We start from the raw sequence: 57,671 nt of genomic DNA on the forward strand, positions 1-57,671 counted from the left end.
TGATGCTCTAGGTGCCAACAAAGGGAAGAAAAACTGGAACTCCGTCGGGGATCACGCTCCTGCTTACTTAATCAATCTCTGGTTAGCAACAGGTAAGCCAGAATATGCGGATATGCTGGAATACACCTTCGACACCATCGAAGAACGCTTTCCCGACTACGACCATAGCCCCTTTGTGCAGGAACGTTTCTATCAAGATTGGAGCTATGACACCACCTGGGGCTGGCAACAAAACCGTGCAGTGGCTGGTCACAACCTGAAAATTTCTTGGAACCTAATGCGGATGCAAAGTCTGAAGGCCAAGGATCAATATGTCAATTTAGCTCGCAAAATTGCCGATATGATGCCCGCCGTCGGCAGCGATCAACAACGGGGCGGCTGGTACGATGTGGTGGAACGGTTATTAGGGCCTGGCGAAAAATTCCATCGTTTTGTGTGGCATGATCGCAAAGCTTGGTGGCAACAAGAACAGGCCATTCTCGCCTACTACATTTTGACGGGCTGTTTACAGGAGCCAGAATACCGACGGTTAGCGCAGGAGGCGGCTGCCTTTTACAATGCTTGGTTCCTGGATTTAGAAGATGGCGGAATTTATTTTAATGTGCTAGCCAATGGCATTCCCTACTTAGCGGGTGGTAACGAACGGGGTAAAGGCAGTCACTCCATGAGCGGTTATCACTCCTTTGAACTCTGTTACCTCGCCGCCGTTTATACCAATTTGTTGATTAGCAAACAGCCTATGGACTTTTACTTTAAGCCCATGCCTGGCGGTTTCCCTGACAATCTTCTGCGGGTTTCGCCAGATATTTTACCCCCTGGTAGTATTCGCATTGGTAGCTGTGAAATTGATGGAGAACCCTATAGCCATTTTGATGCTCAGGGGTTAACTGTGACCTTACCGAAAACCAGCGATCGGGTCAAAGTCAAAGTGCAAATTGTCCCCAACTAAGGGGTTAATGGGGGGAGGGAATGCGTAACTCTATCTTAATTTATTCCCCTTTTCCCTTGTTGAGAAAAACTCATTTTTGAGAGACCAGTCATTCTTAAAATTTTCGAGAAAGCTTCCATGGAAGAAAAAACACTGCTCATCGAAATCAATACCCAGAACAATGTTCAAATTGTTGCACTGACGGGACAAATTGATGCGAGTACGGCTCCCTCAATTACAGATACCATTCTTCCCCTAATTGGAAGTAACAGCAAAATTCTTTTAGACATGACCCAGGTACCCTATATGTCTAGTGCTGGGCTAAGGACTTTGTTATCTCTTTATCGTCAGATAACAGCAACGGCGGGTGGTTTGGTCTTAGTGGGTCTATCTGAAGAAATTCAAGACACCATGACCGTTACGGGCTTCCTAAAATTCTTTAAAACCAGTCAATCGGTTGCTGAAGGATTAGCAATCTTGACCTAATTGAACGAATTTTAATCTCAGTTTTTTACGGTATTTTCTTCTTACTTTTTTCTGTGGATCATCACCATGTCCTTAGATCGTATTGATATTCATCCGACCCATCGCTACGGTGATTTTAAATTACGCAGTGGCAAGCCCTTTCCCTTTGGGGCAACCCTAGTTCCAGGCGGGGTGAATTTTTCGATTTTTTCCAGTCATGCGGTTTCCTGTTCCCTAGTGTTATTTGAGAAGCACGCCCGTGAACCCTTTACTGAAATTCCGTTTCCCGATGAGTTTCGCATTGGCAATGTGTATTCTATGGTGGTTTTTGATCTGGATTATGAAAATTTGGAATACGGCTATCGTATGGATGGTCCCAATAATTTTTCCCAGGGTCACTGGTTTGATCCCAGTAAAATTTTGCTCGATCCCTATGCGAAAAATATTGGGGGACGGGATGTGTGGAAGGTGGCGCCCGATTGGTCAAATCCCTACCAACATCGAGGACGAATTGCCTTTGATGATTTTGATTGGGAGGACGATCGTCCCTTAGAAATTCCCCCGGAAGACCAAATTATCTATGAAATGCACGTTCGCAGTTTTACCTGTGATCCGTCATCGGGCGTTAAGGAGAATCATCGGGGAACGTTTGCGGGGATTCAAGATAAGATTGCTTACCTCAAGGAATTGGGAGTCAATGCGATCGAGTTGATGCCTATTTATGAATTTGATGAATTTGAAAATAGTCGTCCCAATCCAGAAACGGGGGAATTATTACTGAATTATTGGGGATATAGCACCGTCGGTTTTTTCGCACCGAAAGCAGGTTATGCTGCCACCGGTAAATTTGGGATGCAGATTGATGAATTTAAAAATTTAGTCAAAGAACTGCATAAAAATGGGATTGAAGTCATTCTGGATGTGGTCTTTAACCATACCGCCGAAGGCAATGAAAAGGGACCGACCATCTCGTTTCGAGGCATTGATAATAAGACCTATTATATGTTGACCCCGGAGGGATATTACTTTAACTTTAGTGGTACTGGAAATACCCTAAATTGTAATAACCCGATCGTGCGGGGTATGGTTTTAGATTGTTTACGATATTGGGCGGCGGAATACCACATTGATGGTTTCCGTTTTGATCTAGCGGCCATTTTAGGACGAGATCCTTGGGGCGCACCGTTGGCGAATCCACCGTTATTAGAAAGTTTAGCGTTCGATCCGATTCTCGCCAAGTGTAAATTAATTGCGGAAGCCTGGGATGCGGGGGGTTTATATCAGGTAGGGTCTTTCCCCGCCTTTGGGCGTTGGGCGGAATGGAATGGCAAGTACCGAGATAGTCTGCGGAAGTTCCTCAAGGGGGATGGCAATGTGGGGGATGTGGCCCAACGATTACAGGGTTCCCCAGATCTCTATGCGACTTCAGGGCGATCGCCAGCGACTTCGATTAACTTTATTACCTGTCACGATGGCTTTACCCTGATGGATTTAGTCTCCTACAACCATAAGCATAATGAGGCCAATGGGGAAGGCAATAACGACGGCAGTAACGATAATGACAGTTGGAACTGTGGTTGGGAAGGTCCGACCGATGACCCTGGTATTAATGCCCTGCGTCGTCGTCAGATTAAAAATGCGATCGCCCTATTAATGGTCAGCCAGGGAGTGCCGATGTTGCTGATGGGGGATGAAATGGGCCGGACACAACAGGGCAATAACAATACCTATTGTCACGATAACGCCCTGAATTGGTTGGACTGGACATTACTAACCAAAGAAAAAGATATCTTTCAATTTGTCCAACACTGTATCGCCTTCCGCAAAGCCCATCCCGTGTTACGCAATCCCGACCATTTTCGTAACTGTGATTACTTGGGGATCGGTTATCCTGATATTAGTTGGCACGGCAGTCGGGCCTGGTATGTGGATTGGGCATCTAGTCATCATTTAGCGTTCATGCTCTCTGGTCAACACGCCAAACAGGGACAACAACCCGATGATGACCTCTACGTGGCCATAAATATGCACTGGCAAGCCTGCTGGTTTGAATTACCCCAACCGACTAAGGGTAAGCAATGGCATCTTTTTGCCAACACTGGCGTTCCAAGTCCTCAGGATAGTTATAACCCCGGCACGGAACCCCCTTTAGAAAATCCCCAGGGGTGTCTACTCGGCGATCGCTCGGTGATAATCCTGGTGGCGAAATAACCCCAATTTTGGCTCTTCTAGGTTCTGTGTGATAAGTTTAACTTACAGAGGATCGATCAATCTTTGTGTCCTTTGTGTCTTTGTGGTTCCTTCCACTCGCTCGCCAGAAAGAATGTATCTTAGAATACATTTTGCCCACCAAACCTAAGAGAGCCCAATTTTGTTTAGATTAACCCTTTGACTTTATTGAGAAACGACTATGGCTTTTGCAACTTCTCTCTCAGTGACCAATTCCATTGCGACCATTTTTCTGAAAGGAGACCTAGACGCAAGTACGGCGAATGATTTCAAACTCAAAATTGAGGAAGCGGCCAAATATGAGCCGAAGCTGACCAAATTAGTTTTACATTTTGAGGAGTTGAAATATATGGCCAGCGCAGGTCTGCGAATGTTGATTTTTTCCAAACAACAGATGGGCAATGATGTGAAGCTCTACATCTTTAAACCAAATGAGATGGTTTGGGAGACCTTAACCAAAACTGGTTTTCATCATAGTGTTCAGGTGTTAGAGGAGTATGATTTAGCATCGATTGCTCAACTTTAATTAGGGACTGAAAAATCAGAGGAAAAAGTTATGGTGCTAAGGGCAAATTCTGTTTCTTAAATGATAAGTAATTATGTTGATAATTTTCAATTAATATCAAGACAACTGATAGAAAAGACCGAAAACAGTAACCTTTCTGATTTCGGACGAAAAGAAACAGTAAAAACTGCCATAGCAGGGTAAAAAGATTAACCACTATTGGGTAAGCTTTTTACCCTGTTTGACCCACTCTTGCTCGAAAAAATGAGCGAACGATGAGTTACGACGGGGCGCTCGATCTTGTTAAAATCGAGTACCTTAAGGAGTTGGGCTACACCGAAGGGGACTGTCAGACGGTGCGGCGATTATGCGAACGCAAAGCGCTCGCTACGCGAGATCGATTGTCGAGGCGGAGGGAACTCGAAGATATCGAAGAGACCGCCGTCGCCTTTTTGGGAATCTTGGGGAAACTACAGCGACCTTACCTGAGCGCGTTAGAAGAGGAAATGCTGACCATGTTAGAGAAGTATTACGGGTTAGTGACCGATTAATTGCCGTCCTTGATGGACTCGAATCGCTGTATCTCGATGAGATAACCATCCGGGTTGCGGAGGAAACAGTGATTTAACTGAACTTCCCCCATACATATATACCATAATAGCCGAAAACCCTTATCCATCAATGGATGCACCCCCTTAACTTTTCTTAATATACCCATGTAATTTGTAACATTTCTTAATGGACAAGAATTCTCTCCATTTGCTAAAATGATAGCCATGTATATAGAAAAAGTTCCTAACCGTAATTCCCCCCCCGCTGTTCTTCTTCGAGAGTCCTACCGAGAAGGAGATCAAGTCAAAAAAAGAACCCTGGCCAATCTCTCAAAATTACCCGATGATATTATCGACAATCTAAAACTGGCTCTTAAAGGAGCAACACTGTCCATGAATGAAGGCATTCCCAATCATTTTGAAGTGATTAGAAGTCTTCCTCATGGTCATGTGATGGCTATTTTAGAGACGATTAAAAAATTAGGTTTAGATAAAATAATCAGTGAAAAATCCTCACGAATCAGAAACTTAGTGGTGGCAATGATTGTGGCAAGAATCATCAATCCTAAATCGAAATTAGCCACAGCGAGAGGGTTTAATAGCGAAACTTGCAGTCAGAGTTTAGGACAATTGTTAGACTTAGAGAAAGCCGATGAAGACGAATTATATAACGCCTTAGATTGGTTATTAGAAAAACAAGAGAAAATTGAGAAGCACCTAGCACTTAAACACTTAGAATCAGGAACATTAGTCTTGTATGATGTCACTTCTAGTTACCTAGAAGGAGATGGTTGTGAACTGGGAAAATATGGTTATAATCGAGATAAAAAGAAAGGGAAAACTCAGATAGTTTTTGGTTTGTTATGTTCAGCTAAGGGTTGTCCGATAGCGGTAGAAGTCTTTGAAGGAAACACCTCAGACGGTGCTACTTTAGGCGGACAAATTGAGAAAGTCAGAAAGGGTTGGGGGATTGAGAATGTGGTCTGGGTAAGCGATAGAGGAATTTTAACCAACTCGAAAATCAAGGAATTAGTAAAACCCATAGAAGGATTAGACTATATTACTGGTTTAACTAAGCCTCAAATTCGGAAACTGGCTGAGGTAGAAGTGATTCAATTAGGATTATTTGAGCAGGTAAACTTGGTGGAATTTGAGAGTGAAGATTATCCCGACGAAAGATTAATTGCTTGTCGGAATCCCTTCATTGCTGAGAAAAATCAACTACAAAGAGAGGCATTATTAGAGGCAACAGAGAAGGAACTAGATTTGATTGTTCAGGCGACTCAAAGGGAGAAAAGAGCTTTAAAGGGTCAAGATAAGATAGCTTTGAGGGTGGGCAAGGTTCTTAATCAGTTTAAGGTCAATAAATACTATAACTTAGAGATAACAGAAGAAGGCTTTTCTTATCAGCGTCAGCGGGAATTAATCGCTCAAGAAACGGCTTTGGATGGTGTGTATGTGTTAAGAATTTCTCTGGAGTCAACCTTGATGGATGCAGCGACGACGGTTAAAGCTTATAAAAGTTTGTCTCAAGTGGAGGAGGCATTTCGCTGTTATAAGTCAATTGATTTAAAGGTACGTCCTATCTATCATTATAAGGGTGATAGAGTCAAGGCTCATATCTTTTTATGTATGTTGGCTTATTATGTGGAATGGCATTTAAAACAGTGCTTGGCTCCTTTGTTATTTGAGGATGAAGAAATTGATGATGGTTCTCTGAATGTGATTAAAGCGAGTCGCAGTGAATCCGCTCAGTCTAAAGAGAGAAAAAAACGGAATCAAGAGAACTTTCCTGTGCATAGTTTTCGGACTTTGTTGGAAGACTTGGGGACGATTTGCTTGAATACAGTGGAATGTACGATTAGGGAGGGAAGTTATCGTTTTTCTAAGATAACTCGACCGACCCAACTGCAACAAAAAGCGTTAGATTTATTGGAAGTTTCCCTGATTTGTAGCCAGTAACGGGGCGCTGGAAATTTTCTTAATCCTTTCTACAGCACAGGTTCTGGCTTTTTGTCAACGGGGAAGTCCAGTTATCAGCAATTCTCATTTTGAAATAAATAGAGCATTAACCCCGATTTTGGCAGGGAAAATATAGTACGAAGCAACTATTTTCTAGAAGAGGCGAACAATAAAAAAAACAATTGGCTAGACAAATTAAGTATAAATACTCAAGCAATCAAAGAGGTTGGCTGAGAACGAACAGGGTTAAATCAGGAAGATAGTTCTGTTTTTAGAATAGAGAATTCAAGGGAAATAAAAATTTATAATTATTGTCAGCTAAGGTAAAATGGGTGAGATAGAAATCCACCAGCACGTCAAATTATTCCAAGATGGCTCAAAAAGCGGCAACCCTAGAAATTTCGGAATTAATGCAATTTTTCCATCAAGAATTAGATGATTTACCCGATGAGAGGAAACCTGGAAATAATAGAAAATATGAGATAAAAGATGCCGTGATGGCTGCATTTTCAGTCTTTTTTACTCAGTCGCCGTCTTTTTTAGACCATCAACGTTTAATGAAAAGCAATAAGGGAAAAGATAATGCTGAAAGTTTATTTTCAATTAAAAAAATTCCTGGGGATAATCAAATAAGAAATTTGTTAGATCCAGTGCCAGCATCTAATATCTCTAGGACTTTTCAAAAAGTCTATGAATGGTTAAAAGAAAAGGGAGTTTTGAAAAAGTTTCTCTACTTAAGATGGAGAAATATTAGTGGCGTTAGATGGCACAGAATATTTCTCATCCAAGAAAATTAATTGCCCTCATTGTAACTGTCGTAATCATCGAAATGGAACTACAACTTATTTTCATGGCTGTGTCACACCGATAGTAGTTTCTCCTAAGCAAAAACAAGTAATTAATTTAGAGCCAGAATTCATTAAAAAACAAGATGGACATCAAAAACAAGACTGTGAAAATGCGGCCGTTAAAAGATGGTTAAATAGGAATCATAAAAATAAGTACCTAAGCAAAATTAATTACACATATCTAACCCCCTCTTGCCTTTTGCCTCTTGCCTTTTGCCTATCTTTACTAGGAAATTAATTTTGCACGACTACTTAAGTATGGTTATCCTGTAACTCTTTTAGGAGACGACTTATATTCTCACGAACCTGTTTGTAAATTAGCGGTAAAACAAGGTTATAATTTTATTTTTGTTTGTTTGGAAACGTCGCATAAAACTGGTTCTTCGGTTTGTCTTATGCAATGGACGGGGGTTATAAGGGATGAAACCCTTATATAGAAAGGCATTTGGCGATTTTTGTCAATTGCTTTTGATCTAAAGCGAACTAATCAATTAAATTCCTTGCCAGATAAGGATTTAGTCGATTTATGCCCCCTATCGAACCATACCAAGTAACGAAGAGCCATAAAACTTTATATGAATGGCTAGAATTTTTAGAAAAAAGTGGCGAAGTTAGGACCGTTGAAAAGAAACAATGGGATGGACGAAAAAATCTAATTTATCGTTATCGTTATGCTTCTAGAGTTCCCTTAAGAGAGGGGGACTCAAGTCTCGAAGTTAATTGGTGTGAAGTGACTGTTATTAATGAAAAAACCCAGAAAACTATCTACCAAAATAATTGGATAACTAATCATAAAATCAAGGAAAATAATGTCGAAGAAATTGTCAAAGCTGGACGTAGCAGATGGAAAGTTGAAAATGAAGGCAATAACTTTCTTAAAAATCACGGTTATAATTTAGAGCATAACTTTGGTCATGGTCAGAATCATTTGTGCGAGTTCTTATTGTCTTTGAATTTACTAGCTTTTTTATTTCATACCGTGTTGGATTTAGTTAATTACACCTATCAAAAGATTCGTGAGCTATTAGTAACTAGGACTTCTTTCTTTAATGATATTCGTACCCTATTAAAATTTATTTGGTTTAAGAATTGGTCGGAATTTTTCTCATTTATTCTAACCGAATATGTCCCATTTAAAAAAGTAAATTCTAGTTAAAAATGTCAGAACTCTTGAAGGAGAAAAAGAAAATTGTTTATAAAAAAACTAAAAATTTTGTTAGAATTTCATCCAGATTTATGAGTTGAAATCAATTTTTCGTGGACAAAGTTCTTAAAACGCAGCGATTCTCATTTTAAGGTTTCATGACATTAAAACCCTTGCACCTAGAGGGGTTAATAATTCTTAACGAATCTCTAGATCGCTGAAACAACGCAAAATCGTTTCAAAATGAGAATTGCTGCTTAAAACCTGTCTATCTCCAGCTTTGGATGATAACTGTAGTTTAGACTAAAAAATTTGCCTAAAAATAATCCAGCCTTATGAAAATAAGTAGTCGTGCAAAATTAATTTCCTAGTAAAGATAGGCAAAAGGCAAGAGGCAAAAGGCAAGAGGGGGTTAGATATGTGTAATTAATTTTGCTTAGGTACTTAGCTGAAATCAAAAATCTTGAAGCAAAAAGTAGAGTTAGGATGCTTTTGTTGCCGATTTTTTAGGGGTTGAATGTCGTTTTTTCACAGTAGGATAGGTCTTTCTTTTACTGCGAGTCTTCCCTTTTTCCCAGCCGGGAGACTTTCCTCTAGTTTTAGGTGGTTGAGCGGGCGAACCAATCTCTATCAAAAGGGAAAACAGAGACTGTGCTACCCTTTCAGGAGTTAATAGGGTTTGCGGTTTTTGCCAAGGAAGACGATAATCTGCTACCAAATCTTTGGCTAACCATAATTGCCAAGTCATCAACGGCATTAAATCACTCCATCTCTCACATTGAACAGGTGTACTTAAAGAAGGTAAAGTCCAATGTAATCTTTGCGAGTGCAAAGCGATACCAATGGTCAACTCCAAAACGACGGGAGCATCCCAGTTTTGCAATGAGTAAAAATACTCAGGCAATATCGCCGTTGAGATAAGCACAACGTAGCTTCAAATACTGAGGAACATTCTCTGCTTTCCATTGTGCTCCCACAATTTTCATTCTTGCACCTATTTGCTTAATCTTTGACTCTACACTTCCAGAACCGATGCAAATCCCTTGTGATTGATAGAGTTCGTAATTGGGTATTCTTTCTCGATGTTTATCGACATATTTGGTGAAATTTATAGCCTGTTTCTTTTTGCATCCCTCTAATTCCTCTAAAACTCTTTTCACCTCTCCTTTCCATAAATTCTCTTTGATTCTATTCAGACGCTTGTTTGACCGGGAGCAAGTCAATTTTGTCAGAACAAACGTACTAAGCATCGTTCAAAGTGTTCCGTTCAGGTACGCACAACGAAGTTTGAGAACTTGAGGTACATTCCTTTCATTCCATTGCGCTCCCGAAATTTTCAAGCGTCTATCGATTTGTTTAATCGTTGATTCCACCGCTCCTGAACCAATCGAACAAATTTCGGCTCTTCGGGACTTGGTATGGTTCGATAGGGGGGCATAAATCGACTAAATCCTTATCTGGCAAGGGATTTAATTGATTAGTTCGCTCCAGATCGCAAACAATTGACAAAAATTGCGTTAATGTCTGTCTCTATAAGGGTTTCATTCCTTATAACCCCGTCCATTGCATAAGACAAACCGAAGAACCCAAATTTCGTTCTCTTGAAAATAAGAATAATCGATTATTCGATGACAATGCTCTCTCAAGTAGTTACAGAAATTTTCCGCTTGTTTTTTCGATAAAGAAGAGAATAAAGCGATAGTTTCCTCGACTTTTCCCTTCCATAACAAGCTTTCCGCCTCTTGAATTCTCTTCTGGGAACCTCCGACTTTATACAGGTTTTCCACCAGATGAAACCAATCTAAAACCTCTCGTTTTTCGACTGGGGCTTCGATCTGTCCGATGATTTTCCATATCCCCGGATGACCGTCTCCTAGACAGGTTAGAGGATCGGACAACTCTTGCCGATTTACCCACTCGATTAAAACCTCGTTTTCCCTGAACGTGGCTTTGGTCACTAGATTATCTGCCCGGATCGCCTTGTAATCTTTCCAAACGCACGATTCTCCTTTTGTCTCCGTTCAAAGAGCGTACTTTCCCACCATCCAAGCTGATTTCTTTGATAGTTTCTCTTACTTCTTCCTCGGGAAACTCGTGGCGCTCGACAATTCTTTGTAACGTTTTCTCGGAAACTTTTATTCCCGTGTATTTGGGTAGATCCTTTTCAGCATTCTTGTAAGAAACCGTGGCACTCAACCTTAAACAACATTCCTCTAAAGCTGGACTAATTCTTTGATGGGATTCCAGATGTAAATACTCCGCTTGTTTTTCGGTGACGGGTAGTTGACCGATTATACTTTTTAGAATTCTTTCTCGTCCCGCTTTTGTTCCCGTTGTTTTTTCGATAAAAAAATTCCTGGCGTTGCTGAATTAAGGTATGATTAGGCAAAATGGCGAGCATTCAGAGGAAAATAACTTCTGTTATTTGAATAAGGAACTGGAACATCCTCAAATTTTAGGTAGTGAATTAGTAATCGAATTGAATGTCTGAGCATTTGTTCAGACTTGGAATAACAAAGAGTTTTTCGATGTAACCTGGCTAAATAATGTCTTAGTCTAGTATTTTCTCCCTCTACTCTGGTCATATAAGTTTTGCTAATAATCTGGTCTCCGTCGGGGATAAAATTAGGGTAAACTTTCCATCCATCTGTCACATAAAAATGACATTTCCACTGACCAACAACTTTCCATAAGTCCGCAAAAGTTTTAGCACTATGTTGCCGAAGGCACTCGCCTTGCGAGACCGCCTAAAACCCATCCTAAAATCCCTGTTTTAAAGTGATCTACCGCTGTCCATAACCAGATTTTGTTTTTTTTGAGCCGACAAATGTTTCTAATTCATCTAATTCTCCCACATCGGGAATTGTTTGTGGGTCATAATAATCCGGTAAAAGTTCGCCGACTTGTTTAACCCAATTCATAATTGTCGTATGATGAACGTTTTTAACCCTTTCAATGGCTCGAAAACCCAGACCATTAACATACATTTTCAGACATTCCCGTTTCATTTCTTCAAAAATAACCTCTCTGGGGTTCATAAACCTCTATAAATTGTCTTCCGCAGTTCACACAAATATAGTTCTGTTTTCCTTTTTTATGACCATTTTTATTGATATGATTGGATTGACATTCAGGACATTGCATAATTTCTGAGTTTGATAATGGGTATTTTTGGGTGATCGCCTTCCTCCTCAATCATACCCTAAATCAGCAACGCCAATTCCTAATTGGGGGGTAACATAATCTAAAGTCTGTTGTCGGATCGTTTTTTCAATATCCCCTAAACTGGCTAAGTCTTCGGGAGCGGCCTCTTGATAGAGAATTTCGGCGATTCCTCGGCAGCAATTCTCATTTTAAGGTTTCATGACATTAAAACCCTTGCACCTAGAGGGGTTAATAATTCTTAACGAATCTATAGATCGCTGAAACAACGCAAAATCGTTTCAAAATGAGAATTGCTGATTCCTCGGGCGTATTCTTGAAGTTTTTTCTGGTTTTCTGGGTTCATTGACCGTTTCCTCCTTTGATATATCCCTATTTTACTCGATTCTTCTACCGGTCTCCAGCGTACTCTTCTGCAAAACTGACTTGCTCCCCTTCTAATCACTTCAAAATGATTGGGAATGCCTTCATTCATGGACAGTGTTGCTCCTTTAAGAGCCAGTTTTAGATTGTCGATAATATCATCGGGTAATTTTGAGAGATTGGCCAGGGTTCTTTTTTTGACTTGATCTCCTTCTCGGTAGGACTCCCGAAGAAGAACAGCGGGGGGGGAATTACGGTTAGGAACTTTTTCTATAGAACTCTTGCAAATTAATTATATGTTATAGTGATGGGTTAACTAATTTTGGCTATTCTGGTTTATGTGTGGAAACGAAGCCTATGCTGATAGTTTCTTCGGCAAAATAGTCGTAAAAGTCCTTCTCAGTCAACATTTCACGATTCCATAAGCAAAAATTATCACACAAAGTCGAGAAGAGCCTAATTTTCCCCAAAAAATTAGTTAAGCAGTACATTTGTCCTGAATGAAGACTTGAAGTTTAACTTTTAACTCAAAACTCTTTAGAGCTGCTTTAATTTGGTTATCAAAACCTCTTTATTTAAGCGGCACAAACTATCTCAATTATAAAAATTGAGAATAAATTATCCTTGACTTGATTAATCTTTAGGCAACTTTTAAGAAGCAGCTATACCTATCCCTAACTCACAGTTATAAATCCCACATTCCGCACCCTCAACTGTCACAGATCAAAAAAGCCATCAAAGTAGTACATAGTAACTAAAATTAATTCAAAGGTTAAAAGGGTTAATGAGAATATATAGCATTAAAAGGGGTATGGAGCGAGAAAGAGAAAATTCAAGAGAAAAAAATAATTGTTCAGAAAACAAGAAATAATTGATTACAATAGAAGTAGTGGAGGAATCTGTTGTGAAATTAAAACCCCAAGAAATAGGAATTCAGAACATAGACCATCTAGGGATAGTGGCAGGAATAATAGACTCAATCGGAATAGTAGAAATAATAAACGAATTGATAGGAGTCGAAAAAGACGAAAAAGTAAATGCAGGTCAAGTAGTAAAAGCCATGATAATCAACGGGTTAGGATTTGTTTCCAAACCCTTATATATGTTTCCCGAATATTTTGAAACAATCGCCTGTGAACATCTAATAGGAACAGGAGTAAAACCAGAATATCTCAACGACGATAAATTGGGGAGAGTCATGGATAAACTATTTATAAAAGGATTAGATACAATCTTTTTTATCATCGCAGTAAAAGCCGCCAAAAAATTTGGAGTATCACTATCAACATCACATCTAGACTCATCATCAATGCACGTACATGGGCAGTATAACACTAGCTTACCAGAAGTAATATTTGAGAGTCAAAAAATAGGAAATAACCAAGAATTAGAAGAAATAGCAGTAAAATCACCAAAAGAAATAACCATCACTTATGGTTATTCTCGTGACCATCGGCCGGACTTAAAACAGTTCATCATAGAAAGGATATGTTCAGGAGATGGAGACATCCCAATATTTTTAAAACTAGCATCAGGAAACCAAGCAGACTCATCATGTTTTGGTCAAATAGCAGTAGAATATCAAAAACAATTAGAAGTTAATAGTCTCATTGTTGCTGACTCAGCAGGGTAAGAGCATCTCAATTAGGCTTGACAAAAGGCTTTCAGCACAGCCATCATATAGTTATTATCCATGGCCGCCCGTTTACTTTTTTGTGCCAGACTACGTCGGTAAGTGGATTCCTGGTTAAGAGCGTTAAGTGCTACTCGTCTCAAGAAGGCTCCCATTACGAGGGCTGTGGCCCGAGCGAATCCGACATTTATCTTCATTAAAAGTAACATCTAAAATCCAATGAGCCTGATTTTCAATGCCCCAATGTTTACGAATAGCATTACCTATTTTTTGAGCATCAGCAGGGAGAGAACTGAGATAGAATTGGACTTCACAAGTGGTTTTATTCCAAAGATGACGGGAGCATCTCACTTATGCAATAAGTATTAATACTTATAACCGTCAAAAACTAGAAAATCTTCAACTTGATCACAAAGAGAAATGAGATTATAATGGTTATAACTTACAATTCAGAATAGCTCTCGATGGGAGGAATAATTCAATGTTATCAGAAAATGAAAAAAGAATTAAAGAGTTATGTCAAGAGTTAGGGCAATGTCTCTATGAGCAATCCCAAATTAAGAAATTTAATAACTTGGGAGAGATAGAGGAGACTGTTAGAGATTTAATGATTCATTATGTTAACCCAGAAATCGGTATTTTTTTGTCAAAACAAGCACAGAAGAAACCGCCGGTCGGACGAGAAAAGTGAAAAGCATTTTGGGGGAATTACCAATTACAGAAAAACAAGCGAAGAAGTTAGAAGTAAAGCCTCGGACTCAGATGAGTCCAATGTTAGAGAAGAACTGTTTGCTATTAAGTGGCGATGAATCCTACGAGAAATCGGCGCAGAAAATCAAATCATTGACAGGGATTGCTGTTTCTCACAGTACCCAACAACGCCTCGTACATCGCTATGCTTTTGAAGAATTACCGTCTAACCCAGAAGTGGAAGTGGAAGAAATGAGCCTAGATGGCGGTAAGGTACGACTAAGAACTGCCAAGGGAAAAGCCTTAATTTGGCGTGATTATAAAGCAGTGAGTTTTCATCAACTGGGGGTAGCGGCTTTTTTTCAAGATAACTCAGCTTTATTAGATTTGGTTAATTCTCAAGTTTTGGCCAAGCCTTTAATTTGTTTAGGAGATGGACATGATGGTATCTGGAATTTATTTCGTGAGATCGGAGAGAAACAGGAAAGAATTGAAATATTGGATTGGTATCATTTAATCGAAAACCTCTATAAAGTTGGCGGGTCATTCCAGCGAATTGAGGAGGTAAAATGTTTTCTATGGAAGGGGGACGTGGACGCCGCTATCTCTTGTTGTGAAGGATGGTCAGAGCCGCAAGTTGAGAATTTTATTACTTATTTGAACAAGCATAAACATCGAATTGTCAATTATGGTTATTTGCAGGCAGAGGGCATTTCTATCGGCTCTGGCTCTGTTGAATCAAAAATTAAACAAATTGCTCATCGTCTCAAAATTACTGGTGCAAGTTGGGAATCTGGTAATGTACCGCAAGTCCTTCGTCATCGCTGTGCTTATCTAAATGGTTGCCTTTTTTAACTTTTTTATTGATCTCATTAAGCATTTCTACTTATTGCAAAGGTGAGATGCTCCCGTCCAGACATAAGGGTTCCATCCCTTATAACTCCCGTTCATTGCATAACACAAACCGAAAAACCTTTTAATGTGCTTCCCCTGACATCAAACCGTACAGTCTAGTCTAAACTCCAGTTTGAAGCCATTGAGGGAGAACAGGATGATTTCCGCTGATTAGTTGTGCAGCTAATTTTTTATTATAGGGTTTATACAGTTCTTTAAGATATTCTAGTGTCTCTGGCTTCAACTCGTCACTATAGGGCATTCCATTAATCCGATAGTAAATCTCTCTAACTTGACTTTTTATCTTTGGATTCCCTCTCCAAAACTGTTCCGTAGACTGGTTAATTGTCAAGGCTAGACGTTGTAAGAATTGATTTTTGTAGTTAATACTTTTGTTTTCTACTTTTAAGTAACTCAATTGCCAACTCTCGTAGTCAATCTCCAACCAAGAGCAAATATCTGCTAGTAACTCTTGGGAATTCGATTGCAAATCGTCGAAAAAAATAACTTTTAAGTATTTGCCAAAACTCGCCAACCACTCGGCTAAATAATTAGCATAAAATCCTCCATCAAGACCCCAGTAAGTATCATTTTCTTGTTTGATTTTTTCCGAATAACTCAATAATTCACATTGCTTGATGTATTGCTCTATTGTCAATTTTTTGTCGAGAGCTAACATACTTTTTTTATACTTGAAGAAAGATAAAAGTCTTGCTATCGGTTCTCTCAAGATAATTAAAATTTTCACTTCCTCTCCTAAAGTAGTTTTAATTTCTTTGATTACGCTCATTCCTCCTTCAAAATATCCTGGAGTAGCTTCCATAATATATTTCTGTTCTTGACAGTGACTAAAATAACTCTTATATTGATTAAATGGAGAAACCGATTGACGGTATCGAGAATCTAATTGACCATAACGGAAAACCGAAAAATAACAAGTTTCTTTAACTGAAGATGCACAAATATTAGGATGTTGGGACAGATAGGTATAAAGAGAAGTTGTCCCTCCTTTTACAACCCCTGCTATGACTAAATTAGGTAGTTTGACTTTGATGGTATTCATTGCATTTTTTAGTTTATTCAGATGAGATTAATATCTTAATTTAAGTTATCTTAGAGAAGACAGTTTTGTGACAGAATAAGCAGGTAACTGAATCTGTTTAGAAGCAGTACCTTTAGATTCCTCTAAGATTCCTGGTTTAGCCACTAAATCTCTGGGATGCCCCGAAACTTGTTCATAATCAACGGATTTATCAAAAACAGAATCAATATTTACTTCCACAACTTCCGATGATAAATTGATAATTATTGCCCGACGTTCCAGACTATTATTAAATAGCCATCCCTGTAAAGAAGGATATTTAAATTGATTTTTTACCGTCACCATTGGATTAGTCGAAAAATTAATTTTTCTGGCTTCAGTCATATTCTCAATTACCTCACCTAGTAGCCGCAAAGCTGAACCACTAGCCGATAAACCAAAAGGAGCAGCCTTCATTGGTTGAGAGGGATTAATAAAAGAATTAATTCCAATTTGTTTTTCATCAGCTAAAATCGCTCCAAATTGTGAAGTTCCTACTAAGACATGATTGCAAATTAAATTAATTCGAGAATCTTCTAAGAATAGTAAACTCAGAGTTATATTTTGTAACCCATGAGACCAAGTGCCGATTAGCTTAGGACTTGAACCTTCCATTGGTTCTAGAGATTCCATGATGTTGTACTCTGTAATCCATATCTCCTTGCTGTTAGAAACAGCTTGAAATTGCGAATTTGCTTTAGTTTTTTGCCAATTAAAAAATGGTAAACTCAAAATGATTGGTACATCCTCCTGAGTAAAAAAAGGATAAGTTGTCTCGGAACGCCTGTTGGGAATTATATTAGTGTCATAATATAAATGAAAAGCTATGGCATCCGATTCAGGCAAAGCTATTGCCAAAACACTATCATTCCAAAACTGAATGCGAGTATCTCTCCTATTACCCCGCTCGAGATAATTATGACTCGGACTAATTACTGCTACTTTCGCTTTGGGAAACTCTTTCTTTACAGCCTTAGTCCACTCCCTAGCCAACCTTGCATAATCATCAGAAGTTGGAAAAAGCCTGAGATTATCTGGTAAGCCAAAATAAGTCTCATTTCCAATTTGAATATAGTCAACATTAATCCCTAAATCTCTGGCTTTTCGCAACATTGCCAACTGAGAACTTAGGTCAGAGGTTAAAATGTTGAGAACCCATAAAGGTTTAGTTTGGGTTGCCGTCAATCCCGCTTTGACTTCTTCTAGTTTACTAGCTGTATATTGGCGCACTCTTGAACTTCTAAATATACCAGGATATTGACGAGCATTGATATTACTTAAATCTGCTAAAATGCCGCCTCTTTGCCAATCCCAAAAATCTGCTATAGTCCCTCCAGGAAACCGCAGAACTCTTGGTTTCAGTTGCTTTACCGCTTTGACTAAAGCTGGCTCCGTCCAAGAGTCAAATAATAAAGGGTTAGTGTTATAACACATAAAATCTGGCGATAACGAGCGGCTAGATTCTGCAAGAGAAGCACTGGTTACTAAAGAAGAAGATTGAGATAAATCTCGATCATAGTTCAGTTGACTCTTAGCTCCCGATGCACAAGCGCTTACTCCTATTAGGATAGTTAAAATTAATCCTTTGAGTTTAAGTTTGCTTTTAGAATTTGACCAGATGTTCATAGTTTCAATGAGATTTCAATTTAACTGGGTTTTCCTTAAGACTTAAGACTTTTTTGTCGGTTATGGACATTGACAACTAAACCAGCTATCGTCCAAAAATAAAAAGAACAGGTTCTAGCTTCTGGAAGTTGCTCAGCTAAGGAATAAATTCCATAGAGCAGGATTAGTATACTTCCAGATACTCCCAGTAATTTTTCAACAACTCCTGAAGCATTTTGACGTACAGCTTGAGTGTGACGGTACAGTTGATAAAGGATTAGCAGATAAATTAAAGTACCCGGAACCCCGTAGAAAGATATCATAGCACACCAATAAGCATCTTTAAAGTACAGAGAAGTCTCCTTGAACTTTACTTTATCTCTGGTATTATTGGTTAATTTAACTAATTGCTCAACTGTTGTATCTTCATCGGGACTTAGTCCATACCAATAACCACTTCCCAGAACATTACCACAAGATATTTTCATAAAAAATAACCGGGAGCCTTCTATAGATCTATTCCAGTATTCGGGCGTAAAAAGTTGTATTAAATAAGTTTTAATTTCTTGTCCTTCTTTACGAATAGACTTATTAGACAAAGCTTGATCAATATTAAAACTAAAGAGCATAATCCCCCAAAATAGAACCAGTAGTAATGTTCCATACAGTAAAGTTAGCCAAGCTGCAATTCTAGGTCTACCTAAATAAAAAATCACCAATATTGGCAAAAGCAATGCCATCAACATAACTGCTCTTTTATAGCTAGAAATTATCCCGAAGTATATCAAAAACAAAACTATAATTCTTTGCCAATTTGGCAATAAATAATAACGCTTTTTAGGGTGTATATAAGTCCAGTAAATCACCAAAGTTACTGCCAAAATAGCAGGAATCAAAAAAAACAAAGCCATTACACTTGCATCAGAAAAAGTGCCAAACACTGATCCTTTTTTTTCAAATCCTACAAAAGCAATTGGCGCTTTTCCCAATAAAGATTCCATTTTAACACTTGTGGTTTCAAATATTTTTTTAACTGGAGATCCCCCAAGGAATTGAGCCATAGCGATTAGACCCTCTAACACTCCCATACCGATCATTGTTTGTAGAATTAGGTAAATTTGAGAATCGTACAGCTCAAGGTTTACGAGCAAATAATATACCGATACAAATCTAACCAGAGTTCTCAAACCTGAAACTCCCCCAAACAAAGAGGCTTGAAAAAATAAGTGACTAATAATAATCAAAAAAACTGCCCAGATAAAAAATCCAATAAAAAGAATTTCTATGGCAGTTATTTTAAATCGGCATCTCCGAGTAATGATTTGATATAACAAACCGAAAAATAACAAATAACAGACCAATTCAGGTAGTGAGCGAATCGCAGCAATAACAGTGATAGGTAGAGGGAGTAATTTGAGAATAAATTCTTCTAAAGGTAGATAGACAATCAAAACAACAATCAGCCAAAAAGGCAGTTGTGGTTTTCGTCTATCTTCTCGTACTATTTGATTGCTAATGAACATGAGCTTTAGAAACTTAAATTAATGACCATTTTTTGTATTTTGTGCATCATCATTGATTTTGGTATTACCTTACTCTACTTTTTTGTGTAACTATTCATGGCCAGACCTGCTAGAATCCAAAAGTAGTTAGATCAGTATTATTGTATTAAAGGCATTCCAAAACAGTGAACAATTCCTACTAACAATATACGAAAATTATTGTAATAGAACTCAGACTATAATAGTTTGCAAACAATTTACAAGTGTTAAATTCATTTTCTATCTCAATGTCAATTGCGCTAATCGCTCACTATCTCGGACCAAGCTTAGGGATTGGAAAATACCTAGATCGCTTGTTACCTCCATTAGTAACAGAATTGATGGCCAGAGGAGTAAGGGTGAAAATCCTGGGTTCTCCGAATGCTATTCATCACACCCGGGCACTCCAAGACCTAAAAGATATTGTCCAGCCTCTCCCTCCTTTAGATTACCATCCCAGCCAACGATTTGCTTGGTTTGCCACCCGTTTTAGCGGTTACTGCCGGAGCAAGGAACTAGAAACAGTTGCTTGGCTGTCCAACCCCATTATACTACCTTGGCATCCTCCTACTCTAGCCGTACTCCACGATGTCAATGAGTGGGCTGAACCCGCTAAATATGGCAGCCGCCTGAAAACGGCCTTGCGAGCCGCCATTTATTTGGATACCTCCCTGCTTTTTGCCAAGAAAATTATCGTCATCAGTCAGGCGACTGAACAGGCCCTTTGGCAATACCGTTCCCTGCCAAAACTAAAAAGTAAGCTGATAGTCATTCCCAATGGCAGTGATTCCCCCTTAGTCAATCTCGCACCCGTTGAAATTTTAGCACCCAAAGTTCCTTTCCTCTTATCTGTCGGACGAATCGATCCGGCAGCTAAGTGCCTTCCTGAAGCAGTAGCCTTAGTTTCCGCCCTCAGAGAATTAAGCGGTCAACCTTGGGAACTGCATTTACTAGGAGGGATGAACAGCTCGACTCAAGCTAGCGGTAAGGCTTTTCTGGAGAGAATCGCCCATCTACCTTGGGTTTATTATCATGGCTATGTAGACGATCCCACCTTGGCTGAATGGTATCGACAAGCAACGGCAGTAGTTTTTCTGTCCGAGCGAGAAGGATTTGGTTTTCCGATTGCGGAAGCAGCTTCCTTTGGACGCTGGGTGATTGTCAGCGAAAAAAATCAAGCAGCGCGAGAAACAGGCGCAATGGGGGCGATCTCAGTCAATCCCGATCGTCCTCAACAAGCAGCCTCAATAGTATTAAATCGATTGCCTCAAGAAATAGCCGACAGCCCATCTCGCTCGATCTGGCGAGAAGCAGCACTAGCTTATGCCGAAGAAATTTGTTTCCTATTGGATGACCGACAAAAAGGTTGGCTCTTCTAGGTTCTGTGTGATAAGTTCAACTTACATAGGATCGATCTTTATGTCCTCTGTGTCCCTGTGGTTCCTTCCACTCCCTCGCCAGCAGGACTGTATCTTAGAATACATTTTACCCAACAAATCCAAGAGAGCCAAAGGTTTTATAGGGTGTTAATAGATTTTTGCAAGGTGGATAACTCTAGTATAGTATCAGCAAACTTTAAAATACCAGGTCGATGAGAGACAATAATCACTGTACACAATCCTTTTAAAGCTAGGAGTTCCTTGGCAATTTCTGCTTCAGTTTCATCATCTAAATTGGCAGAAACTTCATCCAAGACCAAGATTTGAGGCTTGCTCAAGAGAGCGCGGGCTAAGGCTAACCTTTGTTTTTGTCCTGCTGATAGTCCTTGGCTGTTGTCGGTAAGTCGATAATCCAGTCCATCGGGAAGGCGATCAACCACCTCTAAAAGACTTGCTGCTGCTAAAGCTTGGCGGTATTCTTCTATAGAATAAGGTTTTCGTGAACCATAGTCTAGATTATGTTTAATACTGCCTTCTATCAAAAAAGGTTCTGCTCCTACATAACCCACCTGAACTAGAGGTTGAGCCAAAAATTCTTGGGCATTGATACCGGCAATTTGCACCTTCCCATTACTCGGCTGAAGCACTCCTAAAATTAAGCCCAGTAGGGTAGATTTTCCTGAGCCGCTTCTGCCGATTATTCCTAATTGCTCTCCCCCCTTAATCGCCAGGGAAATATTCCTGAGGACAGGAGGAATATTGGGAAGATAAGCAAAAGAAACCTTTCTCAGTTCAATATTAGGTGGCGGTTGAAGCGATGGAGTTTCATTTACAACCCTAGATGAGTCAGGGGATTGAGCAAAATTTTCTGGGAAACTGATTGAAGTTTTTGTTGATTTTCCTGAGACAATCGGCAGCAAAGCTGCCGAGATTTCTTTAGCATCGATTTGGGCTAAATAAACCAGAGAAATTTTGCAGTAAGGAAAGACAGAATTCATCATTCCAAACCCCCTTCCCATACGAGAAAACGTATTTAAAAATCTGCCAAAAAGATAGAGACAAGCAACCAGCTTAATTCCAGGTGTTTTCCAAATTCTGATATTAGTAAAAATAATTATGACCAGGAGAAAAATACCTAAAATTAAAGGAATTACTGCTCCAAAGTTCCCCAAAAATTTAGCCCTGAGGAAATTGTTATAATAGTTTAAAGTTTTCTCTACTAGATGGTTGTATTCTCGTTTATTTGTTCTTAATACTCGGACTAAAAGCCAGTTGCGAGCGATGCGTTCAATTCCGCTTACCAGAGCTTTTTGTTCTTCAGGAATTTGTGTGGCAACAGCCCGAACTCGGTGGTTGATTTTTAAGACTAATAAGCCGATCAACCCTAGCCCCAAGCTGGCTAACAGAGATTCTCGCCAAGCTAAAGACAACATTGCCCCTAATAAAACCAGACATTCAATCCCAAAAGAAAGCACCCATGCCGTGTACCAAAAAAACCACGCTGTTTGTGGGAAAACTTCACCTACTCTAGAGTTTGTATCCGTAGCAGAAATATATTTTTGAGATGAACTATGGAGGATTTCATGCAAGGCAAAAAGTCTCAAGCGTGTATTAATAGTCTCGTAAACACAATCATTACCCTGGTAAGCCCAAAATTGGGCAATTCCTCGAAAAATTCCCAGTCCTAAAAACAAAAGCAACAACTGCCACAGGGAAGGCTGCCAGTTCCAGCCTCCTCCTAAGAGATAAGTTTCTTCCGAAGTCAGACCTAGAAACCTCAACAAAAGCTGCAAGAACCTTGCTAGTCCGTAATCAACCATTCCTAAGCTAAGACTAGCTAATAAACTAACCGTCAGCCAAAAAAATCCGTTACGACCTAGCAAGATAGGTAAGCTAGCTAAGGGCAAATTTTTTGAGGACATGGCAAGGTCTCCAGAGCCAGACTACTTTGCTCAATGCAGTTTTTCAAGCTTTCGACAAATTGTTGAGCTTGGGGTTCTTCTAACATAGTTTTGTGATCTCCAGTAACGATGTGGTAGTTAACGCCCCCCTGGGCTAGTTCTTTCCATTCTTCTTGCGCGTCCAGACTTTCTTGGTTATTTTTAAATAGGTCAATCGTTCCCGAAAAAAGCTGTCGAGGAATGTATTTTCTCCTAGCCCTGGAATGGCTGTCATAAACCGCCTGAATTTGTTGGCTTTGAGGATCGTTAGACAGGGTAGTTTTGGTTTTGGTCAGGAAATTTTGCAGATAACTGAAGAGAAATTTGGGATTGCGCGATCGCTTCCAGAGTTCCCTCGCATAATAGCTAAAATTTCTCGGTTTTAACCGTGGGGGACTTTGGGTATCGAAGATGGCTAATAGAGCTACTGTTTCCCCTTTGGCTTGCCACTGGAGTGCCATTTCAAAAGCGACAATCCCTCCCATACAACGCCCCCCCAAAAAATAGGGACCGTGAGGCTGTATCGCCTGAATTTGCTCCAGATAGTAAGTCGCCATTTCTTCTACACTTTCGTGGGGTTTCCCTTGTCCATCCATTCCTAATTGCTCTAGTCCATAAACCGGTCGTTCGGGAGCAAAATAACTGGCTAAGTGGGCGTAATGTAAGGCAGTACAAGCGGCTGGTGGTAGCAGAAATAGGGGCGTTTTCTCCCCTTGGCGTTGCAGGGGGACGATGGGAGTCCAAGGAAGGGCAATTTTTTCTTGACGCAGAACCTTGGCTAATTGCTCGACGGTCGGAAATTCAACTAGGGTATTTAAGGGCAGTTTTCGGTCAAATTTTTCCTCAATTTGATTTAATAGACGCAAACCTAGTAAGGATTTACCCCCTAGCTCAAAAAAATTATCTGTCATGCTTAGGGGATGACTGTTGAAAATGTCCTCCCAAATTTGGATCAGTTCCAGTTCTAACTGATCTTGGGGTTTGACGAGGTTTGGGGAAGTTTGGCGGTGAGATTTTGTTAAAACTTGCTGGCGATTGCGTTTTTCTTGCAGTTGTTGGTTTTGGGTTTCTGTTAGGGGTAACAGTTGGGAAATCGGCCGTTCTGGATCAGCGATAACATTTTCTAGCACCGTTTGATAGTGCTGGAGCATTTGGACAATGCTTGTTTCGTCAAACAAGTCCACATTGTATTTTAAGACTGCACTCAATTCGTCTTTATCTTCTTCCATAGATAGAAACAGATCGAAATCTGTCCCTCTGTTTTCTTCCAATGGGGTGATATTCAGGTCTCCTAGTTTAAGGGGCTTAAGAACGACATTTTGCAGAGCAAAGAGAATCTGAGAGAGGGGAACGTTGACAAGGTTAAGCCGGCTGACTAATAATTGAAACGGCAGATCTTGATAAGCATAAGCTTGTGAACTCTGGTAGCGAACCCGACTAAGAAGTTCTCGAAAACTGGGATCACCCGATAGTTCGGTACGGTAGATCATGAGATTGGCAAAATAACCAATTAATCTCTGAATTTCGTTGCGGTTTCGGTTGGCAACGGGAGTACACAAAAAAACATCATTTTGACCAAGATAGAAATGAAGTAGGACTTTAAAAGCGGCCAAGAGGGTAATGAAGAGAGTGACCCCTTCGCCAGTGGTGAAAGATTTCAGTTTTTTTGTCAAGTCTTCAGGTAGGATGATAACTGAGCGCGCTCGTTGACTCGACACCATGGCAGAGGACAATCGATCAACAGGCAGTTGCTGTAACGGCAGCTCCCTGACCTGTCCCTTCCAGAAGTCCAGCAAGCTATTAAGAAATTCTCCCTGAATCCATTGCCGTTGCCACACAGCAAAATCAGCATATTGTATAGACAGAGGGGCTAAGGTATCCGGTTGTCCACTGCTATAGGATTGATAGAGTTCCCCTAACTCCCGAAAAAGTATGCCATCCGACCAAGCGTCGTAGATAATATGATGCAAAGTGATCAGAATAAAGTGATTATCTGATGACAATTTCAGCAGGGTGGTTCGAAACAGAGGACCGGTACTCAGATTAAATGGGCGTTGTGCTTCTTTCTTTACCAGTTGTAGGGCTTGAGAAAAGCGATCGCATTCAGGATAGGTTGTCAAGTCAACGATGACCAGAGATTGAGTATCGGACGGAGTGATCGCCTGGACGGGATGACCCTCTAAACTGGGAAAAGTGGTTCTTAAAATTTCGTGCCGCAGTCGCAGTGCAGAAAAACTTTTTTCTAGGGCCTCAACGTTCAGTTCACCTCGGACTCGAAAGGCATAGGGAACGTTGTAGTCAACACTGCCAGGATTCAGTTGGTCTAAAAACCATAACCGCTCTTGAGGAAAGGAAAGGGGAAGACTGCCCTTTCGTTCCACGGTCACTAAAGGAGGAGCTTGGTTACGAAATTTCATCAAAGTCCTAACAGATTCCCAAATCTCTGGATGTTTCATCGTCTTTAGTTGAAGTCTCCCTTGCCTAATTATGAAAACTTAGCCTTAACAAAATCACTGATCGCTTTAATGGTTTCAAAATTTTCCAGCAATATTTCATCGGGATTAAAAACTATCCCAAAGGTTTCTTCTAGAAAACCAATCATCTGAAAAATGCCGACCGAATCAATAATACCTTGCTCAACTAATTGGAGATCATCATTGATGATCACTTCGGGCTTATCGTACATAAATTGCTCGGTAATATGAGCTTTAATTTTCTGCTCTATGTCTTGTGCAACCAATGTCATTTTTCACTCCTTGATGGACTAAGCTTTTGATGACTGTACTAAAACCTTATTTTCTCGGGCAGATCGTACAGCACTAGCATTAAGCTGACGTAGAGCCATTAATCCTTGAGAAGGAGTCTCATCATAAACCCTACCCGCAAACAGATTAATAATGTCTTCCCTGTGACGAAAATGGGCTAAATAGCCAAAGGCCAGGGGATTATTCCAGAAACCATCAATTAGGTCTTGGATGGTATCCATGCCTTTTTGACAAAGATTTTCATAGTCAGCAAAGGGATTACTCTGGGTCGATGTTTTACCCTGGAGAAAATCCTTAACTGCTTCAACGGCAAACTCGGCTTCTTTCATGGAAAAGTACACCCCAAAAGAGAAGATTGGATCGATAAACCGATGGGCATCTCCGATACATAAATAACCTTTTCCAGTAAAGTTTTTTACCTCATAAGAATAGGCCGTAATTGATCGGGTTTCTTCGGTCAACTCACAGTCTTTAGTGCGTAACGCTAACTGTGGATTGAGTTCTTGAAGTTCACGCTGTAAAAATTCCTGTTTGCCTTCTTTTCTTGATAGAAAATATTCAGTAGGAACAGAGACTCCCACACTAACGGTTTCGTCATCAAGGGGAATAAACCATGCCCAGTGAAACTGATCTCGATAGAAAATTAGAGTATTATCTTTTTCGTTACCAGAATCTCGTAAGGCTCCTTTCAATTGGGAAAAAATAGCAACTTGCTTGTCATATTTTCCGCGTATTTTTTTGCCAGTGACTCCCTTGTTTGCCAAAAAAGTTCCCTGTCCTGAAGCATCAATCAAGACGGAAGACTCAATATTAAGAATAGTATCGTCGTTTTGACGAATGCTTACTCCTTTGATTTCAGAAGAATCTCCAATGGGTTTAATAGCTTCACCATGAATAAAGGTTGTTCCCACTTCCAAGCACTTATCTAAAAGCATTTGATCAAACTCACTGCGGCGAACTTGCCAGGTTGAAGTGGGAAATAATTTTCCTTCTGGATTCCTAGCCATCACTGGAACCCAAAAGGAATTTTTTCCTTCTTTTCCATAAACCCTGACACCATATTTAATGGGATACTCAGAAAACTGCATTTTGTCTTCAAGTCCTAAAAGACGTAGGGTTTTACCGGCTTCCCCTGTTAAAGATTCGCCAATATGATAACGAGGAAATTTCTCTTTTTCAACCACTACGGATTTAATTCCTGCCTGCTCAAGAAGAATAGAACTGGTTAAACCACCAGGTCCGCCACCAATAATAACAACATCGGTTTTCATAGACTAAGCCTTTAATTTTTCGAGATTTAGGGTTGGCCCTCTAAGGATACCTATCAATATACATCAAGTTTTTCTTGATGGCAATTCTTGAACAAGGGCTAATTCAAGTTTGAAGTACACCAGTACCTAAATGGTTAAAGAATACAGCATAGGGCTTGCGATCGTCAAGGGCTTTTCGGGGTCGGTGGTTAATGGCAGTCTGTCACTCGTTCTACCTCAGTTTGTTTGACGATGAGAGAAAGCAGATAGTTTTCGAGAGCGGGATGCCAATTGCGCCTTAGTTATCGCGAAATCACCGTGTGAGAGCATCCCATCTAGTGGTGTACGTCATTTTTGAATCGGCAAAGGTTTCTAAGAATTCTGTCTCGCCGACAACAATCTAAATAAAGGGGAGGCAGCGACAGTGGTAACAATTGCCATCAGAACTAAAATGGTAAACAAGGCAGGAGTAATAATATTATTATCCAGGCCAATATTAGCCAAAATTAACTCCATTAATCCTCTAGCGTTCATTAGTGACCCGATTAAACCAGCTTCGCGCCAAGTTGAACCCCCGATGCGAGTGGCTAATAGACAAGCACCCCCTTTACAAATAAAGGCGATGACAATCGTTATAATCGTTATCCCTATCAAGGTAGATTGTGCCAGCAGTGCAATCTGAGTATTCAGTCCAGAATAGACAAAGAACATTGGCAGTAGCAAAGTCACGTTTAAGTATTCGATGAAACCGCTAATTTGTTTGGCAAACACCCCCCTTGGCATGACCGCCCCTAGCATAAAGGCTCCGAAAATAGCATAAATCCGAACTAAGTCGGTAAACCAAGCAGAGAGCATCAAAGTAAACAGTAAAGCAATCATGATTTCTGGTGTCACGCCCTTGTTGGCCGCTGTGGCCTGACTAAACAGCCGAAATAATGGCCGACCCACAAACATCATCGTGATTACATAGACCAAGGTTCCGCCCAAGGCCATAAGTATCAGAACAGGAGAGTTTTTACTGGTAGCCAAGATGATTGCCAACATTGCCCAAGCGACGGCATCATCAAAGGCGGCCGCACTAATGGCTAAAGTCCCGATTTTGCTATTGGTTAAGCCACTTTCATAGATAATCCGAGCCAGCATGGGAAAGGCAGTAATGACCATGGCAGAGGACATAAATAGGGCTGCTTGCCATGGGACAATCGTTTGCGGGAATAGACTGTTATTAGTGGATAACAGAAACCCCAAGCCACCCCCAAGTAGCAGCGGTGCGAGAATGCCTGACAAAGAGAGGAGAGACGCTTCCTTGATATGCTCGCTGAGCATACCGACGTTGAATTGCAGCCCAATTAGAAACATATAAAGTACAAGTCCCAATTGACTCAGACCAAACAGGATAGTCATGGAGGGATGGATTATGTCTATCGTACTCCCCCCTAGTGCTAAGGTGAGGGTCTTGGGAAAGAGGAACTCTTGGGCATCCGGTGCGATCAAACCCAAGAACGAGGGACCTAAAAGAACTCCAGCGATCATTTCACTGACTACTCGCGTTTGACCAAGATAGTGAAAGACTCTGCTGGAGATTTGGCAGGTCAGTAAGATGACTGAGAGCTGGAGGAATAAGCGAACGGCAATATCGTGGTTTGTAGGCATGATAGTTAAGCATCATGGGTGAATAAGGGACAAAGCATCGTTTCTAACTCTTGAATCGTCTTTTGCTGTTCTTTAACCAGCCGGTGCCATTGACTCTGTGGTAAGTCTGTGGTAGGATTCCGACGGGGTGACAAAAGGCTAAAAAAACAAGACAGGGTGTGTGTGGGGTGTCGGGAAAAACTCTGATATTTTCCCAAAAAAGAGAACAAGGGAGTCGATTAATTTGACGGCTTGGCGGCAAGAGCAGCGATAGCTTCCTCACAGACCAGACCCAGCCTATGCTTCAACACCGTTGTCACTCCTTGAGGGGAAGATTAAGCTTATTTAGTTGAGGTATTCTTATAATATGGCTTATTTATTGCAGCAGCTTTTGGAAGTTAGTGCCAACTATTTTCCAGAGCGAACAGCCGTCATCTCTAAAGACAGCCAGATAACCTATGGCGACCTAGAGACAGCCTCAACGAGGCTAGCTAATACCTTGAGCGCATCTGGAATTAGTCGAGGCGAGCGAGTGGGGATTTACCTGACAAAATCCATTGAAGCAGTCATCGCTATTTTAGGGATTTTGAAAGCGGGAGCAGTTTACGTCCCTCTCGATACATCTGCTCCCGCTAAAAGAATAGATTTTATTCTCAGAAATTGTGATCTAAAAGCTCTGGTGACTGAGGAAAAGCCGTTGACCATCTTATCAAATGTTTTGTCAGACATCTCTTGTCTAAAATGCTTAATTTTTAAAGATCGGATTCCGATTGAGTCTCTCAAAAACAACTCAAAAGTTCTCACTATTACTTGGCGGGAAGTTTTGGAACAACCTGCGGTTTCCCGCAATCTAGATGTGATTGAAAACGATTTAGCTTATATTCTCTATACGTCGGGTTCAACAGGTACTCCTAAAGGAGTGGCCATCAGTCACCGAGCTTCTTTAACCTTTATTAATTGGGCTTATCAATGTTTTCAAGTGCAACCAACGGATCGAGTTTCTAGCCACGCTCCTTTTCACTTTGATCTCTCTATTTTTGATATTTTTGCTACGCTCAAAGCTGGTGGGACTATCATCCTCGTTCCTCAAGAATTATCCGTTTTTCCGATTAATTTAGCCAAATTTATCGAAGAACAAAAAATTACAATCTGGTATTCAGTTCCCTCGATCTTGACGCAGCTTTTACTCAGGGGTAACTTGAAAGAACATCAATTTCCTCATCTGAGAACTATCCTGTTTGCTGGAGAAGTTTTTCCCATTAAATACCTGCGCCAGTTAATGAACTTAATTCCTCGGGCTAAATATTATAATCTTTACGGGCCTACGGAAACTAACGTCTGTACCTATTATGAAGTGGAGAAAATCGCACCTGATTGCGTCGAAGCTCTACCCATTGGCAAAGCTTGCGCAAATACAGAAGTTTTTGCCGTTAAAGAGGAGCAAAAGCTGGCTCAACCCGGGGAAGTAGGAGAACTATATGTCCGCAGTCCCTCCTTGATGGCTGGGTATTGGGGAAGTCCAGAAAAAACCGAACAAGTCCTCGTCAGCGATCCTCTCCATCCCCGTCTGGGGAAACAAACTGTCTATCGTACTGGTGATCTGGTCTGTCAAGCTGCTGATGGCAACTATCTTTACCTCGGCCGACGGGATAACCAAATCAAAAGTCGAGGCTATCGTATTGAATTGGGGGAAATTGAATCCATCCTCTACAGCCATCCACAAGTGGAAGAAACAGCGGTTATTGCTATTGCTGATGAAGAAATTGGCAATAAGATTAAAGCGATTGTGGTTGTTAAACCAGGGGAAAAAGGGTTAAAATCTAATGATTTATTGTCTTTCTGTTCCCAGCGCCTACCTAAGTATATGCTACCAAGTCTAATTGAGTTCCGTCCAACCTTACCGAAAACCTCCACCGGCAAAATTGATAGAGCTTTACTGCGACAAGAACATTGCTAGATAATTACACCACCAACATTACTTTTATCACAAGGTGATCTATGGTTAGAAAACTGATTAAGTTCTTACGAAGCATGAAAAATCATCTTTTGGCTCACCTGTTTCCTAACTGGTTCTACCAGCATCGCCGAAAAAATTGGCAAAAGCAATGGTCTAGTCCAGATTACTCGCCAGATTGGAGAATTACCGGAATTCCCAAGGAGTTACAAGCCGCGGTTGAGAGCGAATGGTTTCTGCCGCACTCATCTGTACTTGATATTGGCTGTGGAAGTGGCGAAATTGCGGCTTGGTTAGCTCAAAATGGGTTTAAAGTTGTTGGTATTGATTTTGCTCAATCCGCTATAGAAAAAGCTAAATTAAAATATCAATCGATTTCAGGACTAGAATTGAGAAATGTTGATATTTGCCAAGAGAAGTCAGGGTTAGAGTCGTCTCAATTTGATGTGTTCATAGATCGGGGCTGTCTGCATGGAATTTCTCAAGTCTCTTGGAAAGATTATGCGAGGACAGTTGTCTCCTGTTCAAAGTCTGGTGCGCGGTTTCTAATTTTTTATGGCATCGACAAAAACGGTAATCAAAACTCAGAACAGATTCAAAAACAACGCCAAAGAATGCTGCGGGATTTGGAAAAAGCCTTCTCGTCCTTTTTTGAAGTTGTTCAAGTCCAAGAGACTTTAATTGAAAGAAGTTCACCTAACGGCTCAGTTCTGGGATTAGCAGTTTGGATGATTCGCAAATAAATTAGTACCTCCTTTACTTGTGGCGATAGTTGAGAACTAGAAAAAAATTGAACCATAATAATTGAGTAATTAAAATCAGTGGACAGAGGCAACTACTTAAGAAAATGTTAAAAAAACTCTCAATTTTGGGAACTCGCGGTATTCCAGCCCAATACGGAGGCTTTGAAACCTTCGCTGAAAGGCTGGCACTCTATCTTGCGAGTCGAGGATGGCAGGTGAGTGTCTATTGTGAATCCGAGGACAAAGCGGGAAAAGAATATTGGCAGAAGATTGAACTCGTCCACGTCTCGGTTCCTGCTCGCACTCCTTTAATGTCAATTCTCTTTGACTGGAAATCTACTCAACAAGCTGCCCGAGAACAGGGACTAATCCTTGTATTAGGCTACAATACCGCTATTTTTAGTCTCTGGTATCGCCTGAAAGGAAAAATCAATTTAATGAATATGGATGGGCTAGAGTGGAAACGCCAAAAGTGGAAGCTTTGGCAAAAAGCTTGGTTATATATTAATGAAAAAATGGGTTGCTGGCTGGCGAACCATGTCATTGCCGATCACCCAGTTATGCAAGACCATTTGTCCCAGCTAATTAGTCCTCATAAAATTACGATGATTCCTTATGGAACTGAACCAATTTTATCAGCAAATACAGAATTACTAAAACCTTATCAACTGCTGCCCAATCAGTATGCCCTCATCGTCGCCCGACCAGAGCCAGAAAACTCAATTCTAGAAATTGTTGCGGCATTTTCTCAAAAAAAGCGAGGTTATAAACTGGTTGTATTAGGACGCTACCTTCCCGAAGATTTTTCCTATCATAAAAAAGTTTTAGAAACTGCCAGCGAAGAAATTCTTTTTCTCGGTTCTATCTATAATCAGCCAACTCTTCAGTCCTTACGATTTTACACGAGGCTGTACATTCATGGGCATCAAGTAGGAGGAACAAATCCTTCATTAGTAGAGGCTCTCAGTGCTAGTTCACCAGTTCTAGCCCATGAGAATCCCTTTAACTGCTGGGTAGCTGGCAAAAATGCTCATTATTTCAAAAATGAAGAAGATTGTGCGGATCAGCTTGAGCAACTGCTCAATAATGAAGAAGAACTCCAGAAAATGAAACAAGCCAGTTGGGAGCGATATCAGGCAGCTTTTGCTAATCAACTCGACCTCCAAGCCTATGAAAATTTATTACTCTCTTTCTTAAGCACTAACTCAAAGCCAAGCAATCAAGCCAATCGGGACTAGTCAAATAAAAATCCTCAAGAATGTGTAGAATAAGAAGGGAGAAGATAAGGAGTCAATAAGAATAAGTACCTAAGCAAAATTAATTACACATATCTAACCCCCTCCTTGCCCCTTGCCTCTTGCCTTTCTTCACTAGGAAATTTATTTTGCACGACTACTTACTATACTCTCGTCATTAACCATACTAAAACAAATGCCAAAACCGAGAAAATTCCTGATTAATCCCAGAGATAGCGGCCTTGTCGCTCTTGGTTTAATTTTGCCAACTGTACTGTTCTCTCAATTAGCGACAGCGACTGATAGCGTACCGAACTCCCCAGTAATTTGCCAGCCATCGACAGCCAGTATTTCTCCTGTCTTCAATCAAGGAATATCTCGAGGCTTACCTTTGTCCCCGGGCGACCTGATAAAAATTACCATACCCGGAAAGGGTGGAGAAGACTTCAGCGGACAATATGAAGTTAACCAGGAAGGTAACTTAGAAATTCCCTATTTAGAGCCATTGCCTGTGACTGGACTGGTAGCGGAAGAATTTGCCAGCAAACTACGTACAGTTTTGCTAGAAAAAAAATTTTTTCGCTCCGATTTGTTGCGCGTCAGCGTACAAATTTTGGATTATTCCCCAATCCAAGTGACAGTTACAGGTGAAGTCTTCCAACCGGGTCGGTTTCTGATTAACCAGAAAAATACCACCTCAAGCACAGCAACAGTTTTCACCAATGCTCCTGGGGACAATCCCCTCAATCGTTATTTGACAACAGCTCTACAAGCTGCTGGCGGAGTCAAACCCACTGCTGAGATTGACAAGATCGAGATTGTCAGAAATTGTCGGACTTGGCGAACAGTAGATCTGCGGGGAACTTTAACTGGAGAACCAGTGTTAGATGTCCCCCTGGCAGCGGGAGATCAGATTATCGTTCCCAGTCTGGGCAAGTTCCAACAAGAATTAGTACGTCCCTCCCAAATTACTCCCCAACAAATTCCTCTATATATCTCCAATCTTACAGACCCGACCGAAGGAAGATTGAATGTACAAGGAAGCCAGCAAAATGCGGTCAACTTCACCTATGGAACGCGGTTTTCGCAAGTGGTGATCGCTGCTCAATGTCTTGGAGGAACTTCTGTGAGCAATGCCGATAGAACGGCCGTTTTAGTACGTTCGCAACCAATAGCTAACTCAGAAAAAACTTTATCCGTACCGGTAGAGAAATTATTACAATCATCATTAGATGATCAAAAAAATCCCTTTCTCATGCCTTATGATGGGATTGCTTGCTATGATTCTAAGGCAAAAAATATTAGTAACTTTTTTAAAATTGTAGGAGATATACTCAGCCCATTTAATCCTTTCTTGCTCTTTTTTCGCCGTTAACATAAATTCTCAAAATCGACGATGAAAATTGTTAAGAAAAAAAAACTGTCATCCGACCAACACCAGCGATGGCTTTGGTGGCTAAAATGCCTGGGAATTTGGCTGCTGAGTAATGGTGCTGTTTGGGGTTTAGTATGGGCTTATCTAGAACTTCTTCCCCCTACCTATACTAGCCAATGGGGACTGATGGTTCTCGGTACTAATCCCGGGGTGGATATCAATATACCAGAGGTTGGTCAAGCGTCCTCCAGTAACCAGGGTTCAGCTAGTGTCAGACCACAGCCTTATCAAGATATTAGAAGTGATTATGTTTATCTAGCGAATAGCCCTGAGGTTTTAGCTAGAGCAGCTAAATTAGTTAAGCTATCAGTTGATGACTTTGGTGAGCCAGATATTACGACTGATGACAATAGCGCAATTATTGCTTTTGAGATTACCGGTGACACCCCGGAACAAGCTCAGAAAAAATCGGAAGCTCTTTATCAAGTTCTGAGTGAAGAAATCGAGAAATTGAGACAGAAGGAGCTACAAAGAAGAGCTAAAGAAACTCGGGACAGCCTAGAGGCAGTTCGCCAACAGCTAAGCAAATCTAAAAACAAGCTAGCTAATTATCGATCTCAAGCCAACTTGAGTTCTGAAGATCAGATTCAAGCTCTAGCTACTAATGTAGAAACTCTGCGTCAGCAGAAAGCGCAATTGTTTGCCCAAGAACAAGCATCAAAAGCACGTCTCAAGCAATTGACAAAAGATGTGGATTTTTCTGATGAAGAAGTAGCTGCAGCCTATACGCTTAAAGCTGATCAGGTCTATCAGCAACAGTTTCAAGTTTATAGTCAAATAAATACGGATTTATCTGATCTTTTGTCTCAATTAGGTGCTGAACATCCCCTAGTTGTCGAGAAAAAAAATGAACTAAATTATGCTCTGGTTGCTTTACAGAAGCGAGCTAATCTTACTTTAGGAAGGATAATTTCTCAGACAGAACTAATCAAGTTAGCATCCATAACTCTCGATCCTAAATTAACAACAGTTCGACAAGACCTATTCAAAGATTTGGTAACTACTCGTGCTGAACAACAAGCTACTCTAGCTCAGATTCAAGAAATTACTCGACAACTGAATACATTAGAGAAGCAATTAAAAGTTTTGACTCAGGAAAAATCTAAGCTTGATAGTCTTAAGGCTGATGTCGATGTTTCTCAGGCGATCTTTTCTGCTACTTTGGCTAAGCTAGATCTAAGCAAGGGTAATATTGATATTATTTATCCACCAGTTCAATTAGTTGGAGGTCCAAACTTACCAAATAAAGATGAACCGACTTCTCCCGATCTTAAAATTGGTTTAATTGGTGGTACAGCTGGTTCTTTTATCGTAATGATCGGATTTGTTTTATACTGGTGGGAAAACTGGATTTCATCGAAAGAAGCCAGGGGGTTTGAGAAAATACAGGAAATCAACGGAAATGAAAAAACTGAAGATCTTGAGTAAATTTATTCTAGTAATTTTAGAGGTTTAATAAAAAATATGATTGATTTTTCTTGGACAGAAGAGCAACGTCAATTACATCAGAAAGTTGTCGAATTCGCTCATCAAGAGTTGGATTGTGAATTGATTGATTTAGATTCTCGCGAAGCTTTTAACTGGGAAGGCTGGAAAAAGTGTGGACAATTTGGAATTCAGGGATTGCCAATTCCTCAAGAATATGGAGGAATGGGATTAGATATATTGACCACTATATACGCCTTAGAAGCTCTAGGTTTAGGAAGTAAAGATAATGGTTTAATTTTTGCAGTTAATGCTCATTTATGGGCTTGTATGCTACCAATTTTAACCTTTGGCAATGAAAAACAAAAGCAGAAATACCTGCCTCGACTTTGTCGAGGAGAACTGATAGGAGGTCATGCTATTACTGAACCAGAAGCGGGTTCAGATGTTTATAATATAAAAACAGTAGCCGAAAAACAAGGAGATAAATATATATTAAATGGGGTGAAAAACTGGGTTACTAACGGGCCAATTGCCAATATTCATATCGTTTTTGCTACTGTCGATCCTGCCAAGGCAAAATCAGCAGTAACTGGATTTATTGTTGAAGAAAATTTTCCCGGCTGTATCCTAAAGCGAAAAATTTCTAAAATGGGATTGAGAACCACTCAATTAGGTGAGCTAGCCCTAGAAAACTGCTCAGTACCTGCGGAAAATTTACTAGGTAAAGAAGGGGGAGGACTTGCGCTATTTACCCATAGTATGGAATGGGAAAGGGGATTTATTTTGTCTAGTGCAGTTGGTACGATGGAGCGATTACTCGAAAGTTGTGTTAACTACGCTAAGAAACGAAAACAGTTTGGTCAACCAATTGGTAAGTTTCAATTAGTTTCTACTAAGTTAGTCGATATGAAGCTTCGGCTGGAAACTTCTAGGGCTTTACTCTATAAGGTAGGATGGTTAAAAAAAATGGGAAAGTCTATCTTAATGGAAGCCGCCATGACTAAACTGTATATCAGCGAGTCTTGGGTTCAATCTTGTTTAGATGCCATTCAGATTTATGGTGGTTATGGATACTTAACCGAATTTGAAATTGAACGAGAATTAAGAGATGCTCTGGGAAGTAAATTATATTCAGGAACTTCAGAGATTCAGCGCCAAATTATTTATCAATTTCTGGAACTAAGCTGTTCAGCATCTAAATAGCGTACAATAGAAACAGGGCTCTTTGGTTTGTGTTATGCAATGCGCGGGGATTATAAGGGATGGAACCCTTATATCTGAACTTCCCCCCATACATATATACCATAATAGCCGAAAATCCTTATCCATCAATGGATGCACCCCCTTAACTTTTCTCAATATACCCATGTAATTTGTAACATTTCTTAATGGACAAGAATTCTCTCTATTTGCTAAAATGATAGCCATGTATATAGAAAAAGTTCCTAACCGTAATTCCCCCCCCCCGCTGTTCTTCTTCGGGAGTCCTACCGAGAAGGAGATCAAGTCAAAAAAAGAACCCTGGCCAATCTCTCAAAATTACCCGATAATATTATCGACAATCTAAAACTGGCTCTTAAAGGAGCAACACTGTCCATGAATGAAGGCATTCCCAATCATTTTGAAGTGATTAGAAGTCTTCCTCACGGTCATGTAATGGCTATTTTAGAGACGATTTAAAAATTAGGTTTAGATAAAATAATCAGTGAAAAATCCTCACGAATCAGAAACTTAGTCGTGGCGATGATTGTGGCAAGAATCATCAATCCTAAATCGAAATTAGCCACAGCGAGAGGGTTTAATAGCGAAACTTGCAGTCAGAGTTTAGGACAATTGTTAGACTTAGAGAAAGCCGATGAAGACGAATTATATAACGCCTTAGATTGGTTATTAGAAAAACAAGAGAAAATTGAGAAGCACCTAGCACTTAAACACTTAGAATCAGGAACATTAGTCTTGTATGATGTCACTTCTAGTTACCTAGAAGGAGATGGTTGTGAACTGGGAAAATATGGTTATAACCGAGATAAAAAGAAAGGGAGAACTCAGATAGTTTTTGGTTTGTTGTGTTCAGCTAAGGGTTGTCCGATAGCGGTAGAAGTCTTTGAAGGAAACACTTCAGATGGTGCTACTTTAAGCGGACAAATTGAGAAAGTCAGAAAGGGTTGGGGGATTGAGAATGTGGTCTGGATAAGCGATAGAGGAATTTTAACCAACTCGAAAATCAAGGAATTAGTAAAACCCATAGAAGGATTAGACTATATTACTGGTTTAACTAAGCCTCAAATTCGGAAACTGGCTGAGGTAGAAGTGATTCAATTAGGATTATTTGAGCAGGTAAACTTGGTGGAATTTGAGAGTGAAGATTATCCCGACGAAAGATTAATTGCTTGTCGGAATCCTTTAATCGCCCAGAAAAATCAACTACAAAGAGAGGCATTATTAGAGGCGGTAGAGAAGGAACTAGATTTGATTGTTCAGGCGACTCAAAGGGAGAAAAGAGCTTTAAAGGGTCAAGATAAGATAGCTTTGAGAGTCGGTAAGGTTCTTAATCAGTTTAAGGTCAATAAATACTATAACTTAGAGATAACAGAGGAAGGCTTTTCTTATCAGCGTCAGCTGGAATTAATCGCTCAAGAAACGGCTTTGGATGGTGTGTATGTGTTAAGAATTTCGGCTCTTCGTTACCCTTTATGCTAAATCAACAGACAAGATGCCAAGATAACATACTTCTAACCCAAAAATTCCGAAAGTTTCTAAAGCCATAGGCTCTCCGTTTTATTAGTTTAAGTTTATTGTTGATTCCCTCGACCACCCCATTCGTGGTCCTTCGCTCGAAATAACTAATAATTTCTCCAAACCAGTTTCGGATTGTTTGACAACTCTTGGTAAAAACACTGGAGGATTTTGCCAACCATTCTGAGATAGATAGCAGTCCTTCTGTCGGATTCTCTGAGGTTTCATAAATCTTTCTAAATTCTTCCTTTAATTCCTGCATCTTTTTCAAATTTGGAAAATTTTCTTTGATAGCTTCTAGTTTAATTTTTTGGGAGCATCTCACTTACGCGATGAGTAATTATACTTAGCCTAAAAGCCACTCTTAATCGTGTCTTGGAACGAAATAGAGGCTTTTAAAGACCGCGTACATGGAGAATTAAAACAAGAATTACCCTCGAAAAGCCTATTTTTCTACTAAGTATTTATGCTTATTGCAAAGGTGAGATGCTCCCAATTTTTTGGGTTTCCGTTAAATCTTTTTCATTTTTTAACAAGCTATATTTACTTCGCTTTAAAACTTCTAGCTTCGCTTCTTTTTCCGCTTTCTGTTTTTTATTTTTCTGCGCTTCTACGGCTCTTTTTTCTGCTTTTCTTTGTTCGTCTAACTCTTGATTAATTTGTTTCATTACATGGAATCTATCGGCGACTACCTCGGCCGATGGCATCAATTCTTTCACCAAATTTTTATAGGGCAACCAAAGGTCTATGCTGACTTCTTCAATTTGCTCTAATACCTCTTTTCCCCACCCTGTAAGCGTTTCCCTCAATTCTTCTTGTGTTCGCTTCTCTAGAATAGCTATTAGTTTTCCCGTATCTAAATTTACTAAAACCGCACAGTAATTTTTTTGTCCTTTGACTAGAGCGATTTCGTCAATTCCTAGTCTTTTTAATTTCGATAGGTCTGTCTCTGTAATTTCTTCAGCTATGTCCTCTATCATTCTTTGAATCTCTTCTTCCGTTACGTCATTTCTTCGACTAACATTTAAAATATCTCCTGATTTTATAGCAATTCTTGGAGCTATGAGGTACAATGGAAAGCAAATAGACAAATAATAGAACTTACCAGCTTCCTATGAGACCCTATTCCGTAGATTTTCGCCAAAAAATTATCGATGTCTGGAAGAAAGAAAAAATTTCCATTCGAGGACTAGCTCAGAGATTTGACGTGGCCAAAAGCTTTATTCAGAAGTTATTGAAGCAACATAAAGAAACAGGAGATATCCGTCCTCGTCCGCAAGGGGGAAGTCCGCCAACCAAGTTAAATAGTGAACAATTGATAATTTTAATAGAAATCATCGAAGCTAACAATGATGCAACTCTCGAAGAATTATCGGACTTACTGTATGAAAAGACACAGGTGAAAGTCAGTAGAGCCACCTTGGGGCGGCTGACGCAAAAACTCAATTATAGTTTCAAAAAAAAACACTACACGCGGCGGAAAAAGAAAGTGACAGGGTACAGCAAAAAAGAGTGGAATACTGGTCAGAAGTTCGGGAAATTGAGGCATCAAAACTAATTTTTATCGATGAATCGGGGGTAAATTTAGCCCTTTTGAGACTCTATGCTAGAGCCTTAATTGGCCAAAGAGCTAGGGGAAGAAAACCACAAAAAAGAGGGAGAAATATTTCAATAATTAGTGCTATAAGCTTAGAAAAAGTTGTCGCATCAGTCAACATATACGGTGCAGTGGATGCGGTAACATTTGAAGGATTTATTCTGAAGGAAGTGCTGCCAAAAATTAAAGAAGGAGACTGTCTGATCATGGATAACGCCAAGATTCATCTCGGAGAAATGGTCAGAGAAATAATCGAACAAGAAAAAGCTAGACTCATCTATTTACCTCCTTATTCTCCCGAATTCTCTCCTATTGAAAACTTTTGGTCAAAAGTCAAAGCGATGTTAAGAAAACTAAAGGCGAGAACTTACAAAGACTTAATAGAAGGGATTGAATTGGCTATGTTAGAAGTTACTCAAAAAGATATTCGCAATTGGTTTACTCACTGTTGCTACTGTACCTCATAAGTCAGAGAATTGCTATAATTGTTCGAGTATATTCTCGGCTAGTCTTTTCGTATAGGTTCGTTTCTTGCCGACAAAATCTAACTCTTCGCTAAAGGGTTTCTGACAATTACCGCACTTAAATTGACGACGATTAACTTGTAGGTACACTGGTTGACCTGAGAGCGGTAAATCTTTGACTAAATGTCGATGATTTTGGTGGAGTTTATCGCTCTCTAACCCACAACGAGGACAGACTGCTTTTTTATTTTTCGATTCGATTTGGAAAACTATACCGATATTTTCTAGGTGTAGATAGCCTTGAATAGAGGTTCCTTCTAGGTTCAAAAATTTGTCAAGTATCATAAGTAAAATACTCTGGTTTTTGGCTATTATATCAAATCTTAACTCGATTGTCTATCTTTTGGTATTAACCAGTTTGTGCCTTAAACCTTTTCCTGTATGGGTTTCAGCTATTTTTGGGCGTAGGCTCTCTCATCGAATTTTATTTTAAGTTAATTATTTGCATAACAGTTACCGAAGAGCCAGAATTTCTCTGGAGTCAACCTTGATGGATGCAGCGACGACGGTTAAAGCTTATAAAAGTTTATCTCAAGTGGAAGAGGCATTTCGCTGTTATAAGTCAATTGATTTAAAGGTACGTCCTATCTATCATTATAAGGGTGATAGAGTCAAGGCTCATATCTTTTTATGTATGTTGGCTTATTATGTGGAATGGCATTTAAAACAGTGCTTGGCTCCTTTGTTATTTGAGGATGAAGAAATTGATGATGGTTCTCTGAATGTGATTAAAGCGAGTCGCAGTGAATCCGCTCAGTCTAAAGAGAGAAAAAAACGGAATCAAGAGAACTTTCCTGTGCATAGTTTTCGGACTTTGTTGGAAGACTTGGGGACGATTTGCTTGAATACAGTGGAATGTACGATTAGGGAGGGAAGTTATCGTTTTTCTAAGATAACTCGACCGACCCAACTGCAACAAAAAGCGTTAGATTTATTGGAAGTTTCCCTGATTTGTAGCCAGTAACGGGGCGCTGGAAATTTTCTTAATCCTTTCTACAGCACAGATTATGGCTTTTTGTCAACGGGGAAGTCCAGCGATATAAATTTGCTTGCGGATTTTGCTGACCGTAGCCGAATTCGATTAAGTACCTAAGCAAAATTAATTACACATATCTAACCCCCTCTTGCCTTTTGCCTCTTGCCTTTTGCCTATCTTTACTAGGAAATTAATTTTGCACGACTACTTATCTATATACATTACTAGAACTATTGCGAGGAGGCGCGTTTCGATAACAGGATATCAACGGAAGTGAACTCACCGCACAATAGGTCTAAAGCAGAAGTGTTGAACGGTGGGAAAAGCGGACTCTTCTAGTTTCTGTGTAAAATTCCTTTACGGGATTAAACGTTTTTGGGTTTTATGTTCCGTATTATTTGCTAAGTACCTAAGCAAAATTAATTACACATATCTAACCCCCTCTTGCCTTTTGCCTCTTGCCTTTTGCCTATCTTTACTAGGAAATTAATTTTGCACGACTACTTACATTCTGAAGTTGGAATTGCAGATGGATAGCCTGTAAGTTTGCAGTATTTTGATAAATCTCCTATAATTTCGGACAAGTTTTAGAATAATAGGAGTCCATCAATGGATCCAGAAAATGCTGTAGTAGAAAACCTTACCAATATTCAAATTGTTCAGCAACTGTACACTGCTCTGGGCAAGGGAGATATTCCTACGGTCTTAAGTCTATTGGCCGAAGACGTGGTGTGGGAGATGCCTCATCCCCGGGATCAGGTTCCCTTTGGGGGAATCTGGAAAGGAGTCGAAGAAGTAAAGCAATTTTTTATGACGACCCATGATTGTGCCCAGTTCAAGCAAGTACAAATCCAAGAATACATTGCTCAAGAGGACAAGGTCGTGGTCATTGGTCATAATAAGGTTATGGCTAAGCCCACGGGCAAGGAGTACGAAAATGATTTTGTTGCGGTTTGGACTGTCCAATATGGAAAAATTAAGGAAATGCGTGATTTTATGGATACCGTCCAAGCGGTGACTGCCTTTCAAACCGATGCCTAGAATCTTGCCCATCGGCTCATTATTCTCTCAAGGATTTAAGAATTATGTTTGAGCTGCCTTCTTTGACCGTTGCGGGGGATCTGTCCCGGATTCATCAGGTGATCACAAGGGCTTTGCAAGTGGCGATCCAACAAAGTCAGTTGTTGGCGACCAAAGGATTAGCAGTGGAGGATTTCGGTTTGCAATGCTATATCACCGCATTGCTCCAGTTGCTAGACTCCCACCACCAGATAGAGGATGACCTGATCTTTCCCTACTTTAAGCAAAAAATGCCTGCTTTACCTGTGGCGGAAATGGAGAACCAGCATCAGGATATTGTTCCCCTTTTGGAAAAGTTAGCGGGTATTCTCCCAGAGCTTGACCAGACCCATGCTACGACGGTGTCCTGGATCACCATAGCAGAAACGCTAATAAAGATTGAAGCCCTGTGGGAACCTCACTATCAATTAGAGGAAGCCTATTTGAATGAGGACAATATCAGTCAAGTGATTAGTCCTGGCGAACAGGAAAAACTTTGTCATTTATACGCAGAAACCAGTAAACATCACATTACTGTAGATTATCTCGTGCTGCCTTTTATCCTCTACAATTTGCCTCTCCAGGAACGGCAAGTCATGGCTCAAGCCTTTCCTCCCCAGATTACCGAGAAGCTGATTCCGGGAGAATGGTACTTACGATGGCAGGTCATGTCCCCCTATTTGCTAAAGTAAAATGTAACTGATATTCAGAGGTTTTCAATGCCCCCTATCTCAGAAGATTTGATCGTCCATGAAGCTAGTCTTCAACGCCTTGTTTTCCAATTTGCTGATGCAGTTAATCATAGGGATGCTGAATTATTTAAAAAACTCTGGCTAGAGGAGGGGGTTTGGGAAATCTCCCCCCCCATAGCCGTAAAAGTGAAGGGGGAAGATAGTATTATTGAATTGTTCAATGATTTATTGGGTAGATGGGACTTTTTCGTTCAGATGGTGCATGGCGGAGTGGTTAGCGTCTCTGATGGGCAAGCCCAGGCTCGCTGGTGTATGGAAGAGATTGGTAGAGGTCGGGATGGCCAAGGCTTTCATAACTATGGCTACTATCAGGATGAGTTCACCTTCCAAAAAGGGGGGTGGTATTTTGCCCGTCGCACCTATCACTTTTATTATTTGGAGGAACCCCAGTTGACTGGAACCACCTTTCCCCTTTAGTGGTCGCTTCTAGTCAATTCGTTCCCGTCCAGGTGAAGCTATAACAGCTAAAAACGGACACGGGGTAAGGATTACAACCTTGATAACTTAAGAAGATTGCTGTGGGTTAAATTCCCACTTCGTAGGTGCCATGGTGAGGCGTTGTCAGATCAGAATAGGAAAGATGCAATGCAATTCTTGCTATCAAAGTAATTTCAGTTCCAATTTGATCTTTAGCGATCGCTATCAAGGTACAGTTGTTTTTTGTTACAGCAGTGTGGAAAAGAGAGCGGGTTTTTAAAATTGGATTGGCAGTTAATCATGCTATTAAAAACCGATTCGGTATAACGGCTTATGCTGCGGCAGGTTTAGGGACTATTGAAAGGATTGACAATTTTCAGCCCATCAATGTCTGAATATCCAAAGTCTTCTGTGTAAAGAGTTTCGACGTTTGCTTCCAAACAAGCAGCAACCACCATCGAATCCCAATGAGACAAACTAAAACGGCTCATCAAGTCCTCAGCACGATTAATCACAGCCCAAGTTGGCAAAGCTGTGTACCAAACCTGTTGCAAATCTCGAATGTACTGATAGACTTGCGCTCTGTCATACCCAAATGGCTCAAGTTTGCGGCTTGCTGCTAAATATTCGCAGGCAACCTGCCCAATTAAAACTCCCTCTGTCAGATTAGCTACTAGAGAAGCTGCGATTGCCTGCTTACTAGGATCACGCAAATCATTGACGTAAATTAAAACATTTTTGTCAACGGCGTTCATGCAACATATCTCTCGTAAACTGGGGAGCATTAGAGGGAATGGGGTTTTGTTGCATTCGCTCAACAAGCAGCCTTAAAAAATTCTGCCTAGCCGCAATATCGGTAATCTTTGGGGGAATAATTTGAGGTGATTTTACAAAAAGCTCCACCCCAGTGCCTTCAGGTAAATCGTAAGCTGTTTTAAGGATGAACTTACCACTATGATAAATTGCTTTCAAGGCTTGGGGCATGGGGAAATCTCTATTATAAGAGGGTGATTTAGTTAGCTACTTACAGTCTAGCCTACACGAAGCAAATCCTGTGACGAACAATACACGCTATTTTGATCCGATATTCCGTACATCCTCATATATTTTTATATATTTTTACATTCCCCAAGATGTTTTGACGAAAAACTGTCCTTGTAGAAACTACTATTGAAAAATATTTTTAATTTTTCCGAGAAAAAAATTACAATTCTTGACCTTGATAAAAATCAATTATTGTAGCTATAGTCCCTACTGACAAAGAATTTTAAGCAATGTATTAGTAAAAATTATCAATTGAATGTTAAGAAGCGCAGAAGGTGGGATAGTGGGATAGGGAGCATCTCACCTTTGCAATAAGCATAAATACTTAGTAGAAAAATAGGCTTTTCGAGGGTAATTCTTGTTTTAATTCTCCATATACGCGGTCTTTAAAAGCCTCTATTTCGTTCCAAGACACGATTAAGAGTGGCTTTTAGGCTAAGTATAATTACTCATCGCGTAAGTGAGATGCTCCCGTGGGATAGTGGGATAGTGGGATAGTGGGATGGTGGGATATATAATTTTGTTTTTGACCACGATTACCATTTTTATTGATTTGGTCACGTTCACATTCTGGACATTTCATCGTTTTTTTTCGTTCATTGAGTTTCCATCTATTTTGCCTCCTCATCTCTTTATCTGACAACGCCGCAATTGCTGACCAGAAAACCGAGATTGGTCATTGGGAAAGTGACACAATGATTGAAGTCAATCATCTAGGAGCTCTCGTTACATATATGGACAAAACCTCGAAATTTTTAGTAGCAGAATTAGCCAAAAACAAAACTGCATCGGAAATCAACCTTTGTCACAGAAAAACTTTTCCAAGAGATTCACCCTGACAAAAATAAAACCTTTACTTGTGACAACGGCAAAGAATTTTGTGGACATCAAGAGTTGAGTCAGAACCTAGGAGTAGATTTTTATTTTTCTAGTCCTTATCATTTTTAGGATAGGGGATTAAATAAGCATACCAATGGACTGTTAAAACAAATTTTTTCCCAAGGGAACGAATTTTAAAATTATTAAGTCAGAGGAGGTTGAAAGAGCCGTAAATTTGACTAACAATCGTCCTCGAAAATGTCTTGACTATCGTACCCCAAATGAGGTATTCTATGAAGATAGATCAGACAGTGTGCAATTCAGACTTGAATCGGCCAAACCCTGTATTCTTGGTTAGCGAGTCACCGTGAGAACCTAAATAAAAAACTTTATGAACACACCAGAATTAGCCATTGCTACCGTTGGTTTAACCAAACAATTTGACCACCATGGAGCCGTTAATCAGGTGGATTTACAGATTGAATCGGGGGAAGTTTACGGGTTAATCGGTCCAAATGGAGCAGGAAAAACCACTTTAATTAGAATGTTAGCGGCAGCGGAAGAACCGACGACGGGAGAAATATATCTCCACGGAGAACGTCTTTTAAGAGATGAGAGTAATACCCGTCTCAAAAGAAATTTAGGTTATCTACCCGATAATTTTCCCCTCTATGATGACTTAAATGTCTGGAATTATCTGGATTATTTTGCCCGTCTTTATCATATCCCTCGCTCCCAACGTCATCGCCGCATTTATGAGGTTCTAGAACTGGTACAATTAACCAGTAAAAGCCATAATTTGATCCCTACTTTATCCCGGGGGATGAAACAACGTTTAAGTTTAGCCCGAACGATTATCCATGAACCTTTAATTTTACTTCTTGATGAACCGGTTTCTGGATTAGACCCGATCGCTCGTTTACAATTTCGTGAGATTATTAAAGTCTTACAATCGGTAGGTATGACTATTTTAATTTCCTCCCATGTCCTTAGTGATTTAGCCGAACTTTGCAGTTCTTTGGGTATCATGGAATTAGGTTATCTAGTGGAAAGTACCTCTTTACAGGAATTAAATCAACGTCTAGCTGGTCAATACTTGCAGATCACAACTCTAGGCAATTTAGAGGACTTAGAAACCGCTCTTAAACAATGTGTTTTTGTGGAAAGTTGGCAAAGAATTATTAATACTAATACTCTCCGAGTTAAATTTACGGGAACCCTAGAAGATAGTGCAGAACTGTTGAAATCTTTAGTCGTTTCTGGCCTGATACTAAGCGAGTTTTATACTTGCCGCGAAGATTTAGAAACTATTTTCCTAAAACTGGGACATCGACAGGCATCTTAAGGGGAATAATAATTTTAAATCTGGGATAGTAACTTTTCGACTAATTTAATCTGCTCCTGACTAAAACCAGCTTCCTTCAGATGTGCCAGAAACCATTTTTGTCGATAACGACCGTCTAAATTCCTAGCCTTTCTATAGGTATCCTGCGCTTTTTTACTATCACCTTGATCTAAATAAACCATTGCCAAAGCCACAAGAGGATGGGGATTATTTGGCTCTAATTTAACTGCTTTTTTAGCGTTATTAATAGCTGATTCAAAATCTTTTAGACGATGATAGGCGAGGGATAAATTATAGTAGGCGATTTCATTATCGGGTTTTAAATTAGCGGCTTTAGTATGAGTGACTACGGCTTTTTCAAGATGACCACTGACAAGATAAACAATACCCAAAGCATTATAAGCAGCCAGATGATCGGGGGCAATTTTAATCGTTTCTTCAAGGGTTGTTTGTGCCGCTAAAGGTTGTTTAGCTAGGTGTTGTGTCCAACCTAAAATTACTCTCCCGTCTAGATGATTGGGGTTTAACTGTACCGATTTTTTTAAAGCCTCAATACTTTTGATAAAATCTCCCTGTTGACGATACTGTAATCCCAATTGACGATAACGATTAGCATCTTTAATATCTGATGCGGAAATAATCGGACTGGGAGAAGGAGGAACAAGCATCTCGGCCGTTGGTTCTTTTTTAGGGGGAGAGGGAGGACTACAGCCCCAAAAAACCGGGGAACTAAAGATGATCAAGATAGTCAGGAGTCGATAACTATTCATGGGACAATTAATACCAGTCCAATTGTTAAGGGTGTCATCAAATTATGAATTATTCCCCCGAATCCGTGCAACGGCTGCTCGATTCTGATGATTATGGCGATCGCTTATCGGGAGTTAATCAACTGCGTTATTTAACCCCAGAAATCGCCTTCGAGATGTTACAGCCTTTAATTAACGATAGTAACGCTAGGGTGCGTTATTCGGCGGTAAGTCAGTTAGATGTCCTCGGTCATCAGAATCTTGATCTGGCCTTAACTATTTTGCGCGATCGTTTGTTAAATGATCCGGAAGCAGACGTGAAAGCAGCCGCGGCCGATGCGATCGGGGGGTTAAAATTAACGGCAGCCTACGATGATCTGGTGGCTGTCTATCAACAATCCAGCGACTGGTTAATTCAATTTAGCATTGTGGCCGCTTTGGGCGAATTGGGGGAACCCCGCGGCTTTGAACTACTGGAAATCGCCCTTAACTCCGATAATGAATTGGTAAAAACGGCCGCCGTTAGCGCGTTTGGGGAACTAGGCGACCCTCGCGCCGTCTCTTTACTCGTTCCCTTGGCTAATGATGATGACTGGCAACTGCGCTATCGTCTCGCTCAAGCTTTAGGCCGCTTAGGTGGGCAAGATGCGATCGCTGTTTTGACCCAGTTAACCAGCGACAAAAGCGCCCAAGTCGCCCAAGAGGCCCGCAATAATCTCGTCCAAGGGTGATGCAGAATAGTTGATTTTTGTCAATACCATTTACAATAAATTTTAATTAAGAATCGTTAACAAAGGTAAAGCGATGAAACAATTTACCCGTTTAATCTTGCTCGTCGGTCTTCTTGCGGGGGGCTGTTTCTATCCCTCAATTGCGATCGCCGACAGTCCAGCAGGGGCAATCGTCGGCAAGAATTCACAGGTTAACGAACTACTGCGTCAAGCGCGGCAATTGGTCAAAAATGGCAATTATGGGGAGGCTATAGCCATTTACGAGCAGGCCGCCGCCCTTGATGGCAATAATGCCAAAATTTTCTCTGGAATAGGCTTTTTACAAACGCGGCAAGGGAATTATAACGCCGCCGCCCAGGCATACCAAAAAGCTTTAAGTCTCGATCCGAGTAATCCTGACTTTTTCCATGCTCTCGGTTATAGTTTAGCTAATATCGGTGATTATGACAATGCGGCCACCGCTTACTACTACGCTATCCAAATAGAACCGAAAAACGTCCAACACTACCTCGGTTTAGGGGTGGTATTATTGCGGCAAAAAAACTATGCTAAAGCGGGGGAAGTTTACCAATGGGTTTTAGCTCTCGACCCAAATAATCAGCAAGCCCACGAAATCATGGCTAAAGCCTTGATCGAACAAAATAAAAGCAGCGAAGCCCTCGATTTTCTCCAAAAATCCCTGCAAAGATTCCCTAACAATAGTGAATTAAGATTGCAACTGGCCAGCCTTTTGCTTAAACAGGGCGATTTAAATGGCGGAACCCAAATTTTAAAAGAAATAGAGCGACAAAGTGCAAGTAATTTTTTAATTCAGCTAAAAATAGGGATTTTACTCGAAAAACAGGAGCGTTTTGACGAAGCTCTCCCCTTCTATCGTCGGGCTGTTTTCCTACAACCCCAATCGTTGGAAGCACAAGCGGGAATCGGTCGCATCCATCTGGCCAGAAAAGATTATCTTGGAGCAATTATTGCCTATCAAGATTTGGCCAAAATCGCCCCCAATAACGCCGATGTCTATCTTAATCTCGGTCGGGCCTACGCGGGCCGAGGACGAAAAAGAGAGGCAGCGGCGGCTTTTAAGCACGCGCGAGCGGTTTATCTGCTGAAAAATGATCAATCCGGACTGGAGGAAGTGAATGCCCTGCTGAAGAAATTAGTTGAGTAAAACTAGATCACACCAAACCCTGTTTAAAAGGTAGGCTCTCTTATTCTTTGTGTGATCAGTTTAACTTGTATAGGAGCGATCGATCTCTGTGTCCTCTGTGTCTCTATGGTTCCTTCCACTCCCTCGCCAGCATAACTGTATCTTAGAATACATTTTACCCACCAAGCCCAAGAGCGCTTAAGTACCTAAGCAAAATTAATTACACATATCTAACCCCGCTCTTGCCTCTTGCCTATCTTCACTAGGAAATTAATTTTGCACGACTACTTACTGACTCCTAACCCTAACAACAATTTTTGATTTTTACCAGAGGTCTATTGTTTTGGCTTCTGATTACTATAGAGTTGTTTGAATTTTTTTTGTTGTTGATTATGATCGACAATTGGATCGGGATAACCGCAACGATGTCTTTCTAAACTGGGGATTTTCCCAGTTACTAAATATTCCGTATCTACGGAAGCTAATTCCGGCAACCATTGACGAATATATTCCCCTTCTGGATCGAATTTTTGTGTCTGACTAGCGGGATTAAAAATTCTTAAAGGTTTCGGATCCATGCCACTAGAGGCACTCCACTGCCAACCACCATTATTAGCGGCTAAATCGCCATCAAAAAGTTTCTGCATGAAGTATTTTTCGCCTTTTTGCCAGTTAATAATTAAATCTTTGGTTAGAAAACTCGCCACAATCATGCGACAACGATTGTGCATCCATCCCGTTTCATTTAATTGTCGCATCGCCGCGTCAACAATCGGATAGCCGGTTTTTCCCTGGCACCAAGCTTGAAAATGTTCTTCGTTATCCTGCCAAGGAAAATGACGAAATTCTTTTCTATAAGCACCGACCGCCAATTCTGGGAAAAAATAGAGACAATGCTGGTAAAATTCCCGCCAAGCTAACTCTTGCTGCCAAGTGATAATACTATCTTTTGCTTCTTGGGCGCGGCAATTTTCTAATAACTCTAGGGTTGCCGTCCAAATCGTGCGAATGCCAATCGCCCCAAATTTTAAAGCGGCACTCAAGCGCGAGGTGCCATCAAAAGCGGGGAAGTTACGATCTTCTTGATAATTGTTAATAACCCCTTGACAAAATTCTTCTAATCTGCTATTGGCGGCTTTTTCTCCGGGGGTGAGGGGTAAGGGGTTTTGCCAAGTAAAACCTAAATTTTCTAGGGTTGGTAAATTAATAGTTTCTGTGAGTTTCTCCCCCTCATTTTCCTCTAATCCTTGCAGGTTTTCTAGGGTTGTGGGGCTGGCTTTGGCTAATTGGCTCCAATTTTTCCAAAAAGGAGTATATACGGTGTAGGGGCTTTTTGAGAGGGTGAGGACTTGTCCTGGAGCGTGGAGAAGTTGATCCCAGAAGGTTTCTACCTCAATTCCTTTTGTTTGTAAAGCGGCAATTACCTGTTGATCCCGTTGACGCGCATAGGGTTCAATATCGAGGTTAAAAAAAACTGCTTTTGCCGATAAATTGCCGGCTAAGTTGACGAGTGTTTGACTGGGGTTGCCGCGAATAATCAGTAATTGACTACCTTTTTGGCGATAATTTTTTTCTAATTCCTCTAGACAACCAAGGAGATAGGCAACTCTAGCAGGGGCGATATCATCCCCTTCTAAAATAGCAGGATCGAGGCAGAAAACCCCAATAATTTTCGGACTACGCTCCCTAGCTTTACTCAGTCCAATATTATCCGAGAGACGTAAATCGCGACGATGCCAGAAAAGGATTAGGTTTGACATATAGTGAGGTGATGAGTGGTTACTGAGCTTGTCGAAGTGAAGATTATCAGGGGCGAGATTATTTTACATTGAGCTTGTCGAAATGTGGGGTACAGTTAAGAACAAATTCAAGTCAAAAATACTCTTTCTGTCATTATAGGACAGTGGATCAAGAATAATTATATAATTTTACAATCTAGCCGTGATTAGCAGTTAGTTTCTTGACAAAATCTCGATGTTCTGCTGTTTCTAACCCACGCTGCAAAATCACTAAAACTTTTCCTAAGTCGCCTATTAATAAAGCGTTTTTATCTAGCCATAAACCAGGGAAGATTTGGGAGCGTATTATGCCATCACTATCGGGTTCTAGTTTAATATATTCTCCTGCCTGTAGCCGAAACCAATCAAATTCTTGTTCATAAAACCGCCAGACTAGGTATTCTTGGACTTGATTGCGACGGTAAACATTTAATTTTTGATGAACATCGTAGGAAGCACTAGAAGCGGCAATTTCGACAATTAATTCCGGCGCTCCTTCTACATAATCATCTTGACTAATTGTCGATTGTCCTCCCTTGTCAATTCTTAATAGGGCATCCGGTTGGGGTTCGTTATCAATATCTAATCTCACGGTGCAATTATCCCCTAATTGCAGATAGGGGGTAAAAGCTTTATAAAAACCCAACCATAACATAATATGTGCGTGGGGTTCACCATGTTGGGTAATTCTCAAGGGAGATGCCATATAAACAATTCCTTCAATTAGTTCCGCTTTTTTGAGATGGGGCATCCCTTGATAACGTCGTTCAAATTCCCATCGAGTTAATTTATCGCCGTTTTCTAGGGAAGGAATTGTTAAAGTAGCAGCTATTACTGGGGTAATTATCATAATTTTTCTCTTTTCACCCGTCTTCTAGTTAATCTTTGCCCGCTATCGGATTAGGTTTTTTTCCTGATCTTCCATTATTATAACACCCATCGGTAGGGTGTGTTAAAGTAGCTCAACACACCCACAAAAATCAGTTAGAAGTCAATAAATAATCCATTAATTTGAGCAAAGTTTTTTCTCCCATATTATAGAACACTTGAGAGAAAATAATTATCTAATTTTTAAACTTGAGAGCGATCGCTAGTTAATTTATTAACAAAATCTTGATGTTCTGCTGTTTCTAACCCCCGCTGCAAAATCACTAAAACTTTTCCTAAGTCGCCCATTAATAAAGCGTTTTTATCTAGCCATAAACCGGGGAAGATTTGGGAGCGCATTATGCCATCACTATCGGGTTCTAGTTTAATATATTCTCCTGCCTGTAGCCGAAACCAATCAATTTCTTGTTCATAAAACCGCCAGACTAGGTATTCTTGGACTTGATTGCGACGGTAAACATTTAATTTTTGATGAACATCGTAGGAAGCACTAGAAGCGGCAATTTCGACAATTAATTCCGGCGCTCCTTCTACATAATCATCTTGACTAATTGTCGATTGTCCTCCCTTGTCAATTCTTAATAGGGCATCCGGTTGGGGTTCGTTATCAATATCTAATCTCACGGTGGCATTATCACCCAATCTAACACCTGGAGTCGCCGCTTTATAGAGAGCTAACCATCCGATAATATTAGCATGAGGCTCGGCGTGACTTTCAAATCTGAGGGGAGATGCCATATAAACAATTCCTTCAATTAGTTCCGCTTTTTTGAGATGGGGCATCCCTTGATAACGTCGTTCAAATTCCCATCGAGTTAATTTATCGCCGTTTTCTAGGGGAGGAATTGTTAAAGAAGCAGCTATTACTGGGGTAATTATCATAATTTTTCTCTTTTCACCCGTCTTCTAGTTAATCTTTGCCCGCTATCGGATCAGGTTTTTTCCTGATCTTCCATTATTATAACACCCATCGGTAGGGTGTGTTAAAGCATCTCAACACACCCACAAAAATCAATTAGAAGTCAGCAAATAATCGATAAGTTTGCTCAGAGTTACTACCCCCATTTTATCTACTCGATCAGTGATATCATCAAGAGAAATAAATAGCTTATCTTTTCGCACTTTGAGAAAATTTCCAGTAACTGTTCTATTTATTCCCGCTTTTTTAAGTTGATTAGCATCACAGGTATTCAAAAGCTCTAAAATCGACTTAGAAGGAGGAGAAGGAGGAGGAGAAGCAGAAGGAGGAGGAGAAATAATAATTTTTTCTTCCAGTCTTTTGATTTCTTTTTGGTACTCCTCTCGGATTGCTTGTAACTGGGTTTCTAATCGTTTTTCAAGATTATTCACCCTCAATTCTAGAGGATTATCTGTTTTTTCGGGCGTGGTAATTAACCCAGGAGAAGGGGATAATAACTGTATTTGCTGTAAAGCGATATTCTCCGCTTCTTTATCAACCACAAAAGCGTTAATAGTTTCTAGGCTGCGTTCTTTTTCTTTAGCAATTAAACAGGCATAATACTCTAAATTTCCCTCAATAATCTGGAAGCGTTCAAAGCCAATTTTTTTGAGAATGACAGGACGCATTAAGCCCTTCATTGCTACAATAAGATTAGCTAAGTTGTGTAAATCTGTTTCTGGAAAATAAGAACGCTCTTTAGTAGCTACCACGTCCTGTAAATCAATTAGTAAAAAATCCCACATTTATTTAACTCCTATTTTAGCTAAAACTTCGATTGCTAAGGCTTCAAATTCTGCTGCTGATACTCCCGCATCGCCTTGATTTTCGGCATAATCCATTATAGATTGGGGAGCAGGAATTTCTAAATCTCCCACAGTAACGTATTGATTTATACAGCGAGATAAAGGCATTCTTTCCGAGATAGTCGATTCCATCAAAGGTAAACCGTATTTGTCTGGAATCACTTGTTTTTGTCTGGGAAAATTAAATCTTAAGTATTGAGCATGGGTGGAAATTTTGGAAGGTAAAACGCCTAAAATTTTTAGGGGTTCTTTACCTAAATTTTCACGAGGTTCGTTAATTGCTTCCTTGATAAAATTTTTTACACTATTTAAACCTTGATTAGAAAATGGTTTAAGATCTGATGGAATAATCAGATAGTCGGAAGCAATTAAACCAGCTTGAGCATAAAAATCTAAGGATGGCGGGGTATCAATAATAACCAAGTCATAATCATCTCTAACTTTATCTAATTTTTTAGATAATCTTGTGTCAGAACTCCCGTATCTAGTTAAGGTAGTTTGTTTTTCAATTAAGCTAATATGAGCGGGAATTACATCAATTTCTGGATGGTTAAATCCCTGAGATTTTCTGACAATATTTTGCACAAAAGTTATGTCTCCATCATTGAGTAAATGAAAGACATTTTTATCTTTTAAATCATCGTCATCATCGAATTGAAACTTAATTAAACCAACGGCAAAGGTACTATTAGCTTGAGCATCAATATCAATTAATAATACTCGCTTGCCTTTTTTACTCAAAGCTGCCGCTAGATTGGTAGCGACGGTGGTTTTACCAACACCACCTTTATGATGATAAATTGCGATGGTTTTCATGGGGTTTCTGTGGTTGATTGTTGGAGAATTGAGCGGTGGAATACCTAAAGATAAGGTTTCGTAGCCAATCAGAGATTTTAACTGTTCTAAGTGAGAGGCAATTTCTAACCCAGAACATCTAAAAACTAAATAAATTTTATCGGGGTTTCTTCGATAAAGTTGAATCTCATAACCATTGGTTAATAATCCCCACTGCACTTTAAAGTAGTTGAGATAATAACCTAAGCGGTGACGATGATTGATGAGCTTTTCTCTGGGATTTTTAGCCTCAATAATTAGACAGTGAGAGGATAAAAACTGCTTTTTGTTGATAGGTTTTTGAGCGGAAACAAGGAAATCTAAGCGGACTTTACCGAAGCTAACTTGTTGATACCAATGTTCGGCATTGTAGCCTAGTTTGGGGAGTAAATACTGGACAATTAGTTTACTCTCCACTTCCCTTTCGTTATGACAATGGTGAGGGTTGAAAGTCACACATTTGAGGAAATACTTAAAAACAACTTATTGTTAGTTTAAATGATGACAGTCCTTCTAGTCAAGGTGAAGCACAGACTAAACTTAATCGAGTATTTCAGCTGCAAGAACAAACCCCATCTATCCCAGAAAAGCTATATATTGAGATGCACATCAGTCAATTTACGGGTTCATGACAGTAGGATGTTTATCTAGCACTTTTGACAATGACAGAGAAAATCATCCTACCCACAGCTTCAATTAATTGAACTGCATAATTTTCTCGGCTACTTTCTGGGAAATAAAAGGTAAAATTGAGCGATTTTGACTGTTATCTTTTCCCTCGGTAAATACCACCAAGAGATAGGGAGTATGATGGGGAATTTCAATATAAGCTGCATCGTGACGCACTTGACTTGTCCAACCAGCTTTTGACCAAATTTGACTATTTTCTGGTAATCCTTGTCCCAGAAATCCTAAAATTTGTGTCTCATCTCCTTGGCTTGTCCAATCAGCAGGATTAAGACTTCGTTTTAGTAAAGACATCATCATCTGTGAACGTTGGGAAGAAACAGCAATCCCCCCGACAATAGTATGAATTAAACGCGCCACTGCATTGCTAGTTAACATATTGCGATTCTCCATTAATTCCCCTAAAAAAGCGCGTTCACGTCCATAGGGACCATCAGACCAAGTTTTTTGATTAACGTTAATTGTCGCTAATTCTGGCCAATTTAGGGATTGAAAATAACGATTAACTATGTTGCGTTGTTGCTTCCAAGTTTCAAAGGGACCGGCGGCAATTTCTGGACCGCTAGTGGTTCCTGTAACCAGATCTACAACTAAACTGGTAGCATCATTACCAGAGTCAACAATCATGTCACGAATGGCGCGATTTAATTCGGTGTTTTCGGGAATCATTCCCCCTTCTAACCACTCATGAATTGCTACTAGATAAAATAATTTCACTAAACTAGCGGGATAGGTTCTTTCTTGTCCGCGATAACTAAATCCGCGGGGGGAATATTTCCAGAATTCTTCGTGAGAAATTGCTCCCCCCGTGTTGACGATAACGGGAGGATCATATACTATCCAAGTTAGGGCAATTTGTTCTTGAGCTAATTGGGGAAATTCTCGCCAAGTTGTTTCTAAAATATCTGTACCGAACTGTTGGAGGTGGTCTTCAGTATGAAAAAAGTTCATAGGTGTGCTGCAAAGTCAAGAGTTAGAAGGTGGATAAATTCTTGAGTCGGCAATTCTCATTTTACGGTAAAATTTACCGATAATTAATTATTTGATCGCTTCTGAGTTTAATGTTTATATCTACCGATGAGGTTCATCTCTATTTTATCAGTCTTGATCCCTCTGGGGATAGACGAGAAAAACTGGCTTCTTTGCTCTCGGAAGATGAAATAATTAGAGCTAATCGTTACCATTTTCCCCAACACAAGCGGCGTTTTTTGGTGGCTAGGGGATATTTACGGGAGATTTTAGGGTCATATTTGGCGATAAGTCCCGAAAAAATCGAGTTTATCTACAGTGAACGGGGAAAACCGAGTATTAACTACCAATTGCAGTTTAATCTCTCCCATTCCGAGGAGATGGCAATCTGTGGCTTGACTTTAACCGCTCGCATTGGGGTAGATTTAGAGAAAATGCGCCAGATGAAAGATTTAGATAGCTTGACAAAAAGGTTTTTTTGTGCTAGGGAACATGAGCTTGTTGAAAAGTCCGCAGAGAAGGAAAAGTTATTTTTTCAGTTATGGACGGCAAAAGAGGCTTATTTAAAGGCACTGGGGACGGGAATTAGCGGGGGACTCGATCGAGTGGAAGTGGGCCTTAATCCCTTAAAATTAGACAATGTGGCGGGGGAATGGCAATTATGGACAGCAGCAATCGGCGATAATTATCGAGCGACGGTGGTTATCGAAGGAAGCGATCGAGTGATTAAAACCTTTGGCCTTTCTGATCTATGATTAATTGGGGAGTTAATTGCCTTGAGAAATTCAGTAATTATTCCTAGCTATCTCAAAAAGCTTGCCCTTAATTATTACTTAACCTTGTTTTCTCTATGCGAATTGCTCTTTTTACAGAAACTTTCTTACCGAAAATCGATGGCATTGTCACCCGTCTTAAACATACCGTAGAACACCTACAAAGATTAGGTCATCAGGTATTAGTTTTCTCTCCCGATGGCGGTTTAAAAGAGTACAAAGGTGCTAAGATTCATGGAGTTACAGGGATTCCCTTACCCCTATATCCGGAATTAAAAATGGCTTTCCCCCGGCCTTCAGTCGGTCAAGCTTTAGAGAGGTTCAAACCTGATATTATTCATGTGGTTAACCCGGCTATTTTAGGGGTGGGAGGCATTTATTTTGCCAAAACTATGAACATTCCCCTCGTCGCTTCCTATCATACCCATCTCCCCCAATACCTACAGCACTACGGGTTAGGTTCCCTAGAAGGATTACTCTGGGAATTATTAAAATTGGCCCACAATCAAGCAAGTTTAAATCTCTGCACTTCCACCGCTATGGTACAAGAATTATCTAGTCGTGGCATTGAAAAGGTAGAGCTTTGGCAAAGGGGAGTCGATACGGAATTATTTCAACCTCATTTAAAATCCCCGGCTATGAGACTGAAATTATCCCAAAATAACCCCGATAGTCCTCTCTTATTATACGTTGGTCGAGTGTCGGCCGAAAAAGAAATTGATC

The 57,671-nt window shown here is 40.2% G+C and carries 42 protein-coding genes and 14 pseudogenes (2 of these 56 only partly in view); 29 read left to right on the forward strand and 27 right to left on the reverse strand.

The features are described 5' to 3' along the window. From ACE3JL_RS13255 to ACE3JL_RS13290, 8 genes and pseudogenes are all read left to right on the forward strand, one after another. Nucleotides 1-949 carry the 3' portion of an AGE family epimerase/isomerase gene (locus ACE3JL_RS13255; RefSeq protein ID WP_375327674.1) on the forward strand. The gene continues 872 nt to the left of window position 1, outside the view, so 949 of the gene's 1,821 nt are visible here — the last part of the coding sequence; its start codon lies off the left edge, out of view; the stop codon is at nucleotides 947-949. A gap of 117 nt (nucleotides 950-1,066) precedes the next feature. Beyond that, nucleotides 1,067-1,414: an anti-sigma factor antagonist gene (locus tag ACE3JL_RS13260; protein ID WP_375327675.1), complete on the forward strand. Its 348-nt coding sequence runs from the start codon at nucleotides 1,067-1,069 to the stop codon at nucleotides 1,412-1,414. A gap of 66 nt (nucleotides 1,415-1,480) precedes the next feature. Next, complete coding sequence (glgX, locus tag ACE3JL_RS13265; protein WP_375327676.1) at nucleotides 1,481-3,604, forward strand: glycogen debranching protein GlgX; 2,124 nt, start codon at nucleotides 1,481-1,483, stop codon at nucleotides 3,602-3,604. 199 nt (nucleotides 3,605-3,803) lie between these two features. Next, entirely contained in the window at nucleotides 3,804-4,148 is a 345-nt protein-coding gene (locus tag ACE3JL_RS13270) for an STAS domain-containing protein (protein WP_375327677.1), read from the forward strand. Nucleotides 4,149-4,494: 346 nt separating this feature from the next. Continuing rightward, nucleotides 4,495-4,755 carry a hypothetical protein gene (locus ACE3JL_RS13275; RefSeq protein WP_375327678.1) on the forward strand — a complete coding sequence of 87 codons (261 nt, stop codon included), beginning with the start codon at nucleotides 4,495-4,497 and terminating at the stop codon, nucleotides 4,753-4,755. Nucleotides 4,756-4,894: 139 nt separating this feature from the next. After that, nucleotides 4,895-6,640 (forward strand): IS1634 family transposase, encoded by a 1,746-nt coding sequence (locus ACE3JL_RS13280; protein ID WP_375327679.1) that lies wholly within the window; start codon nucleotides 4,895-4,897, stop codon nucleotides 6,638-6,640. A gap of 371 nt (nucleotides 6,641-7,011) precedes the next feature. After that, nucleotides 7,012-7,850 (forward strand): annotated as a pseudogene (locus ACE3JL_RS13285) (hypothetical protein); the annotation flags it as partial. Nucleotides 7,851-8,047: 197 nt separating this feature from the next. Beyond that, nucleotides 8,048-8,558 (forward strand): annotated as a pseudogene (locus tag ACE3JL_RS13290) (ISNCY-like element ISMae2 family transposase); the annotation flags it as partial. Nucleotides 8,559-9,113: 555 nt separating this feature from the next. Here the strand turns inward: ACE3JL_RS13290 and ACE3JL_RS13295 are convergent. The 5 pseudogenes from ACE3JL_RS13295 to ACE3JL_RS13315 form a co-directional block, all read right to left on the reverse strand. Then, nucleotides 9,114-9,498: pseudogene (locus ACE3JL_RS13295) on the reverse strand (transposase); the annotation flags it as partial. 30 nt (nucleotides 9,499-9,528) lie between these two features. Then, a pseudogene (locus ACE3JL_RS13300) lies at nucleotides 9,529-9,840 on the reverse strand (ISKra4 family transposase); the annotation flags it as partial. A 45-nt stretch (nucleotides 9,841-9,885) separates the two neighbouring features. After that, nucleotides 9,886-10,032: pseudogene (locus tag ACE3JL_RS13305) on the reverse strand (ISKra4 family transposase); the annotation flags it as partial. A 189-nt stretch (nucleotides 10,033-10,221) separates the two neighbouring features. Continuing rightward, nucleotides 10,222-10,984, reverse strand: a pseudogene (locus ACE3JL_RS13310) (ISKra4 family transposase); the annotation flags it as partial. Nucleotides 10,985-11,013: 29 nt separating this feature from the next. Further along, nucleotides 11,014-11,776: pseudogene (locus tag ACE3JL_RS13315) on the reverse strand (IS1 family transposase). A 1,285-nt stretch (nucleotides 11,777-13,061) separates the two neighbouring features. Between ACE3JL_RS13315 and ACE3JL_RS13320 the strand changes: the two are divergent. Continuing rightward, a complete protein-coding gene (locus tag ACE3JL_RS13320) occupies nucleotides 13,062-13,790 on the forward strand; it encodes an IS1634 family transposase (protein ID WP_375327680.1) in 729 nt (242 codons plus the stop codon). Between the two features lie 11 nt (nucleotides 13,791-13,801). Here ACE3JL_RS13320 and ACE3JL_RS13325 read toward each other — a convergent pair. Further along, nucleotides 13,802-14,129, reverse strand: a pseudogene (locus ACE3JL_RS13325) (ISAs1 family transposase); the annotation flags it as partial. A 142-nt stretch (nucleotides 14,130-14,271) separates the two neighbouring features. Between ACE3JL_RS13325 and ACE3JL_RS13330 the strand changes: the two are divergent. Next, a protein-coding gene (locus ACE3JL_RS13330) for an ISKra4 family transposase (RefSeq protein ID WP_375327681.1) occupies nucleotides 14,272-15,335 on the forward strand; the annotation gives its coding sequence in 2 pieces (ribosomal slippage) (nucleotides 14,272-14,428 and nucleotides 14,428-15,335; 1,065 coding nt in all). Nucleotides 15,336-15,495: 160 nt separating this feature from the next. On the opposite strand, the gene ACE3JL_RS13335 is transcribed toward ACE3JL_RS13330, so the two are convergent. Genes ACE3JL_RS13335 through ACE3JL_RS13345 form a run of 3 tightly spaced genes read right to left on the reverse strand, consistent with a single transcriptional unit; the run spans nucleotide 15,496 to nucleotide 19,583 of the window. After that, a complete protein-coding gene (locus ACE3JL_RS13335) occupies nucleotides 15,496-16,437 on the reverse strand; it encodes a sulfotransferase domain-containing protein (protein ID WP_375327682.1) in 942 nt (313 codons plus the stop codon). 45 nt (nucleotides 16,438-16,482) lie between these two features. Further along, the gene (locus ACE3JL_RS13340; RefSeq protein WP_375327683.1) at nucleotides 16,483-18,081 is read right to left on the reverse strand and encodes a hypothetical protein; all 1,599 of its coding nucleotides are present in this window, start codon (nucleotides 18,079-18,081) and stop codon (nucleotides 16,483-16,485) included. Between the two features lie 35 nt (nucleotides 18,082-18,116). Beyond that, nucleotides 18,117-19,583 carry a hypothetical protein gene (locus ACE3JL_RS13345; protein WP_375327684.1) on the reverse strand — a complete coding sequence of 489 codons (1,467 nt, stop codon included), beginning with the start codon at nucleotides 19,581-19,583 and terminating at the stop codon, nucleotides 18,117-18,119. 266 nt (nucleotides 19,584-19,849) lie between these two features. On the opposite strand from ACE3JL_RS13345, the gene ACE3JL_RS13350 reads away from it, so the two are divergent. Further along, entirely contained in the window at nucleotides 19,850-20,980 is a 1,131-nt protein-coding gene (locus ACE3JL_RS13350; RefSeq protein WP_375327685.1) for a glycosyltransferase, read from the forward strand. Nucleotides 20,981-21,117: 137 nt separating this feature from the next. Here the strand turns inward: ACE3JL_RS13350 and ACE3JL_RS13355 are convergent, their stop codons facing one another. The 5 genes from ACE3JL_RS13355 to ACE3JL_RS13375 all read right to left on the reverse strand — a co-directional run bounded on the left by ACE3JL_RS13355 (nucleotide 21,118) and on the right by ACE3JL_RS13375 (nucleotide 28,588). Further along, nucleotides 21,118-22,902: an ATP-binding cassette domain-containing protein gene (locus ACE3JL_RS13355; protein WP_375327686.1), complete on the reverse strand. Its 1,785-nt coding sequence runs from the start codon at nucleotides 22,900-22,902 to the stop codon at nucleotides 21,118-21,120. Beyond that, complete coding sequence (locus ACE3JL_RS13360; RefSeq protein WP_375327687.1) at nucleotides 22,878-25,376, reverse strand: condensation domain-containing protein; 2,499 nt, start codon at nucleotides 25,374-25,376, stop codon at nucleotides 22,878-22,880. The genes ACE3JL_RS13355 and ACE3JL_RS13360 overlap by 25 nt, the downstream gene beginning before the upstream one ends. A 29-nt stretch (nucleotides 25,377-25,405) precedes the next feature. Next, nucleotides 25,406-25,666, reverse strand: a complete 261-nt coding sequence (locus ACE3JL_RS13365; RefSeq protein ID WP_149979542.1) for an acyl carrier protein — start codon at nucleotides 25,664-25,666, stop codon at nucleotides 25,406-25,408. Between the two features lie 18 nt (nucleotides 25,667-25,684). Continuing rightward, nucleotides 25,685-26,956, reverse strand: coding sequence for an NAD(P)/FAD-dependent oxidoreductase (locus ACE3JL_RS13370; RefSeq protein WP_149979541.1), 1,272 nt, complete (start codon nucleotides 26,954-26,956; stop codon nucleotides 25,685-25,687). A 351-nt stretch (nucleotides 26,957-27,307) separates the two neighbouring features. After that, nucleotides 27,308-28,588, reverse strand: a complete 1,281-nt coding sequence (locus ACE3JL_RS13375) for a cation:proton antiporter (protein ID WP_149979540.1) — start codon at nucleotides 28,586-28,588, stop codon at nucleotides 27,308-27,310. 346 nt (nucleotides 28,589-28,934) lie between these two features. On the opposite strand from ACE3JL_RS13375, the gene ACE3JL_RS13380 reads away from it, so the two are divergent. From ACE3JL_RS13380 to ACE3JL_RS13410, 7 genes and pseudogenes are all read left to right on the forward strand, one after another. Further along, entirely contained in the window at nucleotides 28,935-30,524 is a 1,590-nt protein-coding gene (locus ACE3JL_RS13380; RefSeq protein ID WP_375327688.1) for an amino acid adenylation domain-containing protein, read from the forward strand. A gap of 41 nt (nucleotides 30,525-30,565) precedes the next feature. Beyond that, a complete protein-coding gene (locus ACE3JL_RS13385; RefSeq protein WP_375327689.1) occupies nucleotides 30,566-31,264 on the forward strand; it encodes a class I SAM-dependent methyltransferase in 699 nt (232 codons plus the stop codon). Nucleotides 31,265-31,368: 104 nt separating this feature from the next. Further along, nucleotides 31,369-32,502, forward strand: coding sequence for a DUF1972 domain-containing protein (locus ACE3JL_RS13390; RefSeq protein ID WP_149979537.1), 1,134 nt, complete (start codon nucleotides 31,369-31,371; stop codon nucleotides 32,500-32,502). 193 nt (nucleotides 32,503-32,695) lie between these two features. Then, nucleotides 32,696-33,874, forward strand: a complete 1,179-nt coding sequence (locus ACE3JL_RS13395) for a polysaccharide biosynthesis/export family protein (RefSeq protein ID WP_375327690.1) — start codon at nucleotides 32,696-32,698, stop codon at nucleotides 33,872-33,874. A gap of 186 nt (nucleotides 33,875-34,060) precedes the next feature. Further along, complete coding sequence (locus ACE3JL_RS13400) at nucleotides 34,061-35,362, forward strand: GumC family protein (RefSeq protein WP_375327691.1); 1,302 nt, start codon at nucleotides 34,061-34,063, stop codon at nucleotides 35,360-35,362. A 36-nt stretch (nucleotides 35,363-35,398) separates the two neighbouring features. Beyond that, nucleotides 35,399-36,565: an acyl-CoA dehydrogenase family protein gene (locus tag ACE3JL_RS13405; protein ID WP_375327692.1), complete on the forward strand. Its 1,167-nt coding sequence runs from the start codon at nucleotides 35,399-35,401 to the stop codon at nucleotides 36,563-36,565. Nucleotides 36,566-36,788: 223 nt separating this feature from the next. Next, a pseudogene (locus ACE3JL_RS13410) lies at nucleotides 36,789-38,038 on the forward strand (IS1634 family transposase); the annotation flags it as partial. A 25-nt stretch (nucleotides 38,039-38,063) separates the two neighbouring features. On the opposite strand, the pseudogene ACE3JL_RS13415 reads toward ACE3JL_RS13410, so the two are convergent. Both ACE3JL_RS13415 and ACE3JL_RS13420 read right to left on the reverse strand, forming a co-directional pair. Further along, nucleotides 38,064-38,411: pseudogene (locus ACE3JL_RS13415) on the reverse strand (transposase); the annotation flags it as partial. A 193-nt stretch (nucleotides 38,412-38,604) separates the two neighbouring features. Next, nucleotides 38,605-39,144 (reverse strand): annotated as a pseudogene (locus ACE3JL_RS13420) (transposase); the annotation flags it as partial. A gap of 68 nt (nucleotides 39,145-39,212) precedes the next feature. On the opposite strand from ACE3JL_RS13420, the gene ACE3JL_RS13425 reads away from it, so the two are divergent. Then, nucleotides 39,213-40,162 (forward strand): IS630-like element ISMae26 family transposase gene (locus tag ACE3JL_RS13425; protein ID WP_375327693.1). Its coding sequence is split into 2 segments (ribosomal slippage): nucleotides 39,213-39,555 and nucleotides 39,555-40,162, totalling 951 coding nucleotides; the frame shifts between segments, so codons are not numbered across the junction. Nucleotides 40,163-40,177: 15 nt separating this feature from the next. Here ACE3JL_RS13425 and ACE3JL_RS13430 read toward each other — a convergent pair. Continuing rightward, a pseudogene (locus tag ACE3JL_RS13430) lies at nucleotides 40,178-40,504 on the reverse strand (transposase family protein); the annotation flags it as partial. Between the two features lie 181 nt (nucleotides 40,505-40,685). Between ACE3JL_RS13430 and ACE3JL_RS13435 the strand changes: the two are divergent. From ACE3JL_RS13435 to ACE3JL_RS13450, 4 genes and pseudogenes are all read left to right on the forward strand, one after another. Then, nucleotides 40,686-41,183 (forward strand): annotated as a pseudogene (locus ACE3JL_RS13435) (tail length tape measure protein); the annotation flags it as partial. Nucleotides 41,184-41,804: 621 nt separating this feature from the next. Beyond that, nucleotides 41,805-42,236, forward strand: coding sequence for a nuclear transport factor 2 family protein (locus ACE3JL_RS13440; protein WP_375327694.1), 432 nt, complete (start codon nucleotides 41,805-41,807; stop codon nucleotides 42,234-42,236). A gap of 44 nt (nucleotides 42,237-42,280) precedes the next feature. Continuing rightward, nucleotides 42,281-42,946: a hemerythrin domain-containing protein gene (locus tag ACE3JL_RS13445; RefSeq protein WP_375327695.1), complete on the forward strand. Its 666-nt coding sequence runs from the start codon at nucleotides 42,281-42,283 to the stop codon at nucleotides 42,944-42,946. A gap of 27 nt (nucleotides 42,947-42,973) precedes the next feature. Continuing rightward, nucleotides 42,974-43,423 carry a nuclear transport factor 2 family protein gene (locus ACE3JL_RS13450; protein ID WP_375327696.1) on the forward strand — a complete coding sequence of 150 codons (450 nt, stop codon included), beginning with the start codon at nucleotides 42,974-42,976 and terminating at the stop codon, nucleotides 43,421-43,423. Between the two features lie 347 nt (nucleotides 43,424-43,770). Here ACE3JL_RS13450 and ACE3JL_RS13455 read toward each other — a convergent pair whose 3' ends face one another. The 3 genes from ACE3JL_RS13455 to ACE3JL_RS13465 form a co-directional block, all read right to left on the reverse strand. Then, nucleotides 43,771-44,178 (reverse strand): PIN domain-containing protein, encoded by a 408-nt coding sequence (locus ACE3JL_RS13455; protein ID WP_375327697.1) that lies wholly within the window; start codon nucleotides 44,176-44,178, stop codon nucleotides 43,771-43,773. Further along, the gene (locus ACE3JL_RS13460) at nucleotides 44,165-44,407 is read right to left on the reverse strand and encodes an antitoxin family protein (protein ID WP_375327698.1); all 243 of its coding nucleotides are present in this window, start codon (nucleotides 44,405-44,407) and stop codon (nucleotides 44,165-44,167) included. Before ACE3JL_RS13460 ends, ACE3JL_RS13455 begins: the two co-directional genes overlap by 14 nt. Nucleotides 44,408-44,912: 505 nt before the next feature. Next, complete coding sequence (locus ACE3JL_RS13465; protein WP_375327699.1) at nucleotides 44,913-45,050, reverse strand: hypothetical protein; 138 nt, start codon at nucleotides 45,048-45,050, stop codon at nucleotides 44,913-44,915. A 61-nt stretch (nucleotides 45,051-45,111) separates the two neighbouring features. On the opposite strand from ACE3JL_RS13465, the pseudogene ACE3JL_RS13470 reads away from it, so the two are divergent. Then, nucleotides 45,112-45,644, forward strand: a pseudogene (locus ACE3JL_RS13470) (IS30 family transposase); the annotation flags it as partial. Nucleotides 45,645-45,677: 33 nt separating this feature from the next. After that, nucleotides 45,678-46,631: an ABC transporter ATP-binding protein gene (locus ACE3JL_RS13475; RefSeq protein ID WP_271987699.1), complete on the forward strand. Its 954-nt coding sequence runs from the start codon at nucleotides 45,678-45,680 to the stop codon at nucleotides 46,629-46,631. 14 nt (nucleotides 46,632-46,645) lie between these two features. Here the strand turns inward: ACE3JL_RS13475 and ACE3JL_RS13480 are convergent, their stop codons facing one another. Beyond that, a complete protein-coding gene (locus tag ACE3JL_RS13480; protein WP_375327700.1) occupies nucleotides 46,646-47,401 on the reverse strand; it encodes a tetratricopeptide repeat protein in 756 nt (251 codons plus the stop codon). A gap of 44 nt (nucleotides 47,402-47,445) precedes the next feature. Here ACE3JL_RS13480 and nblB point away from each other — a divergent pair, with 44 nt between their 5' ends. Together nblB and ACE3JL_RS13490 are read left to right on the forward strand one after the other, a co-directional pair. Beyond that, entirely contained in the window at nucleotides 47,446-48,111 is a 666-nt protein-coding gene (gene nblB / locus ACE3JL_RS13485; RefSeq protein WP_271987703.1) for a phycobilisome degradation protein NblB, read from the forward strand. Nucleotides 48,112-48,184: 73 nt separating this feature from the next. After that, nucleotides 48,185-49,276, forward strand: a complete 1,092-nt coding sequence (locus ACE3JL_RS13490) for a lipopolysaccharide assembly protein LapB (protein ID WP_271987705.1) — start codon at nucleotides 48,185-48,187, stop codon at nucleotides 49,274-49,276. Between the two features lie 314 nt (nucleotides 49,277-49,590). Here the strand turns inward: ACE3JL_RS13490 and ACE3JL_RS13495 are convergent, their stop codons facing one another. The 6 genes from ACE3JL_RS13495 to ACE3JL_RS13520 all read right to left on the reverse strand — a co-directional run bounded on the left by ACE3JL_RS13495 (nucleotide 49,591) and on the right by ACE3JL_RS13520 (nucleotide 56,157). Further along, nucleotides 49,591-51,015: an FAD-binding domain-containing protein gene (locus ACE3JL_RS13495; protein ID WP_271987707.1), complete on the reverse strand. Its 1,425-nt coding sequence runs from the start codon at nucleotides 51,013-51,015 to the stop codon at nucleotides 49,591-49,593. A gap of 175 nt (nucleotides 51,016-51,190) precedes the next feature. Next, nucleotides 51,191-51,883 carry a Uma2 family endonuclease gene (locus ACE3JL_RS13500; protein WP_375327701.1) on the reverse strand — a complete coding sequence of 231 codons (693 nt, stop codon included), beginning with the start codon at nucleotides 51,881-51,883 and terminating at the stop codon, nucleotides 51,191-51,193. Nucleotides 51,884-52,104: 221 nt separating this feature from the next. Then, on the reverse strand, nucleotides 52,105-52,803 hold the full coding sequence (locus tag ACE3JL_RS13505) for a Uma2 family endonuclease (RefSeq protein WP_193956183.1): 699 nt from the start codon (nucleotides 52,801-52,803) through the stop codon (nucleotides 52,105-52,107). A gap of 129 nt (nucleotides 52,804-52,932) precedes the next feature. After that, nucleotides 52,933-53,625 (reverse strand): chromosome partitioning protein ParB, encoded by a 693-nt coding sequence (locus ACE3JL_RS13510; RefSeq protein ID WP_375327702.1) that lies wholly within the window; start codon nucleotides 53,623-53,625, stop codon nucleotides 52,933-52,935. Continuing rightward, the gene (locus ACE3JL_RS13515) at nucleotides 53,626-54,975 is read right to left on the reverse strand and encodes an AAA family ATPase (RefSeq protein WP_375327703.1); all 1,350 of its coding nucleotides are present in this window, start codon (nucleotides 54,973-54,975) and stop codon (nucleotides 53,626-53,628) included. A 240-nt stretch (nucleotides 54,976-55,215) separates the two neighbouring features. After that, nucleotides 55,216-56,157, reverse strand: coding sequence for a serine hydrolase (locus ACE3JL_RS13520; RefSeq protein ID WP_375327704.1), 942 nt, complete (start codon nucleotides 56,155-56,157; stop codon nucleotides 55,216-55,218). Nucleotides 56,158-56,267: 110 nt separating this feature from the next. Here ACE3JL_RS13520 and ACE3JL_RS13525 point away from each other — a divergent pair, with 110 nt between their 5' ends. Both ACE3JL_RS13525 and ACE3JL_RS13530 read left to right on the forward strand, forming a co-directional pair. After that, the gene (locus ACE3JL_RS13525) at nucleotides 56,268-56,930 is read left to right on the forward strand and encodes a 4'-phosphopantetheinyl transferase superfamily protein (protein ID WP_271989905.1); all 663 of its coding nucleotides are present in this window, start codon (nucleotides 56,268-56,270) and stop codon (nucleotides 56,928-56,930) included. A 95-nt stretch (nucleotides 56,931-57,025) separates the two neighbouring features. Next, nucleotides 57,026-57,671 carry the 5' portion of a glycosyltransferase family 1 protein gene (locus tag ACE3JL_RS13530; protein WP_002782662.1) on the forward strand. Its footprint extends 488 nt past the window's final position, so only the first 646 of its 1,134 coding nucleotides appear in the window; the start codon lies at nucleotides 57,026-57,028; the stop codon falls past the right edge of the window.

Source organism: Microcystis sp. BLCC-F210 (assembly GCF_042134685.1).
Lineage (GTDB): Bacteria > Cyanobacteriota > Cyanobacteriia > Cyanobacteriales > Microcystaceae > Microcystis > Microcystis aeruginosa_D.

Bases quoted from the DNA above. Each gene is read 5' to 3' on its own strand.
- ACE3JL_RS13260 (WP_375327675.1), top strand. From the start codon at position 1,067: ATGGAAGAAAAAACACTGCTCATCGAAATCAATACCCAGAACAATGTT.
- glgX (WP_375327676.1), top strand. From the start codon at position 1,481: ATGTCCTTAGATCGTATTGATATTCATCCGACCCATCGCTACGGTGAT.
- ACE3JL_RS13270 (WP_375327677.1), top strand. From the start codon at position 3,804: ATGGCTTTTGCAACTTCTCTCTCAGTGACCAATTCCATTGCGACCATT.
- ACE3JL_RS13275 (WP_375327678.1), top strand. From the start codon at position 4,495: ATGCGAACGCAAAGCGCTCGCTACGCGAGATCGATTGTCGAGGCGGAG.
- ACE3JL_RS13280 (WP_375327679.1), top strand. From the start codon at position 4,895: ATGATAGCCATGTATATAGAAAAAGTTCCTAACCGTAATTCCCCCCCC.
- ACE3JL_RS13335 (WP_375327682.1), bottom strand. From the start codon at position 16,437: ATGAATACCATCAAAGTCAAACTACCTAATTTAGTCATAGCAGGGGTT.
- ACE3JL_RS13340 (WP_375327683.1), bottom strand. From the start codon at position 18,081: ATGAACATCTGGTCAAATTCTAAAAGCAAACTTAAACTCAAAGGATTA.
- ACE3JL_RS13345 (WP_375327684.1), bottom strand. From the start codon at position 19,583: ATGTTCATTAGCAATCAAATAGTACGAGAAGATAGACGAAAACCACAA.
- ACE3JL_RS13350 (WP_375327685.1), top strand. From the start codon at position 19,850: ATGTCAATTGCGCTAATCGCTCACTATCTCGGACCAAGCTTAGGGATT.
- ACE3JL_RS13355 (WP_375327686.1), bottom strand. From the start codon at position 22,902: ATGTCCTCAAAAAATTTGCCCTTAGCTAGCTTACCTATCTTGCTAGGT.
- ACE3JL_RS13360 (WP_375327687.1), bottom strand. From the start codon at position 25,376: ATGAAACATCCAGAGATTTGGGAATCTGTTAGGACTTTGATGAAATTT.
- ACE3JL_RS13365 (WP_149979542.1), bottom strand. From the start codon at position 25,666: ATGACATTGGTTGCACAAGACATAGAGCAGAAAATTAAAGCTCATATT.
- ACE3JL_RS13370 (WP_149979541.1), bottom strand. From the start codon at position 26,956: ATGAAAACCGATGTTGTTATTATTGGTGGCGGACCTGGTGGTTTAACC.
- ACE3JL_RS13375 (WP_149979540.1), bottom strand. From the start codon at position 28,588: ATGCCTACAAACCACGATATTGCCGTTCGCTTATTCCTCCAGCTCTCA.
- ACE3JL_RS13380 (WP_375327688.1), top strand. From the start codon at position 28,935: ATGGCTTATTTATTGCAGCAGCTTTTGGAAGTTAGTGCCAACTATTTT.
- ACE3JL_RS13385 (WP_375327689.1), top strand. From the start codon at position 30,566: ATGGTTAGAAAACTGATTAAGTTCTTACGAAGCATGAAAAATCATCTT.
- ACE3JL_RS13390 (WP_149979537.1), top strand. From the start codon at position 31,369: ATGTTAAAAAAACTCTCAATTTTGGGAACTCGCGGTATTCCAGCCCAA.
- ACE3JL_RS13395 (WP_375327690.1), top strand. From the start codon at position 32,696: ATGCCAAAACCGAGAAAATTCCTGATTAATCCCAGAGATAGCGGCCTT.
- ACE3JL_RS13400 (WP_375327691.1), top strand. From the start codon at position 34,061: ATGGTTCTCGGTACTAATCCCGGGGTGGATATCAATATACCAGAGGTT.
- ACE3JL_RS13405 (WP_375327692.1), top strand. From the start codon at position 35,399: ATGATTGATTTTTCTTGGACAGAAGAGCAACGTCAATTACATCAGAAA.
- ACE3JL_RS13440 (WP_375327694.1), top strand. From the start codon at position 41,805: ATGGATCCAGAAAATGCTGTAGTAGAAAACCTTACCAATATTCAAATT.
- ACE3JL_RS13445 (WP_375327695.1), top strand. From the start codon at position 42,281: ATGTTTGAGCTGCCTTCTTTGACCGTTGCGGGGGATCTGTCCCGGATT.
- ACE3JL_RS13450 (WP_375327696.1), top strand. From the start codon at position 42,974: ATGCCCCCTATCTCAGAAGATTTGATCGTCCATGAAGCTAGTCTTCAA.
- ACE3JL_RS13455 (WP_375327697.1), bottom strand. From the start codon at position 44,178: ATGAACGCCGTTGACAAAAATGTTTTAATTTACGTCAATGATTTGCGT.
- ACE3JL_RS13460 (WP_375327698.1), bottom strand. From the start codon at position 44,407: ATGCCCCAAGCCTTGAAAGCAATTTATCATAGTGGTAAGTTCATCCTT.
- ACE3JL_RS13465 (WP_375327699.1), bottom strand. From the start codon at position 45,050: ATGAAATGTCCAGAATGTGAACGTGACCAAATCAATAAAAATGGTAAT.
- ACE3JL_RS13475 (WP_271987699.1), top strand. From the start codon at position 45,678: ATGAACACACCAGAATTAGCCATTGCTACCGTTGGTTTAACCAAACAA.
- ACE3JL_RS13480 (WP_375327700.1), bottom strand. From the start codon at position 47,401: ATGAATAGTTATCGACTCCTGACTATCTTGATCATCTTTAGTTCCCCG.
- nblB (WP_271987703.1), top strand. From the start codon at position 47,446: ATGAATTATTCCCCCGAATCCGTGCAACGGCTGCTCGATTCTGATGAT.
- ACE3JL_RS13490 (WP_271987705.1), top strand. From the start codon at position 48,185: ATGAAACAATTTACCCGTTTAATCTTGCTCGTCGGTCTTCTTGCGGGG.
- ACE3JL_RS13495 (WP_271987707.1), bottom strand. From the start codon at position 51,015: ATGTCAAACCTAATCCTTTTCTGGCATCGTCGCGATTTACGTCTCTCG.
- ACE3JL_RS13500 (WP_375327701.1), bottom strand. From the start codon at position 51,883: ATGATAATTACCCCAGTAATAGCTGCTACTTTAACAATTCCTTCCCTA.
- ACE3JL_RS13505 (WP_193956183.1), bottom strand. From the start codon at position 52,803: ATGATAATTACCCCAGTAATAGCTGCTTCTTTAACAATTCCTCCCCTA.
- ACE3JL_RS13510 (WP_375327702.1), bottom strand. From the start codon at position 53,625: ATGTGGGATTTTTTACTAATTGATTTACAGGACGTGGTAGCTACTAAA.
- ACE3JL_RS13520 (WP_375327704.1), bottom strand. From the start codon at position 56,157: ATGAACTTTTTTCATACTGAAGACCACCTCCAACAGTTCGGTACAGAT.
- ACE3JL_RS13525 (WP_271989905.1), top strand. From the start codon at position 56,268: ATGTTTATATCTACCGATGAGGTTCATCTCTATTTTATCAGTCTTGAT.